Genomic DNA, 57,671 nt, shown 5'->3' on the forward strand with positions numbered 1-57,671 from the left:
CATATGTCAGCAATGGCAAGTATAAGATCAGATAAGGAATTAAAAACTTATTTCCTAAGAAAAGTAAGTGAAGGAAAAAATAAAATGAGTGTCCTGAATGCGGTAAGAAATAAATTAGTACACAGAATAATGGCTGTCATCAATAGAAAACAGCCATTTTTACAAAAAGAAGAATTTGTGTCAATAAAAAATTCAAATTTCTCTTGTGTATTAACATAGAAATCTTTGCGTATTCCAACATTTATAAAATAATACAATAAACCTGATAGAATATCAACCATTAAGATGAGTTAAATTTTTAAGAATATTAAGTTAGACTTTGCACCACAAATTCTACTTAAAAGTCAGAAGGATTTTCTTCATTTAGCTTAATAGTTTAAAATCCTTAATGGTTTCAATGTAAAAATCTGACAAAATGATTTTTAACAAAAGACATACTTATATTTCTATTTTCTTCGTAGGGACGATGGCATTCGGGCAGGTAAACAGACCGAATGCTTCTCCTTACACCAATGAAGGAACTTTTGAAAAATTAAAGAAAAAACATCCTTTCATTACCCCTATTGATCGTCCGGTTCCTCCAAATATCAGAATCGACAGAGATATTGAATACAAAAATATCAACGGTACATCATTAAAAGCCGATGTATACTACCCTGTTGATACTTCAAAAAAGTGTGCAGGAATCGCAATGGTTCATGGTGGCGGATGGATTTCCGGCAACAAAGACAATGAGAAATATATGGCTATGGAATTAGCTTCAAAAGGATTTGTTGTGATCGCTGTTGGCTACCGTCTTGCAGATACCGCAAAATACCCTGCCGGAATTGAAGACATAGAAACTGCCATTCATTGGATACGGACCCATCACAAAAAATATTCTTTAGATAAAAAGAAAATGGTCGTTTTGGGTGAATCTGCCGGAGCTCAGATGGCAACACTGGTTGGTGTAAAAAAGAAAAATAATATAAAGGCGATCATCAATATTGATGGAATTGTTTCTTTTATTCACCCTGAAACCGAGGAAAGTACTTACGCTTCCTATTGGCTGGATGGAGACCGGAATAGTAATCTAAAAAACTGGACAGAAGCTTCACCGCTGGAATTTGTGGATAAGAATACACCACCTACCCTTTTTATCAATAGTTCCCAACCCAGGTTTCATGCCGGAAGAGATGATATGATGAAGAAATTAAAGGCCTACAATATTCCTACTGAATTTTATGAAATTAAAGATTCACCACATTCATTCTGGTCTGCAGAACCATGGTTTACTGAAACATTGAACTATACTGTTGATTTTTTAAATAAAGTTTTGAAATAATTTTTAAACGGATCTTATGAAAAAATTATTTGTAATACTATTGCTGGCAGTTGCTCAATCTGTTTGGGCGCAAAGCAAACCTTATATCACTCTTACAGTGGCTCAGGATGGAAATGGAGATTTTACCACCATTCAAAAAGCTATCAATTCTGTAAGAGATCTTGGGCCGGCAGAAGCTTTAATCAAAATCAAAACAGGAATCTATCATGAGAAAGTGATTATTCCCTCTTCAAAGCATAAAATCACGCTGGAAGGGGAAAATAAAAGCAATACGATAATTACCAACAATGATTTCTCAGGAAAAACAGATTCTTTCAATGAAAAGATGACGACGTTCAATTCCTATACTCTTCTGATAATGGGCGATGATATCAAAATCAGCAATCTGACCATTCAAAACAGCTCATGCAACGAAGGCCAGGCGGTTTCTCTTCATGTAGAAGGAGATCGTTTTGTGAGTAAGAATTCTGATATCCTTGGCTGTCAGGACACTCTTTATTCCGCTTCCAACCATAGCAGACAGTATTTTGAAAACTGTTATATAGAAGGAACTACCGATTTTATTTTCGGACAGGCCACTGCTGTTTTTAAAAACTGTACAATTAAAAGCCTGGCCGATTCTTACATCACTGCAGCCGCAACGGAAATCGATAGAAAGTACGGATTTGTTTTTTTTGATTGCAAGCTTATTACTAAAGATGAGGTTACTAAAGTGTATCTCGGAAGACCATGGAGACCTTATGCCAAAACGGTTTTCATCAATACAGAAATGGGAAAACACATTCTTCCTGAAGGCTGGAATCCGTGGAAAGGAGACAAAATGTTTCCTGATAAAGAAAAAACCGCTTACTACGCAGAATCCGGAAGCAAAGGCGAAGGAGGAAATCCTTCAAAACGGGTTAGCTGGTCACATCAACTAACCAAAAAAGAACTTAAAAATTACACCTTAGAAAAAATCTTTGACGGCTGGAACCCCTAATTAAATAATTGTTGGATAATCGCAAAGACGCAAGGTTTTGTAAGCATCATACTCTTTTAAGACGCAAGAAAATCTGAGATTTTCAGCAAGGTATGTTGCTACCAATTTTATCGGAGATAAAATCCTTGCGCCTTATAGCATAAACTTTGAAAAAAACTTGTGCCTTTGCGCTTCCCCAACCTTTTTGCTCAACAATGTGAATCTTCGATTTCAAGACAAAAGAATTATAATAAGCAAAATAAAAATGAATAAAAAACTTACCCTTCTCATCATCTTCTTTTCCATCATCACTTATGCGCAGCAACCCACATTATTTCTCATTGGTGATTCTACCATGGCCAATAAAGAAAATCCGGATAAAAACCCAGAGCATGGCTGGGGACAGATGCTTTCCTCTCTTTTAACAACAGGAATATCCCTTCAGAATCATGCAACCAACGGAAGAAGCTCCAAAAGTTTCAGAACGGAAGGCAGATGGAATAAAGTTTTGAATCAACTTACAAAAGGAGATTTTGTGATCATTCAATTTGGGCATAATGATCAGAAAGTAAATGACTCCACACGTTTTACCAATCCATACACCCAGTACAGAGCCAATCTTGAAAGATATGTGAGCGAAGCAAGGTCTAAAGGTGCTATTCCTATTCTTATGACATCTATTGTAAGAAGAAATTTTAACGAAAATGGTGTTTTAGTGGATACTCATAAAGAATATCCTCTGGTGGTAAGAATGGTAGCCAATGATCTTAAAGTACCTTTTATTGACCTACAGCTTTTATCAGAACAGCTTGAAATTTCTTACGGACCGGAAAACTCAAAGAAACTGCATCTGCATTATAAAAAAGGAGACGAACCTTATTATCCGGAAGGAAAAGATGATGATACCCATTTGTCAAAGCTTGGGGCAGAATCTATTGCAAAAATAGCTGCAACTTCTTTGAAAGATCTCAAAACAGGTCTGGAGAAATATATTAAATAACCCTGATAATAGATATTATACAACATTTTAAGTAAAAAATAGAAAAATGGATTTCAAAAAAGAACCTTTCTTCAATGGAAATTCTGCATGGGAAGATGTAGGAAATGGTATTTCCAGACAGTTTGTGGGATATAATTCTCAGGTGATGATGATTATTGTAAAGTTTGAGAAAGATGCTGTAGGAACTTTGCATCAGCATTTTCATTCTCAGATTACGTATGTTGCTTCAGGAAAATTTGAAGTTACCGTAGATGATGAAACAAAAATTTTACAGGAAGGAGATGGATTTTTGCACAGCCCAATATTTTTCATGGGGTAAAGTGTCTTGAAGAGGGAAAACTCATTGATTCATTCACACCTTTTCGGGAGGATTTTATTATTTAATTAAAAGAATGTTGGAAAAACGCAAAGGCCTAGGTTTTTTTTGAAATACCATCCGTTTTTAAGGCGCAAAGATTTTATCTCCGATAAAATTGAACACTGCTTATTTTTGATCTCTCATAGCTAAAGCATCGAAAAAATAAAATAACCTGCACTTTTATTGATTCATTTAACAGAATATATTTTATTTTTAAACAAAACATAAAATACAACCGATTGATCAAATTAAATAATTAACATTATAATTATATAAATATTAATATAGTAAAATATAAAATAATTTAATATTAATAATATAATTTTACACCAGAACAAATCACAAAATATAAACTATGAAAACAACGTTCAAGGCGGCCTTATTTACAGCCGCTCTAAGCTCTGCTTTTGCCTTAACCGGATGTGGTCAGGAAGAAATCAACAATGATCTGGCGCAAAGCGAACTCAACATTAAAAACTCTTTATCACAAAAGATTGTCCCTCTGGCCAATTGCGTAGCACCGGGATGGGCTTCTCAAAACGGAGGAACTACCGGTGGCGGAACAGCAGCAGAAACAACAGTCTCTACTTATGCACAGTTAAAAGCAGCCATAGAAAATACCGCTGTAAAAGTGATCAAAGTAACGGGAACCATCACTATCACTACCCGCTTATCCCTACAGGACCAGACAGGAAAAACAATTTACGGAACTACCGGAGCCAAACTGGTTTCTACCAATCAGACTAAAGATGGATCAGGAATTATCAATATTAAAAGATGTAACAATATTATTATCCGAAACCTGATTTTTGAAGGTCCGGGAGCTTATGACACCGATGGTTGGGATAATGCCATTCTGGATGACTGCCGAAATGTATGGATAGATCATTGTGAATTCAGAGATGGTGTTGACGGAAATTTCGATATCAAAAATAAGTCTGATTATATTACGGTTTCCTATACAAAATTCCATTATCTGAAAGCCCCAAAACCAGGAGGTTCAGGAGGAACGGATGACCACAGATTCTCCAACCTTATCGGATCCAGCGACGGTGCAACTGCTGATGCAGGAAAACTGAATGTAACTTTTGTAAGATGCTGGTGGGCGCCGGGATGCAGAGAGCGTATGCCGAGAGTACGATTCGGTAAAATTCATATCCTGAACAGTTATTTCAACAGTTCTGTAAGCAATAAATGTATTGCTGCAGGAGTACAGGCTAATATTCTGGTAGAAAGAAATGTTTTTGAAAATGTGAAAGAACCTATCAACCTAATGAGTGGATTTACAGCGGTAACCCAATCCGGAAGCAGTTTTATCAATGTTACCGGAAATACAGCAGGAAGCGGAACAGCATTCACTCCGCCATACAGTATCACAAAACTTAACGTGGCAGATGTAAAGGCAGATGTAACAGCTAATGCGGGAGCTACTTTAGGCGGAAATGTTTGTGATCAGTTTTAAAAGAAGGCTTTAATAGCAGCAATCATAAAAGGAAGAGGGTGTCTCAGAAATGGGACACTCTTTTTTATTGTAAAAAAAGCGGGTAAAACCCGCTGTTACTGAATACCAATTATTCATTTAGTTTATTTTTCTCCAGCCATTTGGGGTATTCTTTTGCTAAAAGCTTTTCTGCAAAATCGCCAAACCAGCTGTATCCATTCCTTCTTTCTTCTGAAACTTCGTTGTAATTGTATTTTACACTTCCATCACGGTCTCCAAACAAAGGTTTATTGGTATGAATATCATAAAATCTTGCCCAGATCACAGAGTTTTTATCTTCAGCCAATACTCTTACTGCTTTTCCATTCTGTTTAGTAACATTATAACTATACCCTTCTATTTTATTCTGTTTGAACCATTCTATGGCAGCTTTGATTGATTTTTCAATCTCAGAAGTTACCGTTTGCATCATTAAAAATCTTACGATTCCTACAGATTCTCCTGTGGCTAATGAAATGGGCTCAAAAGCTCTTGCCTTATCCGGCTGCAACGTAATTTCATTATACTGATCTGCCCAAATGGAAGGAACCTCTTTCTGCAGAACCTGAGTTTTTAAAATACATCCAATTCCTTTTTGTACGGCAGTTTTCGATTTTTCCTTTAATGATAAAGAAACTACATCAAAATTATTCTTTCCTTCCGCAGTATTATAAAGAACTGTCAAGGCATTGATCATCGCATTATCATTATACGTCACCTGCTTTCTGTAGAGCCCTGAATTAGGGTAATACTGAGGAAAGCCTCCATTCTCATACTGCATCAGAATGAGATAACTGATTCCTTTTTCCGCTGCTTTTAAATAATCCGGGTTTTTAGTTATTGAATACGCTTTAATCAATGCATTAATTTCCCTTGAGGTTGCATTATTATCAATAGTAGCATGATCATCCCCTGTTGATTTTATCTTTTTTAAAAGAGTTTTGTCGATGGACAGATTATAATTAACCACCGATTTATCCTGAAGCTGTTTTCCCCAGCCTCCATTCGGAAGCTGATAGATCAACATTTTTTCCGCCAATGTATCTTTCACTTGGGCAGAACAGTTAACCGCCAATATCCCTAATGCAAATGTGTATATTTTTAGATTCATTTTTTAATATTTAAAATTAAACTGAGCATTTCACTCTAAAACACTCCCCTTACAACTCTCTCACTTAATAACTTTCACCACCAATGGTTTTGCAATAATTTCCGACTGTTTCTGAAGCAAATTCTCCCAATCCTCCTTTGTTTGAATCTGTCCGCTTTTCTGCCAAGCAAATCCGGCATAATAGGTAAGGACTTTTGAAGGCCTGGTCACAACATATAGATTACTTTCATCAGGAATCTCAGAGATGAATGCAAATGATTTTTCAACAATCCGTGGATCTACCACAATTCCTTCTCCTACAAATGCATCATCTATTTTCTCCCAGTGAAGGTAATATCCGTTTTTGTTATCCAGCTGAGTTTTTCCTTCATTTTTATGCAAAGTAATTCCGACAGTAAAATTCGGAACGGGCTTTTCTGTTTCAAAAGTGGATTCAAATTTTGAGAAGTTGGAACCCAGATCTAAAGAAATCCTTTTTGTTTCTTTCACTCCGTATTCACTCCATGGCTGGTAAGTAAGTTCAAAAACAGTTCTTAAAGGACCTTCGGCAATGGTTCTGGATGTTATAAAGTTTTGTGATGTCTGGAGTTTTTCATTTTTCCATATTCCGATTCCGCCCGTTCCACGGCTGTTTCCAACGTGATAGGGATCATAGCCCTCGCCTCTTGTATCTTTATGATAATACATTGGATCTGTAAGATATCCTTTGTACCATTTATTGATAACAGGCTGATCTGTTCTTTTCAGCCATATATCCACACCACTGGAAAGAGTGCTGCTTTTTATTCCCTGTATAGCTTCCTGCTGGCCTTTCGGGCCATATACTCTAAAGGCAATTTTATCATTTTCCCATGCATAATCATCTACTCTTTCCGGAACGAGCCTGGAATAAGTAGAAACCCTGCTTACCTTAATCTGAGCTTTTCTTTCTGCTGCAATAGTGTAAGTATTTGTTTTTCCTGCTTCAATATTCACCTGAAAAAGCAATTCTTCACTTTTTCCATCTCCATCATCATCAATCCACTGAATGGGAATCCAGTTTCCTTTGGCATCTTTTATTCTAAGGTCTTTTTCAGTATGCTTACTTAAAAATGATTTCAACAAAGTGTTTGGGACAGCCACCACTTCATTTCTGGCAAAATCTAAAGGATTTGTAACCTGGACGATACTTTGAGCCGCTAAAAACCCGGAAGCAATGCAACCGATTGCACAATTTAAGCCCTGGAAGGCAGTTCTTGATATCAACATAAATTTAATCAATTAGTTAATCGATCAAAAATATAAATAATTTGCTAATATTTCACAGAAGTCAGTTTAAATTTTTAAGATTAAATCCATAAGAACAATCGTACTCCATAAAGTAAATTTTAATCTGTTGATTTCAGGTAAAAACTAAAAAAATCCACTACTTTTTATTCATAACTCAATTTTTATAAAATTAAATTGTACATTTGTTTTTCTATTTATTATGCAAAAATTTCTCAGAGTCTTTTTTGTTTTTTCTTTACTTCTGATATTTGTTTCGAATGTCAGCGGGGTAACAACATGTCTTGATCATGCCAAGCACACCAAAAGTAAAGTGATGTATAAAAAAGGATCAAAAGAAGAGAAAATTCCTACCTTTTCACAGGACGACGAATGCCAGTGTGTACTTCATATGCATATGAACAACATACTTGTTCCCGAACCTTTGAATTTGGATTTTGCCATTAATATTACCAATGACAACGAAATGCCACAACCGAAAGCCATTTCGTATCGTTGTCTCCTTGACTTCTTCAGTTCAAGGGCTCCCCCAGCTTCATTTTTCGCGGTAGCTTAATCTTTGCTGCCCTATTATTTCATTTACAGATTTTTTAGTCTGTACTGTGATTCCGTGGATACCTGTGTCTTCACACTAGTAAGGATATCCTTTTATTAATGGGCTTATTAACTGCCCGTACATTCCTATTCATGATTACCAATAATTTTAATTATTCGGGAATAATTCATTGTATTTCCCCAAATCCTGTGAAACTTTTCAGTATAAGTTTCATCACTGCATCATCATTTCTGTATGCTCAGTCAAGTTCTGAAGATTCATTATCTACAGTGGTTCAGACCGTTGAAGTCATCGGAAGAAAATCTAAAGATTATACTTCCGATTACTCTTTTGCTGCCACCAAGATTGCCATGAAGAATAAAGATCTGCCTTTAACGCTTAATACCATTACCAAAGAACTCATCACCGACCGTCAGGCTTTCCAGCTGGGAGATGTGATGAAAAATATAAACGGAGTCTCCCCTTCCAGCTATTATAACCAATACAATATCCGTGGGATCAGTCAAAATGAAGAAGGACAGATCATCAATGGAATGCGGACCAGACAATATTATTTTTTACAGCCGATGACTTCCAATATAGAACGTGTAGAAGTTTTCAAAGGCCCTGCAAGTATTACCATGTCCAGCGTAGATCCCGGAGGAACAATCAATATGGTCACCAAAAAACCATTGTCAAATCCTCGTCATGAGATCAGTTTATCGGGAGGTAGTTTTGAAACCTACCGTGTCACCACAGATCTTACAGGCCCTTTAAATAAGAGCAAAACTTTATTATATCGTTTTAACGGAACGTATCAGAATGCCTGGTCATTCAGGGATCATGTTAAAAACAGCGGGATTCTGATCTCACCTTCTATCACTTTTATTCCGAATGAAAAAACATCCGTGAATGTGGAAATGATTTTCAATGACCTTTATGGAAATCTGGACAGAGGACAGCCTATTTTCGGAGCTGTGGCCGGGAAAACAGATTTATACAGCACTCCAAGAACGCTGAATCTGGGAGCTCCTGATGATTTTTTAAAACCAGAGAACTCATATTAATGGGAACGATTGCCCATCATTTTAACTCATCTATCAGTTTTAATGCTTCTTATATGAAGCAATACTGGAGAGAAAACCTGCAGGAGCACAGAACAACCAATTCTTTTGTCCCTGATATGGATAACAAACCAGTTTCGAGTCTTGCCATGATGCAGTTTGTGCAGAGAAAACAGAACTGGGCAACCGACAATATTAATGCTTATTTTAATTTTAAATTCAAAACAGGTTCTGTTCAGCATCAGGCTTTGATAGGCTATGACAATCAGATCTGGGAAAAACGCAAAGGCGGACAACAGAATGCAGCAAGAGGTTTTCTGCTCAAGAATGGGACTATAGCTTCTTCTTACAATCCGGCAAAAGCTTCAGATTATCAGACTACCAATTATAATGGGACAGTTATTCCTCTGCCCAATGTAACGCCATTTGACCTGAATCCCGGAGCTGCAAGTTATCAGGGTGCAGATTTTAATACCCTTAATGTGATCACCCCCTTACCTTCTGCCCTTACCACCACTCATGCTGCTTATATTCAGCATCTTTTCACGTGGAAAAAATTCAAAATATTATCGGGGCTCCGTCAGGAATGGTTTCAGGATATCACCAACTTCAAAGAATCCAATGAGTCTTCTTTTAAAAATAACAAACTTCTTTACAGGTTGGGTATTACCTACAGCGTGACAGATAACATCAATCTGTACGGAACTTATTTAACCGGATATCAGCCTCAATCCAATACGGTAACCTTAATGCCAAATACCTCCAGTCTTACAGGGTCTGCAGCCAGATTTAAACCTTTGACTTCCGATCTCAAAGAATTAGGAATCAAAGCTCAGCTTTTTGGTAAAATTTCACTGAACCTTGCAGTGTATGAAATCAACCAGAGAAATATTTTAATCAATGCCAATAATCCTTCAGAACCTGATGAGCTTGTACAGCGCGGTGCAGACCGAAGCCGTGGATTTGAAGCTGAGTTTTCAGGACATATACTTCCTCAATGGCATATTTACGGTGGTTACAGCTATATTGATGCTAAAATACTGGATGATACCAACCACGATCTTGTGGGAAAAAGGAAAGAAAACACTTCTAAAAACTCGGTTAATATCTGGACACGTTACAATTTTTCAAATATAGAATTACTCAAAGACTTTGGAATTGGTTCCGGAATACTTTATCAGAGTTCTAAAGTTCCATGGTTTACCCGAAGTTTTGAACTTCCGTCCTATACGACAATAGATGCAGCCTTATATTACACTCCGGCAAAAACGGTGCAGCTTTCTTTTAATCTGAATAATATCACCAACAAAGTATACTGGATTGGGGCTCAGAACTATTTAAGGCTGTTTCCGGGAACCCCAAGAAATTATTTACTAACTGCTACTTATAAATTTTAAATTATGGCTATTTCAAACTTACAACTGATGGTGAGAAAAACCTGGCAGGATTTGTTTAAAGGAAAACAAAATCTGCTTACCACTATCGCTGTACTCTTATTCTGTATGCTGAGTATTGGTATAGGATATACAAAATATACGGACTCTTTTTCGAAAATAAAAGAATACCGCAAAGAAGTCCGGGAAAGCTGGGAACACAGACCAGATAAGCATCCGCACCGTATGGCTCATTATGGATATCTGGTTTTCAGAATCGGGCATCCATTGAATATTTTTGACAACGGACTGGATGACTATCTGGGAAATGTTATATTCCTGGAAGCCCATAAGCAGAATACCGCTAATCTTTCAGAAGCAGGAAGCTCCGGTACTTTGGTCAGATTCGGGGCATTTAGCAGTGCGTTTATTCTGCAAAGTATTGTTCCGCTAATTATTCTTTTTTTGGGGTTTGGATTAATTGTGCAGGAACGTGAGAATGCCACTTTAAAGATCATCAGTGTGCAGGGAACCTCAGGAAGGGATATTATCTGGGGTAAAATTCTGGGACTCTGGCTCTTTTCTCTATGTTTCCTGATTCCGGTAATTCCTATTGTTTTTATGGCAGCATCCATGTCAGAGACTACCAATCCGGCTGATATTGTATTGCGTTTATCATTGCTGTTACCTGCTTATATGATCTATTACTTTTTTATCTGCACGTTGACCGTAGTGGTTTCTGCGAATAGTAAAAGTACCTCATCTGCGTTGATCAGCCTTATTGGTTTCTGGCTTCTTTTTATTATTGTTTTGCCTAAAGGAATTCAGTTTGCAGCACAGAACTTATATCCTGCACCTTCCCGAATTGCTTTCGAAACTACACTGGAAAAGGATATTTTAAAATCAGGAGACAGCCATAATCCTGATGATCCGCATTTCAAAAAAATCAAAGATTCTTTGCTGGCCAAATATAAAGTGAAAACAACCAATGAACTTCCTTTTAACTATGGCGGGTTTGTTATGAAGGAAGGGGAAAAAATAAGTTCACAGATTTATATCAGACATCAAAAAGAGTTGCAGAATATTTACAACAAACAGCAAAGATTGACAGATTTTTCAGGATTGATCAATCCTGCCATTGCTATTAAAAACTTCTCTATGATTGCTACAGGCACAGATTTCTTCTCTTATAACCAGTTTCAGAAACAGGCAGAAGAATATCGCTATCAGATGGCTCAGCATTTAAATGATTTGCAAATTGAGCAGATCAGCAACATTAAACCGGAAAATGGCGGTCCACCTGCTGTAATTGACAAGCACAATTGGGAAAAGTTCCCGGATTTTAAATACCGGTATATTTCTGTATTGGAAAGTATCAAACAACAGCCAATACCTGCTGCGGCATTGGTTCTTTGGATGGCTGTATGCATTATTGCGATCGAAATAAGTGGAAGAAAACTAAAATTAATTTAAATGAACCGTTATTTATATACTCAATTTTACCGTAACAAAGCATACATCATTGCACTGCTATTTTTATTCATGGCCGGGATTATGGCCATTTATACCGGGAAAAAATTTCTGGACAGGAATGAAGATATCATCTCCAAAAGTGGAGCCTATCAAAAAGAAAGTATAGAAAGAAATACAAAATTTCATAAGGATGATCTGGGGCTGGTGCTTTATTATATTAAATTTAATCTCGTCAACGAAACTCCTAGATTAGCTGCTTTAAATATTGGAATGCGCGATTTAAATCCGTCTATTCAAGGGGTAACCATTCGGAATCTTGAAGAACAGCGCTATAATTCTGATTTTTACAATCCAGCCAATGCTGCTGTTGGAAATTTTGATTTTAGTTTTGTTATTGTTTTCCTTTTTCCATTGGTGATTGTGGCCTTTTGCTATAATCTGATTTCTGAGGAAGAAGAAAGAGGAACCTGGAAACTGCTTTCGGTACAGAGCGGCAATTTGCAAAAGCTCTTGGATCATAAGATGCTCATACGGCTTTTGGCAGTAACAATAGTATACTTTATATTAATTATTATTGCTTCAGTCTGGATAAAAATACCTTTAGACTCCTACTATATTGCTTTTCTCATCAGTGGATGGCTTTATATCCTGTTCTGGTTTGCCCTGTGCAGATGGATTGTTTCTTTCCGTAAATCATCGGCTCAGAATGCTTTAATCCTTTTGATTGTCTGGGTGGGGATTAATTTTATTATCCCCATGAGCAGTAATATTCTGATACAAAAAATCTATCCGGTACATGAATCCCTTAAAGCGGTGATGGAACAAAGGGAAGGCTATCACAACAAATGGGATGAGCCCAAACAACCTACGATGGAAAAGTTTTATAAAGCATATCCTCAGTACAGGAAGTTCACCGTGGAAGAAAATGACGCATTCACCTGGACCTGGTATTATGCCATGCAGCATATGGGAGATCTTGAATCTGCAAAATCTTCAGAACAATACACAGAAAAAATGCAAAAACGGAATCAGGCAGCAGCTTATTTAGGCTATTTCCTTCCGAACCTTCATACTCAGCTTGTAGAAAGCCATCTGGCAAAATCTGATATTCAGAATCATTTGCAGTACGCATTATCACTTAAGAAATTCCATGAGAAAAAGAGATTGTTCTTCTACCCTCTTATTTTCTCAGGAAAGAACGCAGAGTCCATTAACTGGGCACAACAAACTATACAGGTATTCAAATTTTCCTCATCTATTCAATGGGGACAGATACTTCTACCGTACCTCATCTTTATTGCTTTATTCATCATGCTTTCACAATACAAATACAGAAAATTATGTTAAAAACTATTAATCTACATAAAAAATACAACGATTTTACAGCACTTCAGTCTCTGAATCTGGAAGTAAAGAAAGGAGAAATATTTGCCCTTCTCGGCCAAAACGGAGCAGGTAAAAGCACAACGATCAATATTCTCCTTGGGCTCATTAAAGCGACTTCCGGAGATGCATTCATTAATGATATTTCAGTAAAAGAGGAACCTCAAAAGATAAAAAACACCTTGCTTACATTCCTGAGACTGTTCTTTTATATCCTAATCTTACAGGAATAGAGAATCTTGACTTCTTCTCCAAAATTGCAGGATTTGATTATCAGAAAGATGAATTGGCTGCATTACTTAAGCGTACAGGATTGCAGGAAATAGCTCATAATAAAGCATTGGGAGGATATTCTAAAGGGATGCGCCAGAAAGTGGGTATTGCTATTGCACTGGCTAAAGATGCAAAAGTGCTTCTACTTGACGAACCTACCAGTGGATTGGATCCCATTGCTACAGCAGAATTTACAGAAATTGTACGCCAGCTGGGTAAAGAAGGAAGAACAGTTTTAATGGCTACTCATGACATCTTCAATGCGGTAAGTGTAGCCACTAATATCGGAATTATGAAACAGGGGGAGCTTGTACAGAACCTAACTTCCAAAGCGTTTACAGCGCAGGAATTACAGGAGCTGTATCTCAAAACGATTTAATATTCAGTTTACTTTCATATTAAATATCAATTGGTTGATGCCCGGTAACGTTTTTGTTATCGGGCATTTTGCTGATATTTTAATATTTATGCCAATGCTTTTTTGTACTCGGATAAAGCTCTTTCTCGGGCAAACGTATGTTCTACTATTGGTGAGGGATATGCCGGAGTATTCCATTCCGGAAGCCATTTTTTGATATACAGTAAGTCTTTATCAAACTTTTCCATCTGTGTTGTCGGATTAAAAACTCTGAAATAAGGAGCTGCATCACAACCTGAACCTGCTGCCCACTGCCAGTTTCCATTGTTTGCGGACAAATCGTAGTCGTTGAGTTTTAAGGCAAAATAAGCTTCACCCCAACGCCAATCGATCAGCAAATGCTTGCATAGGAAACTCGCTACGATCATTCGCACCCGATTGTGCATATAGCCTGTCTGATTCAGTTCTCTCATTCCGGCATCTACGATTGGATACCCTGTAGTTCCTTCACACCAGTGTTTAAACTCCTCTTCGTTATTCCGCCAATGGATATTGTCATATTGTCTTTTGAAAGATTGATGAACCACCTGTGGAAAATGATATAAGATTTGCATAAAAAATTCACGCCAGATAAGCTCTGAAAGCCATACCGCATTATGTTTCAATGCAAAAGCCACACATTTTCTGATGCTAATAGTTCCGAATCTTAAAGCAATTCCGAGCTGTGTAGTATGCTGTAATGCAGGATAATCCCGAAACTGATCATAGTGATCAATAATGGAAGCTTCAAGAACTGGCTTTTTAAAATCAAAATCCGTTTTTTCGAAACCGATCTCCTTTAAAGTAAGGATGTCAGAATATTCCTGTGGAAAAAGGTTTTTAAAGTCTAATTCGACAGTTTGATAGTGTTCAGGAGTTAATGATTCCCGCCATTTCTTTGCAAAAGGGGTATAAACGGTATAAGGAGAACCATCTTTTTTTATAATCTGGTCTTTATCAAAAATCACCTGATCTTTATAGGCTTTAAAAGGAATATTCTTTTCCTTGAAAAAATAATAGATTTCCTTGTCTCTCTCAATCGCCTGAGGTTCATAATCTCTGTTGCAGAAAACGCCTTCAATAGTATATTCTGCTGATAGCTTTTTGAATATTTCAATGGGCTTACCATAGTAGGTATTGACCTTTGAATGGTATTTTTTTAATGAAATATTCATATCCGTCAAAGCCTGTTGAATGTAATCTACCCTTCTGTCTTGCTTATCTTCAAGCTTATTGAGAATATCGGTATCAAATATAAAAACAGGCATTACCGGAGCATCTGACTGGAGTGCCTGGTAAAGCCCGACATTGTCTTCTACTCTTAAATCCCGTCTGAACCAGAAAAGGGTGATGGTATTTTTCATAATGGTTTAATTCGAATTCCTTGATCATTCCTGCTTTGAAATCCTTTCATAACTACGGATAAATATACAGATTTTAACCTATAAATTATCTTAGCAATTTGTATTATTTGGCTTTATCACTACATTTTGTATGATGATATGAAGTAAAATTTTCCGACCTTTGTACCGATTTTAGCATGAATAAAAACTCACAGCAATGGAAGAATTTGAAGTACCAGTAACCTATAAAGGTAAAGAAGAACTTTTTAATGTAAAACTGGCGGCATTTACCCATGGCTATAAATTCTATGTTGACGTAAATGGCTACGAAGTTGTTTTTGAACGGGATGATTCTGGCAATATGCGGGCACTTATACAGGATATCTCATCAGAATCTAAGGTAGATAAAGGACTCATTGAAGCCATTATGGAAGTATTTAATACTCTTTAGCTAAGCCGATTCCAATCTATAGACTTTAAGGCTTTTTCCTTTATGTCTCTTAAAAAATTTATTAATGTGGCTTTCATCGGCAAAACCAAACTCATCCGCAATTTCATGAACTCTTTTGTCGCTGAAACGCAATCTATGCTCTATCAGCCGGATTTTGTAGGAAGAAATATATTGCTGGATAGACTCATTACATTGTTTACGGAAATAACTTCCAAGATAGGTTGGCGATAAACCAAACTCATTGGCAATGGTTTCTACTTTCAGAAGTTTAGGCTGTCGGATGTTCTCCTGAATATAATCCAGAATCTGAAGAATACGGACATCTGCATTGGAAGAGATATTCTCCGGCTTAATAACTGCTATATTCCTTGCTGCAATAACAATAACAGCATTCACCAGATGGCGGGTAAGGTCTTCATTATACACTGACTCATGCTCGGCCGTCTGCCGTAAATTCTGAATTAGCAGATTCATCATTTTCTTATCCTCATTATTTACCAATACTGAACCTGATAAATGAGAAGCATAATACAAAAGGCATTCAATATGATCTATGCTTTTCCACTGATATTCTTTGATATAATTTTCTTCAAAACGGATCACCATAAACTCACAGATTCCATTCAGATCAAATCCGTGACAGTCATTGGGAGTAATTAAAAACAGATCACCTGCAGAATAGGCAATTCTATTCTCATTAACGATATGGTGCCCAATCCCGGAAATCACATATACAAGTTCGAAAAAGTTGAATTGCCTGTCTTTTAACGGGCATTGTTCTATCTTTTCATAAAAAACCTCAAGGGACTGGTATATATTTTCTCTTGCCATACTACAAAGATACCTAAATAAGCTTAAAATGTACCTGTTTTTGCCTATTTTATCAGTCTACTTTTGCTATACAAATTTATATACAATGCAAGAAAAAATAGATTGTGAGCTTTTAAAAGCCATTATAAACAGTCCATTTAACGAAATTGATTATGACTATTTATTAGCCAATGATCCTGCAAAGATCAGAGAAAAAGAACTGAATATAATGACTACGGAAGAATCAATACCAATTCCTATATCGCTTTCTGTGAAAGACATCCACATTCCTTCTTCTGAATCTCAAAGAAGCATAAGACTGAGGGTTTACAGACCAAAAGGGAAGCAAAACTTACCTGTACTCCTCTATTTCCACGGTGGTGCTTTTATATACGGAACTCCGGAACAATATGATTTTATCTTTTTCCGATTGGCATTGGATATTGATGCTGTCATCGTTTCTGTAGATTATCGGTTAGCCCCTGAACACCCCTTTCCGGCTGCAATGAAAGACGGCTATGATACGTTACTATGGTTATCTGAATCTGCCGGTCAAATCCATGGAAACAAAAACAATATAATAATTTGCGGAAGCAGCGCAGGAGCCACAATTGCAGCTTCAGTAACTCATTATGCAAGAGATAAAGAGGAAGTAAATATTCAACATCAATATTTACTATATCCTCCAACGGATCATATATTGGAAACCTCATCTATGCATGAATTAGCCCACGCTCCCATACAAACTAGAAAAGCAGCTGAATGGATGTGGAGGCACTATTTACAACACCGAATAACTCAACCACTTCAGTATTCTGTTCCGTTACGGGAAAAAGATTTTACCCATCTTCCGAATGCTACTATCATTGTATGTGAGTGGGATCCGCTGAAAGATGAAGGAAAGAAGTATGCTGAAAAGCTAAAAAATGCAGGCGTTTCAACTACTTTACTGGAAATTGAAGGAGCTGTACATGCTTTTGATTTCTTTCCCTGTCTGTTAGCAGAAACTTTTTACCAACAACAGGTCAAATTATTTAAAACAATTTTAACCCCTAAATCATGAAAAAAATTGTCGTAATTAACGGACATCCGGCTCAGGAAAGCTTTAACACTGCCATTGCAGAATATTATATCAATTCAGCTGTAGCTTCCGGGGCTGAGGTAAAATATATTCCTATTGGGAAATTGGACTTTAATCCTAATCTTCAATTTGGTTACCAACAAAGAACAGAACTTGAACCTGATCTTATAAAAGCTCTGGAAGATATTCAGTGGAGTGAACATCAGATATGGATACATCCTGTCTGGTGGCTGGGTATGCCTGCCATCATGAAAGGGTTCTTTGACAGGGCATTTCTTCCGGGAATTGCTTTTAAAAGTAATAAAAAGGCAGCAGCGAGGGGCTATTGAATGCGAAATCAGCAAGAATTATTACCACAGCCGGAGACCTATCCTCTGATGTATATGAAGAAGAGTATCAATCCAGTGGGCTTATTCAGCTTAAGAAAGGTATTTTAGAATACTGTGGAGTGTCACACATTGAGAACCATTTTATAGGTCCGTTGTACGAATTAACAGAAAAAGATAGAAAGGAATGGCTAAGCACCATCACAGAATTAGCCATCACCGATTCTTTATAAGACTTTAATACACTTCCAGGTCTTTAGTTCCTTTGGAACGATAGAGATAAAGGGTAATATAGGTTGTCATTATATTATCCTTTCCTTTTCTTTTAAAGTCACCCCAAAGGGCTGATTTTTCAGTATTGATCTTCTGGAGACATACTATTTTACCATCTGCATAAAAGGTCATTTTATAATCTTCAATAGGTTTTAGATCAAAAAATGTAATATCAGTATTTGTTCTGAATATATATTCGTTCCATCTCTGTTTTATTTCATTTGGTAGTAAATACAATTGTTCCGCCACCCTTTTTTCTCTGTTATAATAAATAGCAGCCAGGGTATTCCATGAACCTTTCATGTAAATATCTTTTACCTTATTATACTTGGCTACGACTTCCTGTTCAAGAACCTGTAATTTATCTTTATCATCTGTCATTAAAACTTCAGCATTTTCAAGAGTTTTTATATCATAGGGTGCTTCAGCAAAGAAAGTAAATGTATCTTCAAATATATTGGGGTTTCCTCGTTTTTTCTTAGAAGTTGAATATTTTTTCACTTCATTTTCTTCAAGGTTCCCAGACTGATTTTTCAATAACTTTACAAGCTTAATTTGTACTTCTGAACTGGGAGAAAGCTCAGAATCTGAAGTATTATTATCCTGATTAAATCCGGGAGTCATTTTAACGGTGACTTTTTGATTTCCTTTTTTGGTAATCCATTCATTCAGCGGAAAATAAGAATCGGCCAAACGACTTTCCGAGGTACTCCTGTGTTTTATAACAGGAATATCATTAATTAAAACTTCAAAAGAGCAGTTATTACCTGAGATATAAGCTCCATAACGGGATTCATCCTCAAAATATTCATTTTCCTGAATCGTTATATAATTATTTTGAATAGATATGACAGGTTCTGTTTTCTTCTCAGCATGAGCCGAAAAATAAAATATCAAACCTAATAAAAAGTATTTTTTCATATTTTTTTGATCTCCTATTTAATTTTTTCAATGAAATGTTCAGGATCATCAGTTTATTCTTACCATCAGTCATCATCATTTTCCCGATCTGATAAAAATAAGATAACTTTTTATATTGCCGTTACTCTATCAATGAAAGATAATGCAATAGCTTGGGAATATTGGGTATTACTAGATAATGGAGATCGTTTTGAAATCTCTTTTTCTTTTATGGATGTGCCCGAAAACCATTCATTCTTATTCAAAAACTACATAATTTACCTTATCAACTCCTGTATTTCCCGTTTTCTCATGATACGCATATAAGACAAGTTCATAATTTCCCGGAGAACCAATCATATGGCTTCCTTCAAACAGATTGGTTGAAACCAGCGACATATCTATATTCTTCACCAGTTTTCCGTCTTTTTTCAGAATTCCTTTCACTTCAATCTCATCGGAATTCCATACACCTCCTTTATCAATAACACATCCGCACATCATCACAATATTAGCCTGAAACAGGAAAGGTTTATCTTTAATACTGTTCAAAGCAATATACTGATGGGTTCTGGGTTTCAGAATATCAATAATATATCCGGGAATTTCAAGAATAATTCCTTCTCCCAGAATATGTTTCCCGGGAATCAGCCATAGCTCTGTGCTTACCACAGCCTGTGCCTGTTTGCTGTTCAGAGGAGAAACCACTTCTATATTCACAAATGTAGGTTCATCAATATCTACTGCAGCTATAAAACCTCCTGTCTGTTCATCTGTAATGGAGTTTCCTCTGATTTTAGGCGTTTTCATGATCAAATCTGTGTTTCCGGTGCTTCCGGTGGTATTTCCTTCTGCCAGAATTCTTTGATTAAGCTTATTTCTGATGATAATATGAGCTCCGCCCAATGAAGTTCCGATAAATTTGGCATCCCTTGCTTTGGCTCTGATCATGATTTTCGTTTCCGTTGCTGAAATCATTATATTGGAGAAAAGAAATGCTGTGATGAGAATTAATGTTTTCATGATTTGATTGATTTTAAATATTCCTGTTTAAATCTATGGTGAAAAGATTCATTTTTTAATTCCTGATCAATATGATCCAGATAAGTGAATATCGAGAGATCTTCTGATAATACCTTCAGAATGGCTTTTTCACAACTGTCCCAGATCTGCTCCAATTGAGGAAGCATTTCAATGGCTTTGGGTGATAATGAAATGATCTGTTTCCGCTTATCCAAACTATCTTTTTTAATGATAAGATAACCGCTTTCATTCATTTTTTTGACAATAACCACAACAGACGGATGAGAATATCCCAACGGTTCAGCAATATCAGTAATTGAAATTTCACCCTTCTTTTGCAGCAGCATAAAAACCAGATACCAGTTCGGCTCAACATCAATTCCGAATTCTTTATAAAATTTGCGAACATCATGAGACATCCTGTCACTGATTCTTTTCAGTCTGCTATCCAAAGCTTTATACCCTAATTCTTTAATAAAGTCGAAATCCATCTGAAATATATTTGCTGTAAATATATAAAATATAAAGTCAACTATATAGTTAACTTTATATATTTTGAAATAAATTTTACACATAATGGAGAAATTCCGGATCAAAAGACACTTACTTAAAGCTTTTCTTATATTCACCGGGAGTAACTCCTCTATACTTTTTGAAAAGTTTAGAAAGGTGGCTTTCATCACTGAACTGGAGTTCATAAGATTTCCGGAGCGAAATATTCAGCTCGAAAATATAGAAGTAACTCATTCTGAACACCATGGATTGGCCATTTATATTGAAACTCATGTTACAGGAGAAATCACCACCAAAAGGAAATCATCAGCTATCTTTCTATTTGATAAAGAAAAAGCACTCTGGCTTCATCTTATAGAAAACTGGATATAAATTTTATAGAGTGACAGCCCTGAAATCAGGGATGTATTTTTTTATAACAGAAAAGATTCATTACGATTTCCTGAATACTTTCATCTGTCCGGTCATAATCGCCAGTAAAATCCCAAAGCAGGCAAAAAGGCCGTAGGAATATCTTAGATCAAAGCTCTCCGCAATATATCCGATAAGAGGCGGCCCCATCAGAAACCCTAAAAACGATATGCTGGAGACAAATGATAAAGCAATGCTCGGAGCGACTGTACTCACTTTTCCTACTGTACTGTAAACGGATGGTACACTAAGGGAACTTCCAAGACCAATAATCATAAAAGCAATGATACAGATCCACAGTTCCGGGAAGAAAACACTTAGGAAAAGTCCTCCGCTCATCAATATCCCACAGCATTGCAAAACGATCTTTTTTCCGTATTTCTCAATAATTTTATTTCCGATAAAACGACCTAAAGTCATCATTAAAATAAAACTTGTATATCCCAGTATCACAAGATTTTCTGGTGCTTTAACTATGGTCTGAAAATATACCCCGCTCCAGTCGAACATTGCGCCTTCAATCGCCATACTCAGAAATCCTATAATTCCCAAACCAAACAATGTAGGATTCACAGCCTTGAATATAGACCGGGTCTGAGGCTCTGCTTTATGGATAATATTGGTCAGATTTTTTGTACTGTAAAACCAAAGTATTCCTACAAGAATAAAAATAACACCAAAATGATAAAAAGTGCCTACATGGAGATTGATCATTAACAAACCTACAACAGCTCCTGTAAGTCCGGCAAAACACCAGGCTCCATGATATGAAGAAAGAAGGGTTCTTTTCGTGATTGATTCTATTTCTATCGCCTGAGTATTGATCGCAATATTGCACATATTCCCTGAAACTCCAAAGAAAAATAAAACAACCCCAAGCGTCCAGTAAGAAGGTGACAAACCAATTAATAACAGAAAAAAAGGATACAGCAAAAAGCATCTTTTAATAATCCCGCTGCTTCCGTAGATACTGATCAGTTTTCCAGCCAAAACCATTGTAGAAAGCTGTCCTATCGGCATGAGCAGCAATAGTGTTCCTAATTGTGCTTCATTAATGGAAAGAGCGGTTTTAATGATAGGAATCCGGCTCGCCCATGAAGAAAAAACAAGCCCGTGGGCAAAGAAAAGTAAAAAACAGGCTCTCGGCATTTTTGCATTAAAAGATTCTTTCTCGTTCATTATAACAGGGGGATAAAAATTCCTTTTGCAAAGTTAGAGAGGCAAACCCATTAAAATCTAGTCCGTTTTTGTCATTTTTATGTTCCATTTTAACCAATAACAGAAATTCAGTTCTCATCATAGTTGAAAATCATTTTATTTTTTGAATATCGATTTTATTTTTCATTAATTTCGGTCTATAAAAATCAGCCATGAAAGAAAAATGGATTTCCTATCTAACAATTTTAACCGGAGAAACCGTTGAATTAATTCCTACAGTATTTTGGATGATGAATGGAATACAGCCCGACTTAAAATTGAAACTCTGATAAAAGAAAAGCAACATCAATAAAAAACAGTATAAAATCAATTCCAGTTTAGAAAAGATATTATACTGTCACTCTATTAAGGTTTAAAACTGAATTCAGGTTATTTTTTTATAATTTTCTTTGAAACAAATCCTCCTTTTTTCAGTTCTCCCCTAAGAATATATACTCCTTTGGAAAGCCCTGAAATAGTAATAGTTTTAGAATTCCCTTCCTTTACAACAGTTCTTCCATCCAGAGAAGTTACCGTTATATTGATGATATCTTCCTTAGTATCAAGAGTAATAACATCAGCAGAAGGATTAGGATAGACTGCTATTTCTTTCTTTCCGATTTCAGGATCAATAGTAGATAAAGAGGCCGTTTCAGGATAAGAAACGCTTTTTACAACGCTTGTATTTCCATTGATGGTAAATGTATTAACTGCAAAATTAAATACGATTCCTGCACTCTGGCTTACCCACATATAAGATTCATTGGTATAATTGAAAGGTCCCGGCGTTTGTGTAGCGGTTCTCATTCTTTTAATCCTCAGAACATTCGGATAAGTTCCTGTAGGAGTCGTAATGGTTCCATAGCCATCCACTGTATACTCTACCTGACCTGTTTCGGTCATATTAGCTACTCCTCCCGAAGTTACATTGAACTGATAGTTATCGGTAAACTGTTGCAGATAAGTAACAGGAAAATTAAAATTAATCAAAGGATCAGAATAAGAGATCAACATATCTCCCGGATTAGCATAGGTTCCCAACATTACATCCTGTGTATCTGATATAGAAGTAAAATCATAGACATCGGAAAGCGTTGGTGTGGTGATTCTGTTGGCTCCCGGAAACCTAAAGCAGTTGGCTTCTCCCGGGCAGGCTTTTGTGGTGTTTGTATTGACATTGGGAGCTGCATAAGCAGAAAAATTCCATGTAATATTCGCTCCGGAAGGGCCTGCAGTCACACTAGGGTCTACATCTCCTGCTCTGAAGGTATGGGGTATATTTACCCTGTCCACAGCAGATCTCGTTACAGAAGGCTGAGCATAGGCTGCCATTCCTATAACTAGAAATAAAACAGAATTTAGCTTTTTCATATGGTTTAGTTTTAAAATTTGGTGTCGTGTATGGTACAACAAATGTATTTTTAGTTCCAAAAGCGATCAATCCTGAAAAGAATGTATTTTTATCTACCTGAAATCCGGTATTTTTTATATTACGATGAATGATTATTTTATGTAAAAAAATACCCGGTGTATGAACCGGGTAATAATATCTAATTGAAAGATTGTCTGTAACTCAGAGGGGTTTTATCTGTCTTCTTTTTGAACAGCTTATTGAAAGACTGTGGGTGTTCAAATCCCAGTGCATAGGCTACTTCAGATACAGAAAAGCCTGTGGTAGTAAGATATTCCTTCGCCTTTTCAATCAGTTTTTCATGAATATGCTGCTGGGCATTCAATCCTGTGAGATTACGAAGCATATCACTCAGATAATGAGGTGACAGATTGAGTGTGGAAGCCAGAAATTCTACCGTAGGAAGCCCTTTATTCAGTGTTTCCTGCTGATTAAAATAATTTTCCAGCACAACATCCATTTTAGTCAGTAAATCATTATTGACCGCTTTTCTTGTGATAAACTGTCTTTTGTAAAAACGGTTGCTGTAATTGAGAAGAACATCAATATAAGAAACAATAACATCCTGGCTTACTTCATCAATAGCTGTATTTAATTCATTTCCAATATTATCCAACAAACCTGTTATCGTCGTTTTTTCCTGATCAGACAAATGCAGTGCTTCATTGGTATCATAAGAAAAGAAACCGAAGTTCTTGATTTTCTTTGCCAGATCATAACTTCTGATAAAATCCGGATGCACCAATAAAGTATATCCACAGTATTCTGCATTCTCATCGGTAGAAAGAACCTGTCCGGGAGCAGTGAACATCATTCCCCCTTCATTGAAATCATAATATCCCTGCCCATAGCCCATTTTTCCAACGGTAGAATACTTGTAAGAGATTTTGTAAAAATTCAGGATAAAGCTTCTCCTAAGCATATCCTTTTTGATACTCATTTTTGTATTATCCACAAGGCTTACCAAAGGATGAAGTGGTTTAGGGAGCTGCAGCATATGGTGCAGTTCAGATATGGATGAAATTTTCAAAGGGATGGTATCTTTCTTTTCCATGATATAAATTTATAAATTATTTGACGGAAAAGACAGCATAAGTGTGATTTACTTTATCCTGTCTTTCAAAAACCTGACTAAACAAACTGTTTTCCAAACTGCTCTCTGAAAGCTTCATCCCCTAATTCAACGCGCTGTGCATAGATTGCTTTAGCATCTTCTCCGGCTACATATCTCAACTGTTTTTTGCCATCTGTAGCAGCCTCATACACTACTTTTGCAATCTGCTCCGGTGTGGAAGCCGCTTCCATCATTCCTTCCATTTTAGAAAACAGAGAATTGGTCATATCTTCATAAGCAGGGCTGGATGCTGAATCCAGGGAACGGCTTACAAAATCCGTCTTAATCCCTCCGGGAGATACGGTTTTAATATCAATTCCCAATGTATTAAGTTCAAAAGCCAGACTTTCGCTCCAGCCTTCAAGTGCCCATTTGGTAGCGTGATAAGTAGAACCTAACGGGAAAGCAACCAGTCCTCCAATAGACGTTGTAGAAATGAACATTCCTTTTTTCTGCTCTCTGAAGTAAGGAATAAATGCCTGTGTAACGCGTATAACTCCTAATAAATTCGTGTTCAGCTGTTTTACGATTTGATCGTCAGAAAGAGCTTCCAAAGGCCCTATTAAGCCATATCCTGCATTATTGTACACCACATCAATGTTTCCAAGCTCCAAAGCCAGTTTCACAGTGGATTGTATCTGTTCCGGATTGGTAACATCCAGCGGAAGTACGGTTACATTCTCCAGCACAGCAAGATCGGCGGCTGCTTCCGGGTTTCTCATCGTAGCAATTACTTTCCATCCTTTGTTTTGAAATAATTGGGCAGTTGCTTTTCCTAATCCTGTAGAAGCACCTGTTATAAAAATTGTTTTCATTTTTTTTGATTTAAAATTGTAGGACAAAGTTCAGCATTAGAGCAAGCGCAGAAGTTGCCAAAATGGGGTAAGCTGTAGCCAAAACGGATTCTTCAATACATTTGTTTTTTGTAAGTTTGTCTCCATCTATTTTTATGGCAGAATATATTCTTGACAACATTAATATCAGTACACTTTCCGTATATGACCTGCTGAAACATACCTCAGACAGTACATTTATCGAAATCCGGGATTTTCGCGAGATCTACCCTGCTGCTATTGAAATCAATACAGGAATATTTACAAAACAATCTTCACTGCAAGATTTCCCAATGGTTACCATCAGTAAAGTAGGCAGTTCGCTTCTTTGCTCGTGTACCTGTGACTCTCTTAAAGACCAGCTTTGTTCTCATCAGGCAGAAATTATTCACTGCATTATTGAGGATAAAAATTACCGCTTGTTTTTTGATGAAACGCTCCGTAAAAAGACGCTTACGCCAAAAGCCAAACCATATGGTCTTGAAAATGAAACTGATCTGGATCAATATTTTCAGCTGGAATACGCTGATGGCAAAATTGAAATATTGCCCAAGATCAAAGAAATGCTTCCTGTATATGATATGATGCTGACAAAAGATCTTCTTCCTCAGCTTCCTTCTAAACTGGATGAGCTGGCTGTACTGGAATCGGGTAAAAAGCAAATATTGGTCATTGGGAAACACCGTTATTACAATCATATGACCTTCTCTCTGATGGAGGCTGAAATAACGCAGACAGGAAAAATAAAAAATCCAGTTACTCCTGTAGATGCCATGCAGCTGATATGGAAAGCAGAGAAACCGGCAGACATCAAATTTTACACTGCTATTACCTCTTTTCAGAATAATTACAATGAAGACTACAATCCTTCAGAACTGGAAGCTTTAAAGCTCATTGTACAGAATCCTCTTGAACTGGAAGTCTATTATCATGACCGGGAAATCGCAGAATCTGTTTCTGCAAAGTCACTTTCTCGCATTGAATTAAACACTTTAGATGCAGAGCTTCAATTATCTGTATTTAAGAAAGATCCATTTTTTGAAATAACCGGAGAATTGCTCTTTAATGACATTTCTGTTCCTTTTAAAAATATTGTTCTCAGAAATGAGTATTTTGTCTATAACCGAAACATTTTCAGCTTTATAGACAATCCGGACATACTCAAAATCATACGTTTTTTCAAAGCTAATAATGAAATTTTGCTCATTCATTCTTCAAAATATGAAGCATTCATGCAGAATATTTTATCTAATTTAGAAGATAGTATTCACATCAATTACAGCTATATACAACCCGCAACGAAAGTACAGCTTGAATATAAAAACTATAAGACTGAAAAAGTCATTTATCTCCGTCAGCAGGAAAATTATATAGGAATTACCCCCGTCATGAAATACGGAGAGGTAGAAGTTCCGGTGTATTCCAGAAAGCAGATTTTTGATACCGATCAAAATGGAAATCCTTTTAAAATAGAAAGAAATGAATCGGCTGAAGCCCGCTTTACTTCTTTGGTAATGCAGCAGCATCCTGATTTTGAAGAACAGATGGACGGTTATCAATATTTTTATCTTCACAGAGATAAGTTCCTGGATAACAACTGGTTTCTTGAGGCATTTGAGACCTGGAGAAATGAAGGGATCATCATACTCGGCTTTAATGAGTTAAAAAACAATAAATTAAATCCTCACCGGGCTAAAATCAATATTCAGATCACCAGCGGACTGGATTGGTTTAATGCTAAATTAAAAATAGGATTTGGCCCCAAAGAAGCTTCGTTGAAACAACTTCATCGTGCCATCAGGAATAAAAGTAAATTTGTTCAGCTTGATGACGGAAGCATGGGAATTCTCCCTGAAGAATGGATAGAAAAAATATCGGCTTATTTCCATGCGGGAGAAATTGATGAGGAACTCTTAAAGATTCCGAAAATCAATTTTACGGAGGTGACTTCACTGTTTGAAAAAGAAGTACTAAGCCAAGAGATTCAGGAAGAACTTACCTCTTATTCAACAAACTTTTCAAAAGTAAAGGATATTCCGGAAGTGGCTATTCCTGCTGAATTGCATGCTGAACTGAGAGATTATCAGCATGACGGGCTGAACTGGCTTAATTTTCTCGACAGTTTCAACTTTGGAGGATGTCTTGCCGATGATATGGGATTGGGAAAAACCATCCAGATTATTGCATTTATTCTTTCACAAAAGGAAAAGCTAGGGCATACGACCAACCTGATTGTAGTACCTACTTCCCTGCTTTTCAACTGGCAGGAAGAGATAACCCGGTTTGCGCCTTCTATAAAAGTTCTGCTCCATTATGGCACAGACAGACCAAAAACAACGGCTCATATGCCTGATTATGAAGTGATCCTCATAACCTACGGGATGCTTCTTTCGGACATTCAATTTTTGAAAAACTTTAATTTTAATTATGTATTTCTGGATGAATCTCAGGTGATTAAAAATCCCAATTCTGAAAGATATAAAGCCGCACGTCTTCTTCAATCGAGAAACAGGATTGTTCTGACTGGTACTCCTGTAGAAAACAGTACTTTCGATCTTTACAGCCAGCTTTCTTTCGCTTGCCCGGGATTATTGGGCAGCAAACAGTATTTTAAGGATATCTATGCGATTCCTATTGATAAATTTGAGTACAGCAAGCGGGCAATGGAGCTTCAGCAAAAAATAAAGCCATTTATTCTCAGAAGAACGAAGAAACAGGTTGCCAAAGAGCTTCCGGAAAAAACGGAAACAGTTATTTACTGTGAAATGAATACGGAACAGCGCAAGATTTACGATGCTTATGAAAAAGAACTCCGTGAATTTATTGCAGCCAATGATGACGATGATCTGAACAAAAACAGCATGCATGTCCTTACAGGTCTTACAAGGCTCAGACAGATATGTAATTCCCCTGTTCTGATGAAAGAGGGATATTCTGGTGAAAATGCTGTTAAAATCGAAATTTTGATGGAGCAAATCCTTGGGAAGTCAAAGGATCATAAAATTCTTGTTTTCTCACAATTTGTCGGAATGCTGGATCTGATAAAGGCTGAACTGGAACGTCACAATATTCAGTTTGAGTATTTAACGGGACAAACTAAGGACAGAGGTGAAAAAGTAGCTCATTTTCAGAACAATGAGGATATCCGTGTATTTCTGATTAGCTTAAAAGCGGGAGGCGTTGGTCTCAATCTTACCCAGGCAGATTATATCTACCTTGTGGATCCTTGGTGGAATCCTGCTGCTGAAAACCAGGCTATCGACCGTAGTTATCGTATAGGACAGACCAAAAATGTCATTGCTGTACGAATGATCTGCTCCAACACCGTGGAAGAAAAGATACTTACGCTTCAGAAAAAGAAAAAAGAACTGGCTCAGAATCTTCTTACTACTGACGGAAAAAAACTTCAGGGATTGTCTAAGCAGGATCTGATGGATTTGCTAGGATCTGGTTCATAAAAGATATGGTCACTATTTCCGAATATTACATTCTACAACTTCGTCTCATACATTTTAGCATCCAGCTCTTTCCAATTGAAAATATGTTTAGATAATTCAGCCCAAAATTCTTTTGAATGGCTTTTCACTTTGGTATGAACAAGCTCATGAACTACCAAATATTCTATTAGTGAAAATGGTAGTTTAACTGCATGAAAATTTATTATTATGGTATTCGACGGTGTGCAACTTCCCCATCGTTTTTCAAGCTTCATAAACTTGACATTTTTGTATTGTAACCCTATCGTTTTGGATTTCTTTCTTAAAATAGGTTCTATTTTTTCCTGTGCTTTTAATCTGTAATAGTTTTCAACAGCTTGACGTAAATTTTCTTGAGTATTCAAGTGATTCGGTAATCTAATCTTGAATTTAGATTCCGTAAAATCAATTTTAATTTTATCACTTTCATTTTCAATAATGAGCTCAACATAATACTTTCTTCCCAGATATTGAATTCTGGAACCAGTGATAATTTCACCTTCATTAATGGAGCTTACCAACTCTAATTTATCTAAAATCCATTTGGCTTTTCTTAGTATTAATTTATCAGCTTGCTCAATTGAAATAGCTTTACCTTTGAGAATAACACCAACGTCTTTTTCTACGCTAATATAATGCGATTTAAGACCATCTTTTTCCATGATTGAATACTCAATGGTTTTATTGCCATATTGCACACTATACATCTTTATTCTTCTTTAAAACATCTACCATTTCTTTTGCTTTAGCCTTAGCTTCTGACCGCTCCAACTTAGTGCTCAAAAATCGTATTATCTTATTTTCAATATCTTTTTGAACCTGACCTTTACTCTCCCATGATACAATACTCAGCTCGCCGTTGATAAGATCAAACAATGTTTTGGTTGCATCGTCGGCAGTACTATCAAAAAGCGTTTTCATCGAGTTATAAACAGCTCGTTCCCGTTCTGTCACAAAACCTTTTTGCTCACCTTCTTTTTGCTCGTTGATAATTTCATCTTGAATTGTAGTGTAAGCTAGAAGTAATTGAGCTTCATCAATTCGCTGGGCTTCTTTTTGCTTCAACAATTCATCTAGCCTTTGAGCCAATGGTTTGTAAAAATCAGGATTCTTATCTAATCCAACTTTAATGACGTGTTTCAAGTTATTTCGCATCTTTAGTTCTTTGGTTGCAGGTGATGCGTTCATGATTTCCTCTTTAAATTTATTTTTGTCAATAATAGAAATTGGTTCAGATAATAAACTATGAACTCCGTTTGATTTTAGATGTTCATCAATCATCATTTGGAGCATTTTACTTTCGTCCTTACTGATTTTCAATTCATCATCATCAGGAAATGCATTTTTAGCTCTTATTTTAATTTCATTAAATAACTTAAAGTCACGTTGATACTTCAAAGCCTTGGTATTTGGCAAGACGATATTGATTGATTTGTTAAAGTCTTTCAGTAGAGATTTGAAATCGTCTCGTATGTTGATGGGTTCAATATAACTTAGTGCTAAATCAATATAGGCCTCTCTTTCGTAGTTTCTATCAATTTTCAATGGTTTAAAGAAATCAACTAATTTGGTATGATTCATTTCTAACTTTGGAAATTCTTCATTGATATTCTTTAAAATATCATCAGGTCTTATGTCACCAGAAAAGATTTCTAACGCTTGAATTAAATATGCCGTGATTCCGTTATAATCTACAATAAAACCCGCATTTTTACCCTTTCTGGAACGGTTTACTCTGGCAATGGCTTGAAGAAGGTTGTGTTCCTTCAAAGGTTTATCCAAATACAAACAAGAGGCAATAGGAGCATCCCAACCTGTTAGCAACATATCTGAAACGATCATAATCGCTGTATTGTCAAATTTTTTCTTACCTGATTTTTCGGTTTCTTCTTCGTTTCCAAAAGGCAGTTTAAAATCGTCCGTAGCATCTTTGATGTTTTCGGGCGGTACAACGTATATTGGTTTTTTATGAGCAGGATTATTTCTATTCCATTCTAAGGTTTCATAGTAATCTTTAGCAATGGCATCCGTTTTTGGTGAACTTATACTTACTACTACTTTGGACTCAAAACTATGATAGCCTTCTTCTTTGAGTCTGTGTAAGGTTTGCTGGTATTTAATGGCTGATTCTCTTCCGCTACATACCAACATGGCTTTATGACCATCTGGAAAAATTTTATCCCTGAAATGGTCAATTAAATGTCTGGAAATATCATCAATCCGTTCTGCTGATAATTGGTATTTTTTAAGAGCTTCTCGTTTTAGTTTATCCTTTTTTTCTTCAGATGCATCACCAAATTTCGCCTCAAATTCTTCATCAATAGCTTCTTTTTTAATATCTAACTTGCAGATCCCTTCATCATATAATAACTTAACAGTAGCTTCGTCAGCAACAGATTCTGTAATGGTATAAACATCAATATATTCTCCTCCATAAAATTCTCCTAAAGTCGATTTATCTTCTTTAGAGATTGGAGTTCCTGTAAAGGCTATAAACTTAGCATTGGGCAATACCGTTCTCATGAAAGAAGCCAAAAAACCATAATGACTACGGTGTGCTTCATCTACTAAAATATAAAGATTTTCTTTTCTTGAAAGCTCTTCTAATTCTATTTCAACACGATCAATTTCTACCCATTTCCCTTTTTGCAGCTCTTTGGTAATCTTGACAAGCGTTTTGTCTTTTATATGTTTTTCTATGATCAAATTACCGCGCTCTTCTAGTTCGGTTTGGTCGGTAGAGTCTGTTGCTTCTTTATCTGTTTCCTGAAATTTTTGTATCGTGGTCGTAATTATTCCTCCGTAATCATTGCGAAGCAACTTGTCTAAATGTACTACTGAGGAAGCTTGGTTCACATTCTTGAATCCCACATTTTGCAATGTCGTAGTAATTTGTCTATCCAAATCCTTTCTATCAGTCATTATCATCACCGTCGGATTATCAAAACCATATTCCGGGGCCTGTAATTTACGGGCTACATAAGCCATCGTTAAAGATTTACCAGAACCTTGCGTGTGCCAAACGACACCACCTTCTCCAGCTTGCAGGCGTTCTATAGTTTTATTAGTAGCTCTTATTTGTTGGTATCGTGGTAGTTTTTTTATAGTAATCCCATTCTCCAATTCAAATAAAACAAAATGACGAATAATCTCCAACACGCGTTCTTTCTTGAAAAGGGCGATGAGCAGTTTATCTTGTTCTGTTTTGGCAAGAGCCAAAATATCAGCATCCTCTTTATTGGTCTTAAAAACAGAATAAAACTGTTGCGGCGAATTGATCGCCCCATATCTCCCACCAACTTTCCAAATCCCTGCACATATCTGGTTGAAATGAAACAGCTTCTCTGAGTTTTCCTGGTAATATTTTAAATCTCCGTAAGCAGAATCCCAAGCAGTTGAAGATCTTGGAGATTTACATTCTATGATACCAATAGGGAAACCATTGATGTAAATAACCAAGTCAGGAATAGAGTGTCGAAACCTTCCGTGGAATTTCATTTGACTCACCACCAAAAAGTCATTGTTTTCTATATTTTCATAATCGATGAAATGTACTGCATGAAATCCTTCTACGCCATCAATAATTTGTTTGACGGTATAAGTTCCTCCTCTCATCAGTTCCCAGACCTTCTGGTTAATCTCCATTAATGAAGTTCCTGTAACCGTTGTAATGAGCGTATAGGCTTTATTAAGGTTATTGTCGTTTATCCAGGGATTAATGCGTTTAATAGCGTCTAATAATCTTTTTTTAAGAATTACCTCGGTGATATCATTGCGTTCCTGACGCTGCTCCCCATTGAAATAATGGTAGCCCATTTCTTGCAACAATGCTATGGCTGGCAACTCGCTATAAATATACTCCGGCTTGTTATTCATAAAGCTTTTATTATCTAAATTTGTATTGTTTATTACCTTATGGCTGGAATCTAAAAGGTATACTGCTCAACCAAAAATAAGTGTTTTTTATACCTTTTTGTTTTCTCTCGCTTGGTAACTTTTTCTCGATTAAACTTTTACCCTAATTTTTCCTGTTAATAATTGTTGCATCAAGCCTTGTTTTAACTCTTGGTAGTGGGTTTTCTTTTCGGATAGTACTTCTAGTTTATCATCTACAGAACTTAAAATATCAGCTATTTTTTGTTGTTCTTTTAATGGAGGAAGCCCCATTACAAATTCTGATAAAATATTCCATGATGTTCTTGGCATTTTTGTGCCAAACGATTTTGAAACTGAGTTTTCAATAAAATCATCTCTTTGAATTGTATAAAATAAATATTTACTGTCAAAATTTGATAAAGGTTGTAACACCATTAATTCACTTGTACATCCCCCGTAAAACTCACATTGCCAATACTTCCTTAAGTATGGTCTTAATTTACAGAATAATACATCACCAACATTAAATTCATTCTTTATACTTGATTTATCCTCAATCGGACTATAACCAATAAGCCTTCCTGTACCTTGCTCAATATGTTCTAGATCGACACATTTTCCGTCTTCTTGTTTAAATTTTTTTGAACTTATTGAACATACATTGTTAAAATTCGCTACCTTCCAACTCTCAGGAATCATCCCCAAAGGAGAATCCTTAAACTTAGTATGCCCGATTCCTTTGGTTAGCAAACGTTGCATTAATCCCTTTTTGAGTTCTTGGGTTTCGGTAATTTGTTGGTCTATGACCACAATTTTTTCATCTACGGTGCTTAATATTTCTGCTATTTTTTGTTGTTCTGGGAGGGGTGGAAGTGGGATTTCCATATCAGAAATCATATTTTTCCTTACGGAGTCAACGGAATTCTTAGCACTTAATCTCATTACCCTTTCATAAAAATGATTCGAAAAAAAGTAATATAAAAATTTACCAGTTATATTATCACTGAAATTATGAATATTATATACTCTTTGGTGATAATCAAACTTACAATTTAGATAATGATATATTTTACCTACTCCAACTCCATCACCTGAAGTTAGAATAGCCTCACCATCAAACGAATATGAATTTATTCTTTCAACTGTATTTGAACGAACAAAAAAGGATATTCTCCTCCTTCAACCTTATCCTGTGTATCTTTTCCACCAGTACAAATATCTGCTTCGTTTCCAATTATACTTTTATTCCATTCTTTCGGAATTTCGTTTAATTGAGATTGTTTATATCCTATACTCATACTCCCAATTCTTTTAAAAATACAGCCAATTTCTCATCAATTTGAGCTTCCTTTTTTTCCAATTCAGAAAGCTTTTGGTGAACCGATTTAATATCCACTTCAACTTCTGCTTCTGAGGTATCAATAAAACGAGAAATGTTCAAGTTGTAATCATTTTCAGCTAATTCTGAAATAGTTACAATACGCATGTATTTTTCTACATCAGTTGCGCCATCGTATGCATTTACTATTTTAGTAATATGTTCTGGTAATAATTCGTTTTGATTTTTTCCTTCTTTGTAATCACTGCTGGCATCAATAATGGTTACTTTCCCTTTTTGGGCTTCGGTTTTATTTTTATTAATAATCCAAATTGAGGCAGGTATTCCTGTGTTGTAGAACAATGCGCTTGGCAACCCTACAATTCCTTCTACCAAGTCAGCTTCAAGTAATGCTTTACGAATTGTTCCTTCGGTTCCGCTTCTAAACAAAGTACCGTGTGGTAAGACAACACCCGCTTTTCCGTCTTGTTTTAAAACCGCTATCATATGTTGTAAAAAAGCTAAATCTGCATAACCTCTTGGCGGTATTCCAAATTGGAAACGTCCGTATGGGTCGGTTACTTCTTTGGTATAATTGGGGGTTATTCTTTTCTCTTTACCGTTCTTATCCAATTTTACTTCGATCGAGTTTTCAGCAGGTGTCCACCATCCATCCATAGAGAATGGAGGATTCGCAATCACACGGTCAAATAAATCCAACTCGTTATTTTCGTTTTTATGCTGTGGCGTGATTAAGGTATCTCCTTTTCGAATATCAGCATCCATAAAATTATGAAGCAGCATATTCAATTTACCAATAGCCCAAGTACCTAAGTTTTTTTCTTGTCCAAACAATGATACATTGATATTGTTTCCTACTTTTCCATTGGATTGTTCAGCAATATATCGAGCCGATTCAATCAACATACCCCCTGAACCACAAGTGGGATCATAAATTTTTTGTTTGGGTTCTGGTTTTATCAGTTGTACAATCAATTGCACTACACCACGAGGTGTATAGAATTCTCCTCCTTTTTTACCTGCATCATCGGCAAACATTTTAATCAAATACTCATACGCATCACCTAATAAGTCATTTGATTCCAGGTGAGAGTTTCTTAATGAGTGTTGATTAAAGTGCCTTAAAAGACGTTGTAATAATTCATCAGATAACTTTTCTTTATCTCCAAATTTGGTGGCAGTCATTACACCTTCTAAAGAAGTATTTTCACGTTCAATCCCTGCAAAAGCTTTATCTAAAGCAATACCAATATTCTCCGTTTCTTTTTTGATGGCTTCCCAACGAGATTCGATTGGCATTTGAAAGTAAGTTTCATCTTCTGCTTCCTCACGAGAAACACCATCACGAGTCATGATGTTTTCAACCTCTTCTTCAAATACATCGTTAGAGCGTTTTAAGAATAATAACCCAAAAATGTAATTTTTAAAATCTGAAGAGTCAATGCTTCCTCTTAATATATTTGCGGAATCCCAAAGCCAGCTTTCTAAAGTGCTTAGAGATAATTTATTATCAGTCATTACGATATTTATCCTTTTATTTGAAGCGTAAATATAGCACAAAACAGAGGATTTTGGAAGGTTTTCTATAAATTCTCAAGCAAAAACAAATCCATTATAAAAAGTAATTTTAAAGAACCAAAGCCTTGAGAATTGACATCAAAGGTCAAAAACAGTATTAACCACATTACTTTATCAATATAATTCAAAACTATTTAGCATTTCCACATTAATTTCAATCATAAACAACTTGTGATAATCATAGTTGCCGCTTCCTTTTTATGGAAAAACAATGGAAGAAGTACTCAGCCTGGCATCTTTCGAAAACTGAATATTATTACTGTTCAGAGAGTCTGTAATAAAAAACCGACAGGTAAAGGACCTGTCGATAAAAAACAAAAATTGATATGGATATGATTTAGATATGATGTGTCTATTTTTTAATAATCTTTTCTGTGACTGTTTTCTGATTTTTTGTCTTGATTTTGATCAGATAAGTACCTGGAACAAAACTGTCCATAGAAACGGTTAAAGAATTACCCTCCAGCATCTTTTGTCCGGACATATTGTAAATTTCGTATTTCTCTAACCCTTCTTTCATCTTGATCGTCACTGAATCAGATGTAGGATTCGGATAGAGTTGTACATTGGCAGAAGAATCTTTAGAAACTTCTGATGTTGAAAGGCTTTCTGGCTGAATTGTAAGGGTATAATCCTCTACCTGACCGATAAACCAACCTGAAGGACATGCTAGGTTTTCCAACGTTCCCATCGATGAATTGGATTCATACGCTTTTACCAGTCTGAATCGGGTATCTCCCAGCTTTGCTCCTGCCGGAATGGTGATACTCCCTGTTGTAACCCCGGACTGGTGGCCAGAAACCGGATTGGAGTTGTCCAGATAGCCCAGATTAAACTTTTCATCAGCATCAAACTGATTATTATGGTTCAAATCAATATAAGCATAAGCTGACACGGTTGCCTGCCCATGAGTACCTCCAGTTACTGTTATCGGATAAGTATTTCCACGGTTCACATTGAAAACGGTTGCCGTAAAGTTCTCAAGAACATCGGAATTTCCGTCAAGTACACTATTTTTAACCGTTCCTGCAAATTCTACTGTACTAATTTCGCTTACTGTAAGAGTTGTGATGTTTTCAGTACCGCAATAAGGAGCCGGAAAATTGGCTGTATTTCCTATAATATTAACGGTATAATCTTCTGTCTGCCCTGCTCGCAAGCTTGTATCGCAAGCTGAACTGATAGAATTAGCCGCTGCAGGATTTGAATAAGCCTGAACATTGGTATTTTTAAGCACTCTCATTCTTGTGCTTCCATTAGCAGCATTGGCTGGGATTGCTATGGTATTGTTGATCGTAAAAGCATTGGCTGGATTAGCTGCTGCAAGTCTTCCGATATAAAAACTTTCTCCGGCATCATCAAAATTTCCATTCTGGTTAAAGTCTATAAAAACTACTACATCACTGGGAAATGTACTTGAAGGGCCTTTCACAGAGATCGGATAAGAACTTCCAGACTGCAAATCTGTAGTAATTGCAGTAAAATTCTCATAAATTTGCGCATTCGAGGACTGAACAGGTGATGTATTATTAATGCTTCCGAAAGTCACATTACTAATCATATTGCTGTCAGCTCCATACTGAAAGGCTGGTGTACAATACTGCACCTGCGCATTCATCAGCGAGGCAAGTACAATACCGGAAAGAGTAGTTATTTTCTTCATTTTCTTCGTTTAATTTCTTAGGACAAATTTATATTTATTTAGAATGAATAAAAATAACAACGTGATGATATTTGTCAGTTTAATAAAAATAAGCCATTTTCAATCTTATAGTATTTATTAAAAATTTCGATTTATCAATAGATAATCAATCTGTTACCAATAGAAAAGATCTTTCCCGAATTTAACTTCAAGAAAGATCTTTTTTAAATAATCATTGAAATCCAAGGTATTTTATTCCTTTTATCCTATATTTTCAATAAGAACTGCGGAAGCTCCTCCTCCTCCATTACAGATCGCAGCAATCCCATATTTTCCTTTTTCCTGGCGTAAAATATTCACCAAAGTGGTCATAATTCTGGCACCTGAAGCACCAATCGGATGCCCTAATGCAACCGCACCTCCATACACATTTACCTTGTCCAGATCATACCCAAGGATTTTCTGATTGGATAAAATCACAGAAGAATACGCTTCATTAATTTCAAAAAAATCAATATCAGACAGAGTAAGACCGGTTTGTTTCAATAGCTTTTCAATCGCTACAGAAGGTGATGTCGTAAACCACTCTGGTGATTGGGCAGCATCTGCATAAGAAACTACTCTTGCCAGCGGCTTCAGGTTATGGCGTCCTATAGCTTCTGAGGATCCTAAAAGTATCGCTGCTGCGCCGTCATTCAGATTACTGGAATTGGCAGCGGTGAGTGTTCCGTCTGCTTCAAATGCAGGTTTCAAAAGGGATATTTTCTCGGGGATCAGCTTATCAATATCTTCGTCTTTATCAACGATTGTAGTTCCCTTTTTACCTTCAATCGATATTTGGATTAATTCCTTATCGAACCTGCCATTTTTGGCTGCTTCCTGGGCTCTATGGTAAGATAACAATGCATAGTCATCAAGTTCTTGTCTGGTGAGTCCATATTTTTTACGCCTAATTCGGCGGCACTTCCCATGTGAAAGTCATTGTATACATCCCACAGGCCATCTTTAATCAGTCCGTCAGTAAGGTGGGTATCCCCCAGCTTTGTTCCCTGACGGATTTTGACGTAGTGCGGAACATTACTCATACTTTCCATTCCTCCTGTCATGACGATATGATCCAGCCCAAGCTGAATCTGTTGGGCTCCAATCATGGCTGCCTTCATTCCGGATGCACAGACTTTATTGATCGTGGTAGCATCTTTATCAACAGGAATTTTAGCAAAAATTGCAGACTGTCTTGCAGGCGATTGTCCTAGTCCTGCACTCAGTACATTTCCCATATAAACGCTGTCTATATGCTCGGGTGCAAGGTTGATGCTTTCATAAGCATTCTGAATAGCAAGAGCCCCCAACTGAGGTGCTGTAAATCCGGACAGGCTTCCCATAAAACCACCAAGCGGAGTTCGTTTTGCTGATACTATAAATACTTCTTTCATAAATTTACTTTTACAATATACCGATCAGTATATCTTTAATTAAAAAAAATCTCTTTTACTCTAGTGAGGCTATAACAAAGATAATCAAAATATACCAATCGGTATATTAATGATAAAAAAAAATCTTACTGCTATTAGTAAGATTTTATTCTTTATGACCTGCTTAGCTGATCTAATTTTTTCAGCAGTGTTGGCATTCTATAAGCACCATGCATGTGTTCTACTTTTAATTGAACTTCATCTACATCTATTCCTTTTGCTGTCACAAAAAGTGGTGTTTTACTTTCTCCACGCACTACATTTCTACGCTGGGAATCCGGTGTTGTAAATTCATTCTTTGCAATACCCACTATAGGATACTTTTCTTCCAATTCTTTGTAAAGGTGTCCGCCTAAGCCAATTTTCCCATCATTATCCAAGGTTACATATCCATCGACAATGATAATGTCTTCCGGTCTTAATGTTATTTTCTTCAACAGACTTAAGATACAGGGTAATTCTCTTTTGTAAAAGGCTCCACTTTCATATTCTGAACTTACAGAGGTCTGTTCTATAAAGGTTTCCACTTCTTTTTCAGAGGCCCAATCTTCAAATGCAATACACACCGTATTAGCATAACCCTCATAATAGTAGGTATCAAATGCGTAAATCATATTATCTTCCTTAAAAAAACTCACCAAAATGCCACAAAATCCCGGACGGATCATGTACAAAACATTCTTTACCCCAATCCATGGTTCTTACAGGCGTCAATCTTACATTTTCATATTTGTCCGTAAGCCCTAAAGACAGAAGTTCCTTCCAGAATTCGTCGGTATTGGTAACTTCCATAAAGATCATGGTATTATCAACCCAGTCTTTTGCATAGTAATCCTGCAGATAAAAGCCAATCTCTTCTCGTATAAACAATGATAATTTAGGTTCCAGAACAATTTCTTCAAATCCCAGATCTCTGTAAAAGTTTCTGCTGATTTCAAAGTTTTGTGCCCCGATAAAAGGTCTGATAGATTTCAGTTTGGGTGTCATAGTTTTTATATTTTTCCAGTTTTCAAAGGTCATTTCAAACTTGATTTCTCCTTTTCCATGGATTCCGGCTTCCTTCCAACCAGATTCTCTGTAGAAGATCTCAGCTCTTGTTTCAGGTGAGGTGCCCAGCCATACAGAGTCTTTAGTCTGTTCAAAATACCAATTAAGCATAATATCATGAAGTTTTCTACCAATTCCTTTGTTTTCAAAATCAGGATGTACGAAGAGTGCCCAGATATTATTCTCTTTCAGGTCTGCAATGGAAAAACCAACAATCTGATCTTCCATCTCACATACCCAGCCTTTTCCTCTTTGAAACAGAAACTCTTCACAGTCTTTATTGGTAACTAATCCCGGATCCGACAGTGTGTTTTCTTTTACAGCATTCCTTACAATCTGAATCTGTGGAATGTCTTTTAGTTTTGCCTCACGGATGATGGTTTTCATGTTGATGGATTTGTTGGCAAACGTAAAGACACAAGATATTTTTCGATGAAGTTTTTAAAGCGCAAGGATTTTATCTTCGAAAAAATTTGATCATGTTCAAAGCGCTGTAAATAAAAGATATTTTATGCCTTTGGGCTTACTAATGTATTTCAGTGTAATCTAAAATTAATAATTATTTTCTGTCAACTACAATTCTTTCCTCTCTGTTGGCAATATCCCATGCCGTTGTAAAAATAAGCTGGGTTCTTTTTTCCAACAATTGATAATCAATCTTTTCTGGATCATCACCTGGCTTATGATAGTCTTCATGAATACCGTCGAAGAAGAAAGCTACAGGAATATTATGTTTGGCAAAATTATAATGGTCTGAACGGTAATACAATTGTTCTGGATCATTCAAATCATCATACTTATAATTAAGCTCCAGATTATTGGTTCTTTTATTGGCAGCTTCGTTAATTACCTTAAGCTGAGAACTTAACATTTCGGAACCAATCACATAGACATATTGTTTTCCTCTATTCGCTGGATCATCACGTCCGATCATATCAATATTAAGGTCAACAACGGTATTGGCCAGTGGGAAAACAGGGTTTTCGGAATAATATTCTGAACCGAACAGCCCGTGTTCTTCTCCCGTAACGTGAAGGAACAGAATAGATCTTTTAGGTCCTTTTCCTGCTTTTTTAGCCTGCTGGAATGCTTTAGCAATCTCCATTACAGCTACGGTTCCGCTTCCATCATCGTCTGCTCCGTTATATACTACTCCATTTTTTGTTCCTACGTGATCATAATGTGCAGAGACTACCACAATCTCATCAGGTTTTTCACTTCCTTCAATAAAAGCTAAAATATTTTCAGAATCAGGAAGGTTACCTCCGCCTCTTTTTTTCATAAATTCAGACGGCACTTTCTGATAATATGAACCTAATGCTTTAGGTCCTGAAATACCTAGATTTTTATAGTAATTAATCATATACTCACCCGCCTTTTTCTGTCCTTTACTCCCGGTATCACGCCCTTCCATATCATCTGCAGCAATCACATACAGGTTTTTCTTTAAATCCTCAGCATTGATCACTTTGTATGCATTGTCAAATGCTTTGCTATGTTTTGTGGATACAGGATGAGAAGTATTCCCGTCAGATAGGTTTGCCGTTCCACAACTGGTCATTACAGCCATGGCAAATAACGGAATAAGTATTTTTTTCATAAAGAATAAATTTCTTAAAAATAACAAATTTTATTGAATAGCAGCATCAATACATCGAATAACAGAAGACAAAAGCTTATTTAAGCCTAACAATTCATCAATTTGAGATTAAATATGATATTAAATTTTTATTATATTTGATTTAAATACAAAATAGGTGGATAAAATTTACGGATTTACTCATTATTCCTTTTTCACGGAAATGTCCGAGCTGGCAACCAGACACGGAAGTTTTGATCTTTCTCTGGGACTTCCTGACTTTGATATTGATGAACGCCTGAAGGCATTTTTAAAAGAAGCCGCAGAAAAGGATACTCATCATTATGAGCCTCTTGCCGGAAATCCTCTCCTGATTGAAAGTATTATGCGTTTCAATGCCAAAAGAGCTAACAGTATTTTCACTACAAATAAGGAAATCACGATTGTTCCCTGTGCAACCTTTGCTTTATATACTTCCCTTAAATCTGTTATTAATCAGAATGATGAAGTCATTATTATCCAACCTTCCTATTATACTTACGGACCTGCCGTTGTCATGAATGGCGGAGTTCCAATTTATTATGATCTTGAAGCAGATTTTACGATCAACTGGAATTTGTTCAAAGATTGCATCAGTGAAAAAACCAAAGCGGTTATTATCAACTCACCCCAAAATCCGACCGGAAAAGTATGGAAAAAAGAAGACTGGAATCAACTTTACGAATTGATCAAAAACCGTGATATTTATTTAATTTCTGAAGAAATATATGATACTTACTGCTATGATGAAGCTGAACATTACAGTTCTTTCATCCATCCTGCGCTCAGAGAAAAGACTTTTTGCATTTTTTCTTTTGGCAAAATGTTTCATACTTCCGGATGGAAAGTGAGTTACATGCTTGCTTCTGAAGCTTTAACTAAAAGATTCCAGTGTCATCAGCAATACATTTCTTACAGCGCCAATGCTCCGGCACAATATGCTATCGCCAAATATCTTGATGTTTTTGATGCGGACATCAGTAAAAAGCTCATGCAGAAGAAAAGAGATATTTTTAATGAGCTGATTAAAGAAACGCCTTTACAGGTAGAACAAAAATCTCAAGGAAGTGTTTTTCAGGTTGTTAATTTCAGGAATATTTCAAAAACGATGACGGATGTAGAGTTTTCAAAATGGCTTACGATTGAGAAAAAGGTTTCCTGTCTTCCTCTTTCTGCTTTTTATAACTCCAGAAATAATTCCGATTATATCAGGTTTAGTTTTGCTAAAAAAGATGATTTGATTATTCAGGCTTTGGAGCATTTAAAAAAAATTTTTGATTCTTTTTCTTATTTTTCCCCACGGATTGCACAGATTTTCACAGATGATTGAGGATATTTTGTTTGTGAGAATTTTCTGTTCTATAATCTAAAAAAGCACCGCCGAGGCGATGCTTTTCTACTTTTTTACTTAGATTTTAAAGAGCTAACACTCTTACATCAATTCTTCTGTTTTTTGCTTTACATTCGTCAGTATCATTCGCTTCACATACAGGATGCTGTGATCCGTATCCTTCTGCTTCAATTCTGTCTGCTGAAATACCTAACTCAAGAAGTTTCAATTTCGCGGTTTGCGCTCTCAGATTAGACAACTTGATATTACTATCTTCATTACCACTGTTATCTGTATATCCGCCTAATTTTATTTTCAGATCCGGATAGGCATTTAAAATTTCAGCCAAAGTATTCACCTGGAGTACAGATTCTGCTTTCAGATCACTTGAACCTGTTTCAAAATAAAGGTTCTCAATAGTATACCATTTATTGGGGTCTAATGCAGATTTATCTTTTTGTTTAACCACATTATAAAGCTGATAAAGCTGGCTTCCATCTCCAATGGCAATCGTTTTTCCACCATCCAGTTTTATTTTCTGAATATTTCCTGTTTCATATACAAAGTCTCCGCTTTCATTAAGATGGCCTTTAATTTCTCCCGGAACAGTAGTAATGATTTTCGTATCTCCATTTACACCTGTAGCGGCACCGGAAATCCCTGTAAGACTCTCAATTTTCGCTTTTCTGTTGGCTTCAATTTTATCTTTGTGTATTACAGCCAAAGTAGGCGCAATAACCAGAGAAACAATTGACATTAATTTGATCAGGATGTTCATAGATGGTCCTGACGTATCTTTAAATGGATCTCCCACCGTATCTCCTGTTACAGACGCTTTGTGAGGCTCTGAACCTTTGTAATAGGTTTGTCCATTGATATCAACCCCTTTTTCAAATGATTTTTTGGCATTATCCCATGCCCCTCCTGCATTATTCTGGAACATTCCCATCAAAACACCACATACAGTAGCTCCAGCCAGGAATCCTCCCAATACTTCAGGTCCGAAAATAAATCCGATTAACAGTGGTGAAATGATTGCAATAGCACCCGGTAACATCATTTTTCTGATGGATGCATCTGTTGAAATGGCTACACATTTTTCATATTCCGGCTGTGCTTTTCCTTCCAGAATTCCGGGAATTTCACGGAACTGTCTTCTTACTTCCTCCACCATTGCCATCGCTGCCTGCCCTACTGCTGTAATTGCTAATGATGAGAAGATAAACGGAATCATTCCTCCAACAAATAATCCAGCGAGAACATCTGCTCTGTAAATATCAATACCGTCAATCCCTGCAATTCCCACAAACGCGGCAAATAAAGCAAGCGCCGTTAAAGCAGCTGAGGCAATTGCAAATCCTTTTCCGGTAGCAGCGGTTGTATTTCCTACGGCATCCAAAATATCTGTTTTTTCTCTTACTTCTTTAGGAAGTTCACTCATTTCAGCAATACCTCCTGCATTATCTGCGATAGGTCCAAAGGCATCAATAGCAAGCTGCATCGCAGTGGTAGCCATCATTCCTGCGGCTGCAATAGCGACTCCGTAAAGTCCGGCACACAGATAAGAACCATAGATTCCTCCTGCCAATACAATAATGGGTAGTAAAGTAGACTCCATCCCAACGGAAAGTCCGCCGATAATATTGGTTGCATGCCCTGTGGAAGACTGTCTCACAATACTGGAAACGGGTCTTTTCCCCATTGCAGTATAATATTCTGTAATGATACTCATTAAAGTTCCTACTACCAGACCTACCATAATAGCTCCGAAGACTCCCATTTTGGTAAATTCATGGCCCCTGAGAACCATTTTTTCGGGAAGGATATACGTTACCAGGAAGTAAGAAGCAATAGCAGTAATCACAATACTTCCCCAGTTTCCAAGGTTGAGTGCATTTTGCACACTTGAAGTGGATGAACCTTCATTATCATTAATTTTCACAAATAAAGTTCCGATCATGGAAAATATAATTCCGGTTCCTGCGATCAGCATCGGTAAAAGAATTGGCGCAAAACCTCCGAATGCATCATCAGAAATTGTTTCTCTGCCTAACACCATCGTTGCCAGAACTGTTGCCACATAAGATCCGAAAAGGTCAGCTCCCATTCCTGCAACATCTCCTACATTATCTCCTACGTTATCTGCAATCGTTGCAGGGTTTCGGGGATCATCTTCAGGAATTCCTGCTTCTACTTTCCCAACAAGGTCAGCCCCAACGTCTGCAGCTTTTGTATAAATACCACCTCCTACTCTTGCAAAAAGCGCAATAGATTCGGCTCCAAGAGAAAATCCTGTAAGAATCTCAATGGTTTTTTCCATTTCATGAGAGTCTACTGTAGCTTCGGGGGCAAAAATCTGTTTAATAATAAGAAATAAAGCTCCTAAACCTAAAACAGCCAGTCCGGCAACTCCCATTCCCATAACAGAACCTCCTGTAAAAGAGACTTTCAGGGCTTTTGACAGCGAAGTTCTTGCTGCTTCTGCGGTTCTCACATTCGCTTTGGTAGCGATTTTCATTCCGATGAACCCTGCTGATGCGGAGAAAATAGCACCAACAGCAAAAGCAATTCCGATACTCCAATGCGAGTTAGCATTTGTAGATCCCATCACTGCCAGTAAAATGGCGACAACAACAACAAAGTACGTTAAGATTTTGTATTCAGCCTTTAGAAAAGCCATTGCACCGTCTGCAATATGACCGCTGATTGTTTTCATTTTTTCATTTCCGGCATTCTGTTTATTAACCCAGTTGCTCTGAAGAAATGTGTAAAGCAAAGCCACGACACCAAAAATTGGCACTAACATAAATAGATCCATAGTTTAATATTTTTTTGGTAATAGAAAATTAAATATAATAAATAATTACCATCAAAGCGTTAAAAAATTTAACAGTATGACGTTTATCATCAAAAAAATAAAAATACCGCAATGAAATAACATGCATCTAAATCTATAAAAAACGGTACTGAATAAGGGCTTCGGAGAAATTATCAGGATAGAAAGTTTTTGAATAATTTAAACCATTGAGATTTAATAAATGAATCATAATATTTTCAGAAATGAGATTGCTTCACATTCTGTTCGCAATGATATCTAATAAAAAGGGTAAACAGAAATCTGTCTACCCCTTTTGTTCTATTGAATTAAGAGAATATTATCCTCCGAATTTATCTGCGTAGTCTGTTTGAGAAGCTTTGATCACTTTTCTTGCATGCTCTGCTCCATATACTTCCTGAATTCTGCATTTTGCAGGCTCATCCGGTAAGTTTTTGTAAGTAAGGAAGTAGTGCATTAATCTTTTTACTTCTGCTTCTGGTAATTCAGCAATATCTCTGAAATGTCCGAAAGCGTGGTCATTGATCATTACTGCAACAATTTTATCATCAGCTTCACCTCCGTCGATCATTTTGAAACCTCCGATTGGAATAGCTTCCATCAATAGACCTCCAGCATGGATGTTGTGAGAACTTAAAACACAAATATCAAGAGGGTCATGATCTCCCATTGTAACATCACTAGCTCCAGATTCTACAGCAAGTCTCATCACTTCTTTATCACAGTATGTTCTTGGAACAAAACCGTATAAAGCAGGGATAATGTTAGAGAATTTCTGCGGTCTGTCTACCTTTAAATATCCTGTTTCTTTATCTACTTCATATTTAATAGTATCTGAAGGAACAATTTCCACAAATACGTTTACAACATTTGGCGCATCTTCTCCTGCAGAAATTCCGTGCCATGGATGTGCTTTAAAATTTGGAATCATTATTTATCTGTTATTTTTTAAGTTATTATTAAAATTTCTTTTCTTAGGTCTTCTATTGTTTCGACAATATAATCGTTGCCTTCCATATAGTTCATGATGAAAATCGTTTTGAATTCATCCAACTGAACTTCTCCTTTCAATCCATCATAGGTTTTGTGAAGCAGTTCTATAATTGCATTTTTCGAGTCTACAATATTCTTCCATGAATTTTTTGTGATGTATAACTGTTGTGAAGAGTTATATTCAAATTCTTCGTTAATGGTCTTTTCTGTAAGGAAAATAAACTCATGAACGGCAAGATCTCTGTCAAATCTCTGGATAAGGTTTGACGGCTTCAGTCTGTCCAGAAAAAGGGTCATCCTTTCGTAGGAATGTGCCTTATTCTCTGAATTCGATTTCACGGTAAGTAGTTTGATTTCCTGGTTTTTAAGAGTAATGTACGAGTGTACAAATTGTCTGAGCAAAACCAGAAAAGGAATTGCAATAATCAATGCAAATGCATACGGTAGATATCCTGAGAGACTCGTCATAATTTTAGACTGCAAAATTACTAATTATTTTCCGTCTTCTAAAGAGTTTTTACATATATCCACTCTAGAACTTTGTATATAAATTAATCCCAATATAATTACGAGATAAAAGCCCAGCATCATTCTGTTTACCAGAGACGGAAAAATCAGAAATCTTAAGACAACTGTTCCATAAATAAGCACAAAAAACAAGACCTGAGCCTGACTTTTTTTACTATGAAGGGAAAAATGATTGGCCAGAATAATGACAATAAAAATCAATAAGATCGGAAAATATGAAGCGTTGAACTCCAGCATCATTTTACTTTTAATAAAATGAATATAATCTGAGAAAGAAAACACATCGGGATTTGATATAGGGTATATCTGAACTTTTGTAAACTGATTCATAAAAAGCACAGACCACGGAATCTGATTAAAAATCTGTATTAGAAGGAAAGAAAGAAACAGATAGACATAGGATATCAATAATGGATAGGTTTTCACCTGAAGCTTATTTTTGTAAAAGTAAATAAGAGCATACAGGAAGGAGTACAGAATGAAATACTCTGGTCTTGTCAGAATACATAACATAGCAAAAATCCCTGTCAAAAACAAATTTTTTCTGATGATAAATGCATAAAAGCTTAAAAGCAGCAACAGGCATGATAAAGAATCAGGAGAAGCATGTCTGCTAGACTCTAAAAGAGGTTTAAACAGGGAAATTAAAACCGTTATGATAAAAGCTAAGTTATAATTTCTTAAAATCTTTATCAAAAAACTGAAAATCAGAATAATAATGAGTGCATAAGAAATAATTGAAATTAGAAATGTAGAGGCAGAAGCACTGAAACCTAATTTAAAAAATGACCAATTGATGAAGTTGTAAAAAGGTTTTACTGCAAAAAGCTGCAATTCTTCTTCGTAAGCTTTAGGATTTTCTGATAATACTTTGTAATAAGTACTTTCGCCCTTCGCTACTTCTTCCACCATTGGATCTACAGGGCCTAATCCTGCAAAGTCAGGATTCTTTTCCTTGAGCTCATCATATACTTTCTGATGAATTTCTTCAATTTTCATATCAGGAAATTCTGTTTTATAAATCAGTCCCATATAAGCTTCCATATCAGTGTTGTAATACTGGTGGGTATACAGGTAGTATGACATGATGCATACATAGATTGAAAAAATAAAAACAAGAATATTTCCCTTTTTTTTCATACATGACTATTATAAGAATACAAATGTAAAAAAACTATCTTTTTAAACCTGTATTCTTATAAAGTAAAGAGCTTTTATCCTAAAGGATAAATGTCTATCAAAGTTCAAAAAGTGCCGGTCTTTGAGTCACTTCATGATAGCAAACACTATTTTCATCAAAAAAGTGATATACAAGGCTCTTTCTTGTTCTATTTTTATCTGTATGGGGTTCTCCGCCATGAAGAATATTGGCGTGCCAGATCAATAAGTCTCCTTTTTTTGCTTTAAAGACTTCTTTTTTCAAGCCCAATTCTTTTACTTTATCCTCAAGGAATGTTTCATAAGCTCTGTAGCTTTTCTTACCAATTTTCAAGGCTGAGCCTTCATTATCATAATCAGAATTCAGAAAATAAGGTAGTTTATGGCTTTTTGGAATATAATGTAACGCACCATTTGTTTCATCTACATCTTCTAAAGCTATCCAGACTCCCAGCAGTCCCCCCAAGGATAAGTCGTCATGTGAATACTGTCTGAATGCGTTTTTTGCTGACTTCCATTAATAAAATTGATACTTTGAAAGAGTTTGGATTTTCCGTCCAATAAAACAGATAGAAAGTCAAGTAACTCTTTATCACTTCCAATATTTCTAATGATTTCCGAATGATGGATAGCGAACATCAGTTTTCCTCCGTAGATAAACTTCAATGTACCGTCTTTCATCAGATTATCAATTTCCGTATTGATTTGATCTACTGTTTCCGGTGTCAGAAAATTTCTCAGAATCATATAGCCGCGGTCATCATACTGAAGAGCACTTTCTTTATTTTCTTCCGTTAGCTTCTTAAAAAAAGGGGTTTCCGTAAGTTTTGAATAATCTACTGTTCTTTGGCTGGCAGGAAGATGGGCGAAATCTTTACTCGAAATACTTGAAAAATAGCTCTTATTAATTCCGTACTTTTTATATAGTGGAATATTATGTTTTAACTTATTCTTTTTAAACAAGTTATAAAGCATATATGATAGTTTGTACTGACGGATCTGTTGTAACATAACTGTTTTACTAAGGATTTTATAAAGTTACGGAATAATACTTAATTAGAACCAATCTAAACAATGCTTTTCATCATAAAAAGGATTTCCCTCTGATAATAAGGTTCCCTAATTTTTTAAAAAGATTCTTTTTTGAATTTTCAATGATCCCATAAGGCTTCAGTTCCGGGCGGAAACCTCTGAAAAACTCTTCAATATTGGGTAACTCTCCCCCTTCAAAATCAAAAATATGAGTTTCTATATTTTCCTTAATAATGTGATCAATCAATACAGATGCTCCTGATAATTTGACGTAATCTTTATCATTGAAATTTCCTAAAAGTGCTACCATATTACAATCTGTGTAAGTAGCAATGACATTGATCATCTTGTTTTGGTAATAAAAAGCGGTAAACTTAAGATAATTTGATTGATGAAAAGTTTCAAAAATCCTCATGAACTCCCCAAGATCATTGTCTTTGCTAAGCCCTATTGTATTGGCTTCGATAAATGCTTTTGCTTTATCATAAGAAATAGTCCTGATTTCTGATTCTTTTACAATTTCCTGATCCAGTCTAAGCTTTCTTTTCCTTTTTGGAGAATACCTGGCATATACTTTTTCATAATTATCAGGGTATAATAGAAAGTTTTTCTTGATTCTGATCTTTGTACGAAGCTGGTTTACATCATTAAACGGATATGCCCTTATCATATAATTTTTTTCGAGATATTCTAAAAAAGCTTCATTAAGATCGAGATTATCTTTAGCAGAAAAAACGCCAAGCTGCTGGCAGAGTTTGGGATTATGAACAATTTTCATCCCATATTTTCTTACAAAGGGAACAGGCATCACTGCTTCATAATCTTTATAAACAAGAATTTCCCACGGCATTGTTGAAGTAGTATCTAAAAAATATTTTGTAGCAGAATACTTTCTTTGTTCGGAGTTTTCTAAACAGTGAGTATATTTTACAAAATCAATTTCATGGTATTTCAATCTTCTAATCATAATAATCCTGAGTCCGAGAAGCTATAATAGGAATTCTGCGTGACAATAATATGGTCCAAAAGCTGAATACTTAATGTATTTCCTGCTTCTTTTACTTTTTGTGTAATATGAATATCTTCCCGGCTTGGTTTTAAACTTCCGGAAGGATGATTATGGGCAATGATAATACCAGTCGCAAAATGATCCAGTGCAGTTTTGTACAGAACTCTTACATCTACAATCGATTGGCTTATTCCCCCCTGTGTCAGTTGTGAAACATGAATCACTTTATTGTTATTATTCAGGAAAATTGCCCAGAACTCTTCTGTTCTCAAATCAGAAAGCGGGTTTCTAAGAACCACATAAGCATCATGACTGTTCCCGATAATTGTTTTTCAGGAATTTCCTGTACAGCTCTTCGTCTTCCGATTTCTAAAGCTGAAATAATCGAAATGGCTTTTGACTCTCCAATACCCTTAAATTTCATCAGATCTTTAGCAGAAAGCAGGCTCAGCTGGTGCCAGCTGTTATTAACGGAAGCTAAAATCTTCCGGGCCAGTTCCAGAGCATCTTCTTCTCTATTTCCACTGCCCATAATAATTGCCAGCAGTTCAGAATCAGAAAGTGAGCTTTTGCCTTTCTGCAAAAACTTTTCTCTGGGTCTGTCATCTTCGGCAAGGAGTTTTATGGCCATTGAAAAATAAATTATAGATGAATAGTATCAATTAATAGAAAGCATATAAGATCACAGGTTTCGTGGACTGATCAATATATTTTGCGGTTTCTTTAAGAGCATTTACCGAAAGCATCGGACATCCTAAACTCAGGCATGCGGGAGCTTGAGATTCAATATCCGGAATACATCCATACGAGTGCAAAACGATTGCTCTTTGCATAGCATTGCTATTGGTAGAATCAAGACCTTTTAAACGGTATGCCTTTCCAAATTTTCCTACATAGCTTTCTCCAATGGCATATTTTCCAAAAGATGACTGATAGGAACCTTCAACATTGCTGAATTTCAAAACATCCGACTTTGGAACTACAGATCCAGAACCATGGGATACTACAGCCTGCTGTACGATGGTATTTTTTTGCAGGTTATAAACGAAATAACGGTATTTTCCGGAAGGTATCCTAAAATTGATAAAAACAGCCAGTTCCTGATTGTACTCTTTTCCTTTAATATAATTTTTAATTTCCGAAATTTTTGAACGGGGCACACCTAATGAATTCAACTGCTGAGATTCAGCTTTTGAACAGGAAATTAAAATTAAAAAACAAAAATAAAGTGTTTCATCATCTGGTGTGATATATGTCTATTCTATAATCATTCCGTCTTTCATGACAAGTTTGCGGTCTGTAATTTCTGCAAGATTCGGGTTGTGGGTTACAATGACAAATGTCTGGTTGTACTTGTCTCTCAGATCAAAAAATAACCTGTGAAGATCATCTGCATTCTTGGAATCCAGGTTTCCCGTAGGTTCATCGGCAAAAATAATTTTTGGTGAATTGATTAAAGCTCTTGCTACTGCTACCCTTTGTGCTTCTCCACCTGAAAGCTGATTGGGTTTATGATTCAGCCTTTGCTCTATCTTTAAATCTTCAAATAAAGCATATGCTTTTCAATAGCCTCTCTTTCATTGGCTCCGGCAATTTTTGTCGGAAGTAGTACGTTTTCCAGTGCTGTAAACTCCGGAAGAAGCTGATGAAACTGAAATACAAAACCGATATTTTGATTTCTGAACTTTGAAAGCTGCTTATCATTCATGTTAATAAATGATTCTCCTGCTATTTCAATTTCAGTGTCATATTTGTTTGAATGAGTCGGATGATCCAAAGTACCTAAAATCTGCAGCAATGTAGACTTCCCTGCTCCAGATTCTCCTACAATAGAAACCACCTCACCCATTTTGATGTGAATATCAACTCCTTTCAGTACTTCTAAATTACCATAAGATTTATGGATATTTCTTGCTTTAATCATGATTCAAAAATAGTGAATTGCCTTCAAATAAAAAACCGCTTTTTGAAGCGGGTTATATTTTATTTTACTTTTATTTATATTAGGTTTTCCTAAACCATTTATATTCGTCTTTTCTTTTAATTTTTTTAATTATTTCCATCTTATTTTTGTGTAAAAATAAATGCAAAAAGTAATATTTTCTTTTTTTCTAAACCTATAAGGTTTCAAAAACCTTATAGGTTTGAGATTGCTAACTACATTTTCAACTTGCCAAAAAACAAAAAACCTCCCAATTTGGGAGGTTTCAATATTTTCAATTCAGAAAATTACAGTAACAATGTTAATGGACTTTCTAAATAAGTTCTTAATGTTTGTAGGAACTGAGCTCCTGTAGCTCCATCTACCACTCTGTGGTCACAAGCCAATGAAAGTTTCATGGTGTTTCCAACTACAATCTGACCATCTTTTACGATTGGCTTCTCAATAATTGCTCCTACTGAAAGGATTGCAGAGTTTGGCTGGTTGATGATACTTGTAAACGTCTCGATTCCAAACATTCCTAAGTTAGAAATAGAGAATGTAGATCCTTCCATTTCATTAGCTTTAAGACCTTTACTCTTAGCTCTTGAAGCCATATCTTTTACGGATGCAGAAATCTGAGTGTACGTCATCTGATCTGTATTTTTCAATACCGGAACTACCAATCCGTCAGGAATAGCTACTGCTACACCGATGTTGATATTTCCTCTGTGAATGATCTTATCTCCTGCCCAGCTTGAATTTACCTGAGGGTGTTTTCTTAAAGCAATTGCAGTTGCCTTAATGATCATATCGTTGAAAGAGATTTTAGTATCTGGAAGAGAATTGATTTCTTTTCTGGCTTCAATCGCTTTATCCATATTGATCTCTACCATCAGATAGTAGTGAGGTGCAGAGAATTTACTTTCAGAAAGACGTTTTGCAATAATATTTCTTACCTGAGAGTTTTGAGTCTCTGTATCTTCTCCCTGTACGAAATTTACGGCAACAGGAGCAGCGCTTGCTGCAGGAGCTGAAGCAGCTTGTTTCGCAGCTGGCTGATAGTTTTCAATATCTTTTTTAACGATTCTTCCGTTTTCACCAGAACCTTGAACACTGTTGATATCAACCCCTTTATCCTGAGCCATTTTCTTAGCCAGTGGAGAGATTGCTACTCTGTCAGAAGATGAAGAGCTGGCAGCCGGAGCAGCTTTTTCTTCTGTCTTAGCTTCTGCTTTTTGTTCAGCTGGTTTTTCAATAGACTGAGTAGCAGCTTTTGGAGCTCCTACAGCTGAAACGTCCGTTCCTGCAGGGCCAATAATTGCCAATACTGAATCTACCGGAGCAGCACCACCTTCTTCTACACCTTGTTTCAATAGTACTCCATTGAATTCAGATTCGAAATCTTGTACCGCTTTATCGGTTTCTATCTCAGCAAGAAGATCACCTTCTTTTACTGTATCTCCTACATTTTTGTGCCATTTAGCTACTTTACCTTCTGTCATTGTATCAGAAAGTCTTGGCATTGTAATAACTTCTACTCCTGCCGGAACTTCTGCAGCAGCAGGCGCAGCGGTTTCTGCTTTAGGCTGTTCTTCTGATTTTTTTCTTCAGTTGCAGCAGGAGCAGCAGCTCCACCTGTTAATCCTGAAATATCTTCTCCTTCATTTCCGATAATAGCTAAAACAGAGTCTACAGCAGCAGCACCTCCTTCTTCTACACCTACGTATAAAAGGGTACCCTCTATTTCAGATTCGAAATCCTGAACTGCTTTATCAGTTTCAATTTCAGCTAAAATATCTCCTTCTTTTACTTTATCTCCTACTTTTTTATGCCATTTTGCCACCTTACCTTCCGTCATAGTGTCGGACAGGCGGGGCATCGTAATTACTTCTGCCATAATTTATTTTAATTTGAAAATTTAGCAATCTGAAAATCTGAAAATTAAAAAAGGACATATTCTATCACGTTTTCAAATTCTCAAATTGTCAAATTAACTCATTATCTTTTAGTTTTCTAATTTGTCTAGGAATGGATAATCTTCCTGAGCATATACATACTCGTAAACTTTTTCAGCATCCGGATATGGAGAGTTTTCCATAAATTCGATACACTCTTCAACGAAGTCTCTTGACTTGTTGTCCATTGTTTCCAGTTCAGCTTCTGTAGCCCATCCGTTTTCTAAAATTCTGTGTTTTACAAGCTCGATTGGGTCATCGTTTTTATGAATAGCCACTTCTTCTTTAGATCTGTATGGCTCAGCATCAGACATAGAGTGTCCTCTGTAACGGTAAGTTCTTGCTTCAATGAATGTAGGTCCGTCTCCTCTTCTTGCTCTTTCAATAGCCTCATAAGCAGCTTCAGCTACTTTTTCAGGATCCATTGCATCTACAGCAAGACAAGGCATTTCGTATCCTAATCCTAATTTATAGATATCTTCGTGGTTGGCAGTTCTTTTTACAGAAGTTCCCATTGCATATTGGTTGTTTTCTACAACAAATACTACAGGAAGTTTCCAGTTCATTGCCATGTTGAAGGTCTCGTGTAAAGAACCCTGTCTAGCAGCCCCGTCTCCAAAGAAACAGATGTTCACTGCTTTTCTGTCGAAATATTTATCGGCAAAAGCAATACCAGCTCCCAAAGGAATTTGTCCTCCAACGATACCGTGTCCTCCGTAAAAACGGTGTTCTTTACTGAAAATGTGCATAGATCCACCCATACCTCCGGATGTACCTGTAGCTTTACCACAAAGTTCAGCCATGATTCTCTTAGGATCTACTCCCATCGCCATTGGATGGATGTGGCATCTGTAAGCAGTAATCATACTATCCTTTGTAAGATCCATTGCATGAGTAAATCCTGCAGGAATAGCTTCCTGACCGTTATACAAATGTAAAAAACCTCTGATCTTTTGTTTTAGGTAAAGAGAACGGCATTTGTCTTCAAACCTTCTCCACATTGTCATATCTTCATACCACTGCAGGTATACCTCTTTAGAAAATTCTTTCATGTGTTAGCTCTTGCTTTTTTATGATGAAATAGTTGAGCAAAATTATGAAAAAACTTTGTTTTTATTCTATACATAGATAACTTTTCGTTTTTTCTGTAAAATCTATTTGCGGGCTGAGTGGATTATTCTTAATTTTCGACCCCTTCAACTCCCCACCCAACTGCATTTTCTCTTCTGCTTTCCTAAAACAATATTTATAGAATCAGCCTATTTATGTGGCTTTTATGAAATAATAAATAGGACTGAAATATCAAAAATTGATTCCCCTTTCCTCATTACTTCTTCTCGCTTTAATTATTGTTAACATATCTTTTGGGTGTTTTATTGGCTTATTTTCCACAGAAAAAGCTAGAGTTTTTACCATTTCATCATGATGGTATTAAAGAATTTAACATTAAATTAAAACAGTCCACATTCTATACAAACCTATTTAGAAACAATGATTTAATCTGTTTTAAAACTCATTCCACAGCTCTGCCGCTGCTTGTTTTTTGAGGTTATAATGGTATATTTGATTTTTAAACTTGATTATGGAAGAAAAGCAGTCTTCATTACTACACAAAATTTCAAAAGTCATCTCTGATTTTTTTAATCCACTGGTCTCTCTGATTATTTTTTTGTCTACATGAGCATCAGAGAATACTCTCTTAAAGATTCCATGCTGTATTTCCTTCCTATCTTATTAATGATCATCATTCCTGTTGTCGTATGGCTGGTATGGAATGTAAAAACAGGAAGGTATACTAATATGGATGTATCCAACAGGGTTCAAAGAAAGACATTATATATATTTATTGCAGTCTGCGTGATCGCTTATCTTGTTTTTAATTATATCAAAAACGGATATATTGATCTGGTTATGCTGTTTATTCTCGTTCTTCTTTTTGCCCTTCAGATCAGCAATCTTTTCATCAAAAGTTCTATGCATACTGCATTCAATGTATTTGTAGCAGCATTATTTTTTACCCTGAACTGGAAAATGGGTCTGGCATGGCTGGGGATTGCTATTTTAGTGGGAATCACCCGTGTTATTTTAAAAAGACACACCGTAAAAGAAGTATTTATGGGAGCTGGAATAGCTTTTCTGGTATCTTTTCTCTATCTTTATTGCAATATTCAATTTCAACATTAGAATACTCTATGAAAATAAATCATCTTACTGCCGCAGAAGAAAACTTTATGAAGCTGTTTTGGAAAATGGAATCTTTCTATCTGAAGGACGTTATGGAACAGCATCCGGAACCGAAACCCCACCAGAATACGGTTTCCACTTATTTGAAAATATTAGTTGAAAAAGGCTATCTATCTACCGTAAAAGAAGGAAGAATCTTCAAATATACTGTGCTTGTTCCTTTGGAAGAGTATAAAAAATTTCTACTGAAAGAGCTTTCACATCAGTTTTTCAATAATTCCGGGAAGGAAATTCTGGAGCTTTTATTAAGTGAAAAATTAATCTCCCAGGAAGATATGAAAGGCCATTTTGATGTTAAAATCGAAATAAAACCAGCAAAAATTGAAGAACCTAAATTTGAAATTGCTGAAGAAATCCTAAGTCCGAAAAAGGAAAAGAAAACCAAAGGAAAAGAGAAAGACAAGGACAAGGATAAGGACAAAAAGAAGAAAAAGAAAAAAGATTAACCAAAATCTAAAAACACCAAATCATGAAAACAAAATTTCAGGAAACTCTAGGCCGGGCCAACGAAGTCATTTTCCGATATCCTATGATTTTGACAATGGCTTTATTAGCTTCTATAGGAGCAATATGCATTGCTGAAACAGAACGCAGTGAAATCACCTCTTATATCAAATTTACCATCTGTGCCTGTCTCGGAATTTCATTGATGTTTGCATTGAAAATGCTATCCCAAAGAATTGGGAAAGAATTATTATTACAGCTATCCGGAATTATTTTTCTTACAGGTTTTTATTTTATTTTACCGGATAAAAAGAATGGCTTTACAGAAGTCTACGCTTATATTATTGCAGTCACAGCCCTTCTCTCTCACTTATTAGTTTCTTTTGTCCCATTTCTGGAGAAAAACAGAGAACTTAGCTTCTGGCAGTATAACAAAAATCTCTTTGTCAATATCTTCCTCACGGCAGTATTTACAGGAGTCTTGAC

Annotated in this window: 49 protein-coding genes and 6 pseudogenes (1 of these 55 running past the window's edge); 22 read left to right on the plus strand and 33 right to left on the minus strand. The window is 36.2% G+C overall.

Annotated features, from left to right (window positions below; genetic code table 11):
- From BOQ62_RS00525 to BOQ62_RS00550, 6 genes and pseudogenes are all read left to right on the plus strand, one after another.
- Nucleotides 1-219: pseudogene (locus tag BOQ62_RS00525) on the plus strand (hypothetical protein); the annotation flags it as partial.
- A gap of 196 nt (nucleotides 220-415) precedes the next feature.
- Nucleotides 416-1,324: an alpha/beta hydrolase gene (locus BOQ62_RS00530; RefSeq protein WP_129036513.1), complete on the plus strand. Its 909-nt coding sequence runs from the start codon at nucleotides 416-418 to the stop codon at nucleotides 1,322-1,324.
- 16 nt (nucleotides 1,325-1,340) lie between these two features.
- A complete protein-coding gene (locus BOQ62_RS00535) occupies nucleotides 1,341-2,303 on the plus strand; it encodes a pectinesterase family protein (RefSeq protein ID WP_129036514.1) in 963 nt (320 codons plus the stop codon).
- A 244-nt stretch (nucleotides 2,304-2,547) separates the two neighbouring features.
- A complete protein-coding gene (locus BOQ62_RS00540; protein WP_129036515.1) occupies nucleotides 2,548-3,282 on the plus strand; it encodes a rhamnogalacturonan acetylesterase in 735 nt (244 codons plus the stop codon).
- A gap of 46 nt (nucleotides 3,283-3,328) precedes the next feature.
- The gene (locus BOQ62_RS00545) at nucleotides 3,329-3,601 is read left to right on the plus strand and encodes a cupin domain-containing protein (RefSeq protein WP_317127342.1); all 273 of its coding nucleotides are present in this window, start codon (nucleotides 3,329-3,331) and stop codon (nucleotides 3,599-3,601) included.
- A 394-nt stretch (nucleotides 3,602-3,995) separates the two neighbouring features.
- Entirely contained in the window at nucleotides 3,996-5,102 is a 1,107-nt protein-coding gene (locus BOQ62_RS00550; RefSeq protein ID WP_129036516.1) for a polysaccharide lyase family 1 protein, read from the plus strand.
- A 109-nt stretch (nucleotides 5,103-5,211) separates the two neighbouring features.
- Here BOQ62_RS00550 and pelA read toward each other — a convergent pair whose 3' ends face one another.
- Both pelA and BOQ62_RS00560 read right to left on the minus strand, forming a co-directional pair.
- Nucleotides 5,212-6,231 (minus strand): pectate lyase, encoded by a 1,020-nt coding sequence (gene pelA, locus BOQ62_RS00555; protein WP_129036517.1) that lies wholly within the window; start codon nucleotides 6,229-6,231, stop codon nucleotides 5,212-5,214.
- Nucleotides 6,232-6,291: 60 nt separating this feature from the next.
- Entirely contained in the window at nucleotides 6,292-7,479 is a 1,188-nt protein-coding gene (locus tag BOQ62_RS00560; protein WP_228413487.1) for a DUF4861 domain-containing protein, read from the minus strand.
- A gap of 334 nt (nucleotides 7,480-7,813) precedes the next feature.
- Between BOQ62_RS00560 and BOQ62_RS00565 the strand changes: the two genes are divergently transcribed.
- The 6 genes and pseudogenes from BOQ62_RS00565 to BOQ62_RS00585 all read left to right on the plus strand — a co-directional run bounded on the left by BOQ62_RS00565 (nucleotide 7,814) and on the right by BOQ62_RS00585 (nucleotide 13,977).
- A complete protein-coding gene (locus BOQ62_RS00565; RefSeq protein WP_129036518.1) occupies nucleotides 7,814-8,053 on the plus strand; it encodes a hypothetical protein in 240 nt (79 codons plus the stop codon).
- A gap of 98 nt (nucleotides 8,054-8,151) precedes the next feature.
- Complete coding sequence (locus tag BOQ62_RS22740) at nucleotides 8,152-9,099, plus strand: TonB-dependent siderophore receptor (protein WP_228413489.1); 948 nt, start codon at nucleotides 8,152-8,154, stop codon at nucleotides 9,097-9,099.
- A complete protein-coding gene (locus BOQ62_RS22745; protein WP_228413491.1) occupies nucleotides 9,099-10,493 on the plus strand; it encodes a TonB-dependent siderophore receptor in 1,395 nt (464 codons plus the stop codon). The genes BOQ62_RS22740 and BOQ62_RS22745 overlap by 1 nt, the downstream gene beginning before the upstream one ends.
- A gap of 3 nt (nucleotides 10,494-10,496) precedes the next feature.
- Nucleotides 10,497-11,942 (plus strand): ABC transporter permease, encoded by a 1,446-nt coding sequence (locus tag BOQ62_RS00575; protein WP_129036519.1) that lies wholly within the window; start codon nucleotides 10,497-10,499, stop codon nucleotides 11,940-11,942.
- Entirely contained in the window at nucleotides 11,943-13,289 is a 1,347-nt protein-coding gene (locus BOQ62_RS00580; protein ID WP_129036520.1) for a DUF3526 domain-containing protein, read from the plus strand.
- Nucleotides 13,283-13,977: pseudogene (locus BOQ62_RS00585) on the plus strand (ABC transporter ATP-binding protein). The gene BOQ62_RS00580 and the pseudogene BOQ62_RS00585 overlap by 7 nt, the downstream one beginning before the upstream one ends.
- An 86-nt stretch (nucleotides 13,978-14,063) precedes the next feature.
- On the opposite strand, the gene BOQ62_RS00590 reads toward BOQ62_RS00585, so the two are convergent.
- A complete protein-coding gene (locus BOQ62_RS00590; protein WP_129036521.1) occupies nucleotides 14,064-15,359 on the minus strand; it encodes a cryptochrome/photolyase family protein in 1,296 nt (431 codons plus the stop codon).
- A gap of 196 nt (nucleotides 15,360-15,555) precedes the next feature.
- Between BOQ62_RS00590 and BOQ62_RS00595 the strand changes: the two genes are divergently transcribed.
- Nucleotides 15,556-15,789 (plus strand): hypothetical protein, encoded by a 234-nt coding sequence (locus tag BOQ62_RS00595; RefSeq protein WP_129036522.1) that lies wholly within the window; start codon nucleotides 15,556-15,558, stop codon nucleotides 15,787-15,789.
- Here the strand turns inward: BOQ62_RS00595 and BOQ62_RS00600 are convergent, their stop codons facing one another.
- Nucleotides 15,790-16,620, minus strand: coding sequence for an AraC family transcriptional regulator (locus BOQ62_RS00600; protein ID WP_185146780.1), 831 nt, complete (start codon nucleotides 16,618-16,620; stop codon nucleotides 15,790-15,792).
- Nucleotides 16,621-16,705: 85 nt separating this feature from the next.
- Here BOQ62_RS00600 and BOQ62_RS00605 point away from each other — a divergent pair, with 85 nt between their 5' ends.
- From BOQ62_RS00605 to BOQ62_RS24025, 3 genes are read left to right on the plus strand one after another with little or no spacing between them, the layout of a single operon-like run.
- Entirely contained in the window at nucleotides 16,706-17,662 is a 957-nt protein-coding gene (locus BOQ62_RS00605) for an alpha/beta hydrolase (protein ID WP_129036523.1), read from the plus strand.
- Nucleotides 17,659-18,009 carry an NAD(P)H-dependent oxidoreductase gene (locus tag BOQ62_RS24020; RefSeq protein ID WP_317127343.1) on the plus strand — a complete coding sequence of 117 codons (351 nt, stop codon included), beginning with the start codon at nucleotides 17,659-17,661 and terminating at the stop codon, nucleotides 18,007-18,009. Before BOQ62_RS00605 ends, BOQ62_RS24020 begins: the two co-directional genes overlap by 4 nt.
- Complete coding sequence (locus BOQ62_RS24025) at nucleotides 18,006-18,239, plus strand: NADPH-quinone reductase (modulator of drug activity B) (RefSeq protein WP_317127344.1); 234 nt, start codon at nucleotides 18,006-18,008, stop codon at nucleotides 18,237-18,239. The genes BOQ62_RS24020 and BOQ62_RS24025 overlap by 4 nt, the downstream gene beginning before the upstream one ends.
- Nucleotides 18,240-18,243: 4 nt before the next feature.
- Here the strand turns inward: BOQ62_RS24025 and BOQ62_RS00615 are convergent, their stop codons facing one another.
- The 3 genes from BOQ62_RS00615 to BOQ62_RS00625 form a co-directional block, all read right to left on the minus strand.
- Nucleotides 18,244-19,200, minus strand: coding sequence for a hypothetical protein (locus BOQ62_RS00615; protein WP_129036524.1), 957 nt, complete (start codon nucleotides 19,198-19,200; stop codon nucleotides 18,244-18,246).
- Between the two features lie 237 nt (nucleotides 19,201-19,437).
- Nucleotides 19,438-20,202: a hypothetical protein gene (locus BOQ62_RS00620; protein ID WP_129036525.1), complete on the minus strand. Its 765-nt coding sequence runs from the start codon at nucleotides 20,200-20,202 to the stop codon at nucleotides 19,438-19,440.
- Nucleotides 20,199-20,693, minus strand: coding sequence for a MarR family winged helix-turn-helix transcriptional regulator (locus tag BOQ62_RS00625; RefSeq protein ID WP_129036526.1), 495 nt, complete (start codon nucleotides 20,691-20,693; stop codon nucleotides 20,199-20,201). Before BOQ62_RS00625 ends, BOQ62_RS00620 begins: the two co-directional genes overlap by 4 nt.
- 178 nt (nucleotides 20,694-20,871) lie before the next feature.
- Here BOQ62_RS00625 and BOQ62_RS22270 point away from each other — a divergent pair, with 178 nt between their 5' ends.
- The gene (locus BOQ62_RS22270; protein WP_164976645.1) at nucleotides 20,872-21,087 is read left to right on the plus strand and encodes a hypothetical protein; all 216 of its coding nucleotides are present in this window, start codon (nucleotides 20,872-20,874) and stop codon (nucleotides 21,085-21,087) included.
- Between the two features lie 60 nt (nucleotides 21,088-21,147).
- Here the strand turns inward: BOQ62_RS22270 and BOQ62_RS00635 are convergent, their stop codons facing one another.
- The 4 genes from BOQ62_RS00635 to BOQ62_RS00650 all read right to left on the minus strand — a co-directional run bounded on the left by BOQ62_RS00635 (nucleotide 21,148) and on the right by BOQ62_RS00650 (nucleotide 25,663).
- The gene (locus BOQ62_RS00635) at nucleotides 21,148-22,305 is read right to left on the minus strand and encodes an MFS transporter (RefSeq protein WP_129036527.1); all 1,158 of its coding nucleotides are present in this window, start codon (nucleotides 22,303-22,305) and stop codon (nucleotides 21,148-21,150) included.
- A 408-nt stretch (nucleotides 22,306-22,713) separates the two neighbouring features.
- Nucleotides 22,714-23,694, minus strand: a complete 981-nt coding sequence (locus BOQ62_RS00640) for a T9SS type A sorting domain-containing protein (protein WP_129036528.1) — start codon at nucleotides 23,692-23,694, stop codon at nucleotides 22,714-22,716.
- Nucleotides 23,695-23,873: 179 nt separating this feature from the next.
- On the minus strand, nucleotides 23,874-24,788 hold the full coding sequence (locus BOQ62_RS00645) for a helix-turn-helix domain-containing protein (RefSeq protein ID WP_129036529.1): 915 nt from the start codon (nucleotides 24,786-24,788) through the stop codon (nucleotides 23,874-23,876).
- 77 nt (nucleotides 24,789-24,865) lie between these two features.
- Nucleotides 24,866-25,663, minus strand: coding sequence for an SDR family oxidoreductase (locus BOQ62_RS00650; protein ID WP_129036530.1), 798 nt, complete (start codon nucleotides 25,661-25,663; stop codon nucleotides 24,866-24,868).
- A 134-nt stretch (nucleotides 25,664-25,797) separates the two neighbouring features.
- On the opposite strand from BOQ62_RS00650, the gene BOQ62_RS00655 reads away from it, so the two are divergent.
- Nucleotides 25,798-29,139 (plus strand): DEAD/DEAH box helicase, encoded by a 3,342-nt coding sequence (locus BOQ62_RS00655; RefSeq protein WP_129036531.1) that lies wholly within the window; start codon nucleotides 25,798-25,800, stop codon nucleotides 29,137-29,139.
- A 32-nt stretch (nucleotides 29,140-29,171) separates the two neighbouring features.
- Here the strand turns inward: BOQ62_RS00655 and BOQ62_RS00660 are convergent, their stop codons facing one another.
- The 10 genes and pseudogenes from BOQ62_RS00660 to BOQ62_RS00705 form a co-directional block, all read right to left on the minus strand.
- A complete protein-coding gene (locus BOQ62_RS00660) occupies nucleotides 29,172-29,819 on the minus strand; it encodes a M48 family metallopeptidase (protein ID WP_228413494.1) in 648 nt (215 codons plus the stop codon).
- A gap of 37 nt (nucleotides 29,820-29,856) precedes the next feature.
- On the minus strand, nucleotides 29,857-33,033 hold the full coding sequence (locus BOQ62_RS00665; RefSeq protein WP_129036533.1) for a type I restriction endonuclease subunit R: 3,177 nt from the start codon (nucleotides 33,031-33,033) through the stop codon (nucleotides 29,857-29,859).
- A gap of 129 nt (nucleotides 33,034-33,162) precedes the next feature.
- Complete coding sequence (locus BOQ62_RS00670; RefSeq protein WP_228413523.1) at nucleotides 33,163-34,203, minus strand: restriction endonuclease subunit S; 1,041 nt, start codon at nucleotides 34,201-34,203, stop codon at nucleotides 33,163-33,165.
- Nucleotides 34,164-34,331: a hypothetical protein gene (locus tag BOQ62_RS22275; RefSeq protein WP_164976647.1), complete on the minus strand. Its 168-nt coding sequence runs from the start codon at nucleotides 34,329-34,331 to the stop codon at nucleotides 34,164-34,166. The genes BOQ62_RS00670 and BOQ62_RS22275 overlap by 40 nt, the downstream gene beginning before the upstream one ends.
- The gene (locus BOQ62_RS00675; RefSeq protein WP_129036535.1) at nucleotides 34,328-35,890 is read right to left on the minus strand and encodes a type I restriction-modification system subunit M; all 1,563 of its coding nucleotides are present in this window, start codon (nucleotides 35,888-35,890) and stop codon (nucleotides 34,328-34,330) included. The genes BOQ62_RS22275 and BOQ62_RS00675 overlap by 4 nt, the downstream gene beginning before the upstream one ends.
- Before the next feature lie 412 nt (nucleotides 35,891-36,302).
- On the minus strand, nucleotides 36,303-37,613 hold the full coding sequence (locus tag BOQ62_RS00680) for a T9SS type A sorting domain-containing protein (RefSeq protein ID WP_129036536.1): 1,311 nt from the start codon (nucleotides 37,611-37,613) through the stop codon (nucleotides 36,303-36,305).
- Between the two features lie 240 nt (nucleotides 37,614-37,853).
- Nucleotides 37,854-39,028 (minus strand): annotated as a pseudogene (locus tag BOQ62_RS00685) (acetyl-CoA C-acyltransferase).
- Between the two features lie 152 nt (nucleotides 39,029-39,180).
- Nucleotides 39,181-39,681 (minus strand): endonuclease V, encoded by a 501-nt coding sequence (locus BOQ62_RS00690; protein WP_129036537.1) that lies wholly within the window; start codon nucleotides 39,679-39,681, stop codon nucleotides 39,181-39,183.
- Nucleotides 39,682-39,691: 10 nt separating this feature from the next.
- Complete coding sequence (locus BOQ62_RS24030; protein WP_317127345.1) at nucleotides 39,692-40,501, minus strand: GNAT family N-acetyltransferase; 810 nt, start codon at nucleotides 40,499-40,501, stop codon at nucleotides 39,692-39,694.
- Nucleotides 40,502-40,673: 172 nt separating this feature from the next.
- Complete coding sequence (locus BOQ62_RS00705) at nucleotides 40,674-41,714, minus strand: M28 family metallopeptidase (protein WP_129036538.1); 1,041 nt, start codon at nucleotides 41,712-41,714, stop codon at nucleotides 40,674-40,676.
- Nucleotides 41,715-41,871: 157 nt separating this feature from the next.
- On the opposite strand from BOQ62_RS00705, the gene BOQ62_RS00710 reads away from it, so the two are divergent.
- The gene (locus BOQ62_RS00710; protein ID WP_129036539.1) at nucleotides 41,872-43,062 is read left to right on the plus strand and encodes an aminotransferase class I/II-fold pyridoxal phosphate-dependent enzyme; all 1,191 of its coding nucleotides are present in this window, start codon (nucleotides 41,872-41,874) and stop codon (nucleotides 43,060-43,062) included.
- Between the two features lie 85 nt (nucleotides 43,063-43,147).
- On the opposite strand, the gene BOQ62_RS00715 is transcribed toward BOQ62_RS00710, so the two are convergent.
- From BOQ62_RS00715 to pdhA, 12 genes and pseudogenes are all read right to left on the minus strand, one after another.
- A complete protein-coding gene (locus BOQ62_RS00715) occupies nucleotides 43,148-45,880 on the minus strand; it encodes a sodium-translocating pyrophosphatase (RefSeq protein ID WP_129036540.1) in 2,733 nt (910 codons plus the stop codon).
- Nucleotides 45,881-46,217: 337 nt separating this feature from the next.
- The gene (locus BOQ62_RS00720) at nucleotides 46,218-46,829 is read right to left on the minus strand and encodes an inorganic pyrophosphatase (protein WP_129036541.1); all 612 of its coding nucleotides are present in this window, start codon (nucleotides 46,827-46,829) and stop codon (nucleotides 46,218-46,220) included.
- Nucleotides 46,830-46,846: 17 nt separating this feature from the next.
- Entirely contained in the window at nucleotides 46,847-47,359 is a 513-nt protein-coding gene (locus BOQ62_RS00725; RefSeq protein WP_129036542.1) for a hypothetical protein, read from the minus strand.
- Nucleotides 47,360-47,383: 24 nt separating this feature from the next.
- The gene (locus BOQ62_RS00730) at nucleotides 47,384-48,559 is read right to left on the minus strand and encodes a hypothetical protein (RefSeq protein ID WP_129036543.1); all 1,176 of its coding nucleotides are present in this window, start codon (nucleotides 48,557-48,559) and stop codon (nucleotides 47,384-47,386) included.
- A gap of 97 nt (nucleotides 48,560-48,656) precedes the next feature.
- Complete coding sequence (locus tag BOQ62_RS22750) at nucleotides 48,657-49,043, minus strand: phytanoyl-CoA dioxygenase family protein (RefSeq protein ID WP_228413498.1); 387 nt, start codon at nucleotides 49,041-49,043, stop codon at nucleotides 48,657-48,659.
- The gene (locus BOQ62_RS22755; RefSeq protein ID WP_228413500.1) at nucleotides 49,016-49,588 is read right to left on the minus strand and encodes a hypothetical protein; all 573 of its coding nucleotides are present in this window, start codon (nucleotides 49,586-49,588) and stop codon (nucleotides 49,016-49,018) included. Before BOQ62_RS22755 ends, BOQ62_RS22750 begins: the two co-directional genes overlap by 28 nt.
- A gap of 73 nt (nucleotides 49,589-49,661) precedes the next feature.
- On the minus strand, nucleotides 49,662-50,576 hold the full coding sequence (locus tag BOQ62_RS00740) for a hypothetical protein (protein WP_129036544.1): 915 nt from the start codon (nucleotides 50,574-50,576) through the stop codon (nucleotides 49,662-49,664).
- Nucleotides 50,573-51,249: pseudogene (radC, locus tag BOQ62_RS00745) on the minus strand (RadC family protein). Before radC ends, BOQ62_RS00740 begins: the two are co-directional and overlap by 4 nt.
- Before the next feature lie 31 nt (nucleotides 51,250-51,280).
- The gene (locus BOQ62_RS00750) at nucleotides 51,281-51,793 is read right to left on the minus strand and encodes a murein L,D-transpeptidase catalytic domain-containing protein (RefSeq protein ID WP_228413502.1); all 513 of its coding nucleotides are present in this window, start codon (nucleotides 51,791-51,793) and stop codon (nucleotides 51,281-51,283) included.
- Between the two features lie 81 nt (nucleotides 51,794-51,874).
- Nucleotides 51,875-52,542: pseudogene (locus tag BOQ62_RS00755) on the minus strand (ABC transporter ATP-binding protein).
- A gap of 305 nt (nucleotides 52,543-52,847) precedes the next feature.
- Nucleotides 52,848-54,439 (minus strand): annotated as a pseudogene (locus BOQ62_RS00760) (2-oxo acid dehydrogenase subunit E2).
- Between the two features lie 108 nt (nucleotides 54,440-54,547).
- Nucleotides 54,548-55,549 carry a pyruvate dehydrogenase (acetyl-transferring) E1 component subunit alpha gene (gene pdhA, locus BOQ62_RS00765; protein ID WP_129036546.1) on the minus strand — a complete coding sequence of 334 codons (1,002 nt, stop codon included), beginning with the start codon at nucleotides 55,547-55,549 and terminating at the stop codon, nucleotides 54,548-54,550.
- Between the two features lie 625 nt (nucleotides 55,550-56,174).
- Here pdhA and BOQ62_RS00770 point away from each other — a divergent pair.
- The 3 genes in view from BOQ62_RS00770 to BOQ62_RS00780 are tightly spaced (at most 23 nt apart) and all read left to right on the plus strand, a layout consistent with a single transcriptional unit that may run on beyond the window.
- Complete coding sequence (locus tag BOQ62_RS00770) at nucleotides 56,175-56,681, plus strand: phosphatase PAP2 family protein (RefSeq protein ID WP_228413504.1); 507 nt, start codon at nucleotides 56,175-56,177, stop codon at nucleotides 56,679-56,681.
- A gap of 8 nt (nucleotides 56,682-56,689) precedes the next feature.
- Entirely contained in the window at nucleotides 56,690-57,187 is a 498-nt protein-coding gene (locus tag BOQ62_RS00775) for a BlaI/MecI/CopY family transcriptional regulator (protein ID WP_129036547.1), read from the plus strand.
- A 23-nt stretch (nucleotides 57,188-57,210) separates the two neighbouring features.
- On the plus strand, nucleotides 57,211-57,671 hold the beginning of the coding sequence (locus BOQ62_RS00780; protein WP_228413506.1) for a DUF4153 domain-containing protein. It continues 811 nt past the right edge of the window; only the first 461 of its 1,272 coding nucleotides appear in the window; it begins with the start codon at nucleotides 57,211-57,213; the stop codon falls past the right edge of the window.

This window comes from Chryseobacterium sp. CH21 (assembly GCF_004119445.1).
In the GTDB taxonomy this organism is placed as follows: Bacteria; Bacteroidota; Bacteroidia; order Flavobacteriales; family Weeksellaceae; genus Chryseobacterium.

Coding starts and splice junctions, on each gene's coding strand:
- BOQ62_RS24020 (WP_317127343.1), top strand. CDS start 17,659: ATGAAAAAAATTGTCGTAATTAACGGACATCCGGCTCAGGAAAGCTTT.
- BOQ62_RS00565 (WP_129036518.1), top strand. CDS start 7,814: ATGTATAAAAAAGGATCAAAAGAAGAGAAAATTCCTACCTTTTCACAG.
- BOQ62_RS00575 (WP_129036519.1), top strand. CDS start 10,497: ATGGCTATTTCAAACTTACAACTGATGGTGAGAAAAACCTGGCAGGAT.
- BOQ62_RS00530 (WP_129036513.1), top strand. CDS start 416: ATGATTTTTAACAAAAGACATACTTATATTTCTATTTTCTTCGTAGGG.
- BOQ62_RS00770 (WP_228413504.1), top strand. CDS start 56,175: ATGAGCATCAGAGAATACTCTCTTAAAGATTCCATGCTGTATTTCCTT.
- BOQ62_RS00595 (WP_129036522.1), top strand. CDS start 15,556: ATGGAAGAATTTGAAGTACCAGTAACCTATAAAGGTAAAGAAGAACTT.
- BOQ62_RS00600 (WP_185146780.1), bottom strand. CDS start 16,620: ATGGCAAGAGAAAATATATACCAGTCCCTTGAGGTTTTTTATGAAAAG.
- pelA (WP_129036517.1), bottom strand. CDS start 6,231: ATGAATCTAAAAATATACACATTTGCATTAGGGATATTGGCGGTTAAC.
- BOQ62_RS22740 (WP_228413489.1), top strand. CDS start 8,152: ATGGGCTTATTAACTGCCCGTACATTCCTATTCATGATTACCAATAAT.
- BOQ62_RS00645 (WP_129036529.1), bottom strand. CDS start 24,788: ATGGAAAAGAAAGATACCATCCCTTTGAAAATTTCATCCATATCTGAA.
- BOQ62_RS00560 (WP_228413487.1), bottom strand. CDS start 7,479: ATGTTGATATCAAGAACTGCCTTCCAGGGCTTAAATTGTGCAATCGGT.
- BOQ62_RS00620 (WP_129036525.1), bottom strand. CDS start 20,202: ATGAAAACATTAATTCTCATCACAGCATTTCTTTTCTCCAATATAATG.
- BOQ62_RS00615 (WP_129036524.1), bottom strand. CDS start 19,200: ATGAAAAAATACTTTTTATTAGGTTTGATATTTTATTTTTCGGCTCAT.
- BOQ62_RS00540 (WP_129036515.1), top strand. CDS start 2,548: ATGAATAAAAAACTTACCCTTCTCATCATCTTCTTTTCCATCATCACT.
- BOQ62_RS00635 (WP_129036527.1), bottom strand. CDS start 22,305: ATGAACGAGAAAGAATCTTTTAATGCAAAAATGCCGAGAGCCTGTTTT.
- BOQ62_RS00640 (WP_129036528.1), bottom strand. CDS start 23,694: ATGAAAAAGCTAAATTCTGTTTTATTTCTAGTTATAGGAATGGCAGCC.
- BOQ62_RS00665 (WP_129036533.1), bottom strand. CDS start 33,033: ATGAATAACAAGCCGGAGTATATTTATAGCGAGTTGCCAGCCATAGCA.
- BOQ62_RS00650 (WP_129036530.1), bottom strand. CDS start 25,663: ATGAAAACAATTTTTATAACAGGTGCTTCTACAGGATTAGGAAAAGCA.
- BOQ62_RS00725 (WP_129036542.1), bottom strand. CDS start 47,359: ATGACGAGTCTCTCAGGATATCTACCGTATGCATTTGCATTGATTATT.
- BOQ62_RS00715 (WP_129036540.1), bottom strand. CDS start 45,880: ATGGATCTATTTATGTTAGTGCCAATTTTTGGTGTCGTGGCTTTGCTT.
- BOQ62_RS00705 (WP_129036538.1), bottom strand. CDS start 41,714: ATGAAAAAAATACTTATTCCGTTATTTGCCATGGCTGTAATGACCAGT.
- BOQ62_RS00580 (WP_129036520.1), top strand. CDS start 11,943: ATGAACCGTTATTTATATACTCAATTTTACCGTAACAAAGCATACATC.
- BOQ62_RS00675 (WP_129036535.1), bottom strand. CDS start 35,890: ATGACTGATAATAAATTATCTCTAAGCACTTTAGAAAGCTGGCTTTGG.
- BOQ62_RS00590 (WP_129036521.1), bottom strand. CDS start 15,359: ATGAAAAATACCATCACCCTTTTCTGGTTCAGACGGGATTTAAGAGTA.
- BOQ62_RS22745 (WP_228413491.1), top strand. CDS start 9,099: ATGGGAACGATTGCCCATCATTTTAACTCATCTATCAGTTTTAATGCT.
- BOQ62_RS00545 (WP_317127342.1), top strand. CDS start 3,329: ATGGATTTCAAAAAAGAACCTTTCTTCAATGGAAATTCTGCATGGGAA.
- BOQ62_RS00775 (WP_129036547.1), top strand. CDS start 56,690: ATGAAAATAAATCATCTTACTGCCGCAGAAGAAAACTTTATGAAGCTG.
- BOQ62_RS00690 (WP_129036537.1), bottom strand. CDS start 39,681: ATGATTTACGCATTTGATACCTACTATTATGAGGGTTATGCTAATACG.
- BOQ62_RS22275 (WP_164976647.1), bottom strand. CDS start 34,331: ATGAGTATAGGATATAAACAATCTCAATTAAACGAAATTCCGAAAGAA.
- BOQ62_RS00680 (WP_129036536.1), bottom strand. CDS start 37,613: ATGAAGAAAATAACTACTCTTTCCGGTATTGTACTTGCCTCGCTGATG.
- BOQ62_RS22755 (WP_228413500.1), bottom strand. CDS start 49,588: ATGTTACAACAGATCCGTCAGTACAAACTATCATATATGCTTTATAAC.
- BOQ62_RS24030 (WP_317127345.1), bottom strand. CDS start 40,501: ATGAAAACCATCATCCGTGAGGCAAAACTAAAAGACATTCCACAGATT.
- BOQ62_RS00655 (WP_129036531.1), top strand. CDS start 25,798: ATGGCAGAATATATTCTTGACAACATTAATATCAGTACACTTTCCGTA.
- BOQ62_RS00660 (WP_228413494.1), bottom strand. CDS start 29,819: ATGGAAAAAGATGGTCTTAAATCGCATTATATTAGCGTAGAAAAAGAC.
- BOQ62_RS00625 (WP_129036526.1), bottom strand. CDS start 20,693: ATGGATTTCGACTTTATTAAAGAATTAGGGTATAAAGCTTTGGATAGC.
- BOQ62_RS00740 (WP_129036544.1), bottom strand. CDS start 50,576: ATGATTAGAAGATTGAAATACCATGAAATTGATTTTGTAAAATATACT.
- BOQ62_RS00720 (WP_129036541.1), bottom strand. CDS start 46,829: ATGATTCCAAATTTTAAAGCACATCCATGGCACGGAATTTCTGCAGGA.
- BOQ62_RS00535 (WP_129036514.1), top strand. CDS start 1,341: ATGAAAAAATTATTTGTAATACTATTGCTGGCAGTTGCTCAATCTGTT.
- pdhA (WP_129036546.1), bottom strand. CDS start 55,549: ATGAAAGAATTTTCTAAAGAGGTATACCTGCAGTGGTATGAAGATATG.
- BOQ62_RS00730 (WP_129036543.1), bottom strand. CDS start 48,559: ATGAAAAAAAAGGGAAATATTCTTGTTTTTATTTTTTCAATCTATGTA.
- BOQ62_RS00605 (WP_129036523.1), top strand. CDS start 16,706: ATGCAAGAAAAAATAGATTGTGAGCTTTTAAAAGCCATTATAAACAGT.
- BOQ62_RS00550 (WP_129036516.1), top strand. CDS start 3,996: ATGAAAACAACGTTCAAGGCGGCCTTATTTACAGCCGCTCTAAGCTCT.